General features: G+C 34.5%; 61 protein-coding genes (1 of these 61 running past the window's edge). 38 read left to right on the top strand and 23 right to left on the bottom strand.

Annotated features, from left to right (window positions below; all coding sequences use genetic code 11):
• On the bottom strand, nucleotides 1–746 hold a 746-nt coding region (locus Q0787_RS18115; protein ID WP_298904516.1), incomplete at its 3' end, for a hypothetical protein.
• 232 nt (nucleotides 747–978) lie between these two features.
• Nucleotides 979–2385 carry an MATE family efflux transporter gene (locus Q0787_RS18120; RefSeq protein WP_298904518.1) on the bottom strand — a complete coding sequence of 469 codons (1407 nt, stop codon included), beginning with the start codon at nucleotides 2383–2385 and terminating at the stop codon, nucleotides 979–981.
• Nucleotides 2386–2702: 317 nt separating this feature from the next.
• On the opposite strand from Q0787_RS18120, the gene Q0787_RS18125 reads away from it, so the two are divergent.
• Together Q0787_RS18125 and Q0787_RS18130 are read left to right on the top strand one after the other, a co-directional pair.
• Nucleotides 2703–3374 (top strand): HAD family phosphatase, encoded by a 672-nt coding sequence (locus Q0787_RS18125; protein ID WP_298904522.1) that lies wholly within the window; start codon nucleotides 2703–2705, stop codon nucleotides 3372–3374.
• A 3-nt stretch (nucleotides 3375–3377) separates the two neighbouring features.
• Nucleotides 3378–3665 (top strand): DUF2188 domain-containing protein, encoded by a 288-nt coding sequence (locus Q0787_RS18130; RefSeq protein WP_298904523.1) that lies wholly within the window; start codon nucleotides 3378–3380, stop codon nucleotides 3663–3665.
• Between the two features lie 781 nt (nucleotides 3666–4446).
• On the opposite strand, the gene mscL is transcribed toward Q0787_RS18130, so the two are convergent.
• On the bottom strand, nucleotides 4447–4887 hold the full coding sequence (mscL, locus tag Q0787_RS18135; protein WP_298904524.1) for a large conductance mechanosensitive channel protein MscL: 441 nt from the start codon (nucleotides 4885–4887) through the stop codon (nucleotides 4447–4449).
• 161 nt (nucleotides 4888–5048) lie between these two features.
• Here mscL and Q0787_RS18140 point away from each other — a divergent pair, with 161 nt between their 5' ends.
• On the top strand, nucleotides 5049–6434 hold the full coding sequence (locus Q0787_RS18140) for a hypothetical protein (protein ID WP_298904525.1): 1386 nt from the start codon (nucleotides 5049–5051) through the stop codon (nucleotides 6432–6434).
• Between the two features lie 28 nt (nucleotides 6435–6462).
• Here the strand turns inward: Q0787_RS18140 and ccsA are convergent, their stop codons facing one another.
• On the bottom strand, nucleotides 6463–9732 hold the full coding sequence (gene ccsA / locus Q0787_RS18145) for a cytochrome c biogenesis protein CcsA (protein WP_298904526.1): 3270 nt from the start codon (nucleotides 9730–9732) through the stop codon (nucleotides 6463–6465).
• Between the two features lie 132 nt (nucleotides 9733–9864).
• Nucleotides 9865–10266, bottom strand: a complete 402-nt coding sequence (locus Q0787_RS18150) for a group III truncated hemoglobin (RefSeq protein WP_298904527.1) — start codon at nucleotides 10264–10266, stop codon at nucleotides 9865–9867.
• A 378-nt stretch (nucleotides 10267–10644) separates the two neighbouring features.
• Here Q0787_RS18150 and Q0787_RS18155 point away from each other — a divergent pair, with 378 nt between their 5' ends.
• The 13 genes from Q0787_RS18155 (at nucleotide 10645) to Q0787_RS18215 (ending at nucleotide 19318) form a co-directional block, all read left to right on the top strand.
• Nucleotides 10645–11235, top strand: a complete 591-nt coding sequence (locus tag Q0787_RS18155; RefSeq protein ID WP_298904528.1) for a Crp/Fnr family transcriptional regulator — start codon at nucleotides 10645–10647, stop codon at nucleotides 11233–11235.
• 20 nt (nucleotides 11236–11255) lie between these two features.
• A complete protein-coding gene (locus Q0787_RS18160; protein ID WP_298904529.1) occupies nucleotides 11256–12014 on the top strand; it encodes a Rossmann-like and DUF2520 domain-containing protein in 759 nt (252 codons plus the stop codon).
• Nucleotides 12004–12534 carry an HAD family hydrolase gene (locus Q0787_RS18165; RefSeq protein ID WP_298904530.1) on the top strand — a complete coding sequence of 177 codons (531 nt, stop codon included), beginning with the start codon at nucleotides 12004–12006 and terminating at the stop codon, nucleotides 12532–12534. The genes Q0787_RS18160 and Q0787_RS18165 overlap by 11 nt, the downstream gene beginning before the upstream one ends.
• 44 nt (nucleotides 12535–12578) lie before the next feature.
• The gene (locus Q0787_RS18170; RefSeq protein WP_298904531.1) at nucleotides 12579–13508 is read left to right on the top strand and encodes a geranylgeranylglycerol-phosphate geranylgeranyltransferase; all 930 of its coding nucleotides are present in this window, start codon (nucleotides 12579–12581) and stop codon (nucleotides 13506–13508) included.
• Entirely contained in the window at nucleotides 13501–14088 is a 588-nt protein-coding gene (locus tag Q0787_RS18175; protein ID WP_298904532.1) for a Maf-like protein, read from the top strand. The genes Q0787_RS18170 and Q0787_RS18175 overlap by 8 nt, the downstream gene beginning before the upstream one ends.
• A 34-nt stretch (nucleotides 14089–14122) precedes the next feature.
• Nucleotides 14123–15076, top strand: a complete 954-nt coding sequence (locus Q0787_RS18180) for a septum formation inhibitor Maf (RefSeq protein WP_298904533.1) — start codon at nucleotides 14123–14125, stop codon at nucleotides 15074–15076.
• Nucleotides 15077–15124: 48 nt separating this feature from the next.
• Nucleotides 15125–15658 (top strand): mechanosensitive ion channel domain-containing protein, encoded by a 534-nt coding sequence (locus tag Q0787_RS18185; RefSeq protein WP_298904535.1) that lies wholly within the window; start codon nucleotides 15125–15127, stop codon nucleotides 15656–15658.
• A gap of 21 nt (nucleotides 15659–15679) precedes the next feature.
• Nucleotides 15680–16036, top strand: a complete 357-nt coding sequence (locus tag Q0787_RS18190; RefSeq protein WP_298904537.1) for a VOC family protein — start codon at nucleotides 15680–15682, stop codon at nucleotides 16034–16036.
• Nucleotide 16037: 1 nt separating this feature from the next.
• Nucleotides 16038–16379 carry a n-acetylglutamate synthase gene (locus Q0787_RS18195; protein WP_298904539.1) on the top strand — a complete coding sequence of 114 codons (342 nt, stop codon included), beginning with the start codon at nucleotides 16038–16040 and terminating at the stop codon, nucleotides 16377–16379.
• Between the two features lie 2 nt (nucleotides 16380–16381).
• Nucleotides 16382–17254, top strand: coding sequence for a 2-dehydropantoate 2-reductase N-terminal domain-containing protein (locus tag Q0787_RS18200; RefSeq protein WP_298904542.1), 873 nt, complete (start codon nucleotides 16382–16384; stop codon nucleotides 17252–17254).
• Between the two features lie 104 nt (nucleotides 17255–17358).
• Nucleotides 17359–18024: a DUF4272 domain-containing protein gene (locus tag Q0787_RS18205; RefSeq protein ID WP_298904544.1), complete on the top strand. Its 666-nt coding sequence runs from the start codon at nucleotides 17359–17361 to the stop codon at nucleotides 18022–18024.
• A gap of 20 nt (nucleotides 18025–18044) precedes the next feature.
• On the top strand, nucleotides 18045–18494 hold the full coding sequence (locus Q0787_RS18210; protein ID WP_298904547.1) for an HNH endonuclease: 450 nt from the start codon (nucleotides 18045–18047) through the stop codon (nucleotides 18492–18494).
• A gap of 80 nt (nucleotides 18495–18574) precedes the next feature.
• Entirely contained in the window at nucleotides 18575–19318 is a 744-nt protein-coding gene (locus tag Q0787_RS18215; protein WP_298904550.1) for a L,D-transpeptidase family protein, read from the top strand.
• A gap of 12 nt (nucleotides 19319–19330) precedes the next feature.
• Here the strand turns inward: Q0787_RS18215 and guaB are convergent, their stop codons facing one another.
• From guaB to Q0787_RS18250, 7 genes are all read right to left on the bottom strand, one after another.
• Entirely contained in the window at nucleotides 19331–20803 is a 1473-nt protein-coding gene (guaB, locus tag Q0787_RS18220; RefSeq protein WP_298904553.1) for an IMP dehydrogenase, read from the bottom strand.
• A gap of 325 nt (nucleotides 20804–21128) precedes the next feature.
• Entirely contained in the window at nucleotides 21129–21632 is a 504-nt protein-coding gene (locus Q0787_RS18225) for a ferritin (RefSeq protein WP_298904555.1), read from the bottom strand.
• A 31-nt stretch (nucleotides 21633–21663) separates the two neighbouring features.
• On the bottom strand, nucleotides 21664–22167 hold the full coding sequence (locus Q0787_RS18230; protein ID WP_298904557.1) for a hypothetical protein: 504 nt from the start codon (nucleotides 22165–22167) through the stop codon (nucleotides 21664–21666).
• On the bottom strand, nucleotides 22167–22694 hold the full coding sequence (locus Q0787_RS18235) for an FMN-binding protein (RefSeq protein ID WP_298904559.1): 528 nt from the start codon (nucleotides 22692–22694) through the stop codon (nucleotides 22167–22169). Before Q0787_RS18235 ends, Q0787_RS18230 begins: the two co-directional genes overlap by 1 nt.
• 110 nt (nucleotides 22695–22804) lie before the next feature.
• Nucleotides 22805–23989: a hypothetical protein gene (locus Q0787_RS18240; protein ID WP_298904561.1), complete on the bottom strand. Its 1185-nt coding sequence runs from the start codon at nucleotides 23987–23989 to the stop codon at nucleotides 22805–22807.
• A gap of 105 nt (nucleotides 23990–24094) precedes the next feature.
• On the bottom strand, nucleotides 24095–24451 hold the full coding sequence (locus tag Q0787_RS18245) for a hypothetical protein (RefSeq protein ID WP_298904563.1): 357 nt from the start codon (nucleotides 24449–24451) through the stop codon (nucleotides 24095–24097).
• Nucleotides 24452–24484: 33 nt separating this feature from the next.
• Nucleotides 24485–25375, bottom strand: a complete 891-nt coding sequence (locus Q0787_RS18250; protein ID WP_298904566.1) for a DUF6607 family protein — start codon at nucleotides 25373–25375, stop codon at nucleotides 24485–24487.
• Nucleotides 25376–25479: 104 nt separating this feature from the next.
• Here Q0787_RS18250 and Q0787_RS18255 point away from each other — a divergent pair, with 104 nt between their 5' ends.
• From Q0787_RS18255 to Q0787_RS18265, 3 genes are read left to right on the top strand one after another with little or no spacing between them, the layout of a single operon-like run.
• Nucleotides 25480–27564: a TonB-dependent receptor gene (locus Q0787_RS18255; RefSeq protein ID WP_298904569.1), complete on the top strand. Its 2085-nt coding sequence runs from the start codon at nucleotides 25480–25482 to the stop codon at nucleotides 27562–27564.
• A gap of 48 nt (nucleotides 27565–27612) precedes the next feature.
• Entirely contained in the window at nucleotides 27613–28260 is a 648-nt protein-coding gene (locus Q0787_RS18260; protein WP_298904572.1) for an HmuY family protein, read from the top strand.
• A 2-nt stretch (nucleotides 28261–28262) separates the two neighbouring features.
• Nucleotides 28263–28712 (top strand): DoxX family membrane protein, encoded by a 450-nt coding sequence (locus tag Q0787_RS18265; RefSeq protein ID WP_298904575.1) that lies wholly within the window; start codon nucleotides 28263–28265, stop codon nucleotides 28710–28712.
• A 34-nt stretch (nucleotides 28713–28746) separates the two neighbouring features.
• Here the strand turns inward: Q0787_RS18265 and Q0787_RS18270 are convergent, their stop codons facing one another.
• Together Q0787_RS18270 and Q0787_RS18275 are read right to left on the bottom strand one after the other, a co-directional pair.
• Nucleotides 28747–29610: a hydroxymethylglutaryl-CoA lyase gene (locus Q0787_RS18270; protein ID WP_298904578.1), complete on the bottom strand. Its 864-nt coding sequence runs from the start codon at nucleotides 29608–29610 to the stop codon at nucleotides 28747–28749.
• 38 nt (nucleotides 29611–29648) lie between these two features.
• Nucleotides 29649–30248, bottom strand: coding sequence for a LysE family translocator (locus Q0787_RS18275; RefSeq protein ID WP_298904581.1), 600 nt, complete (start codon nucleotides 30246–30248; stop codon nucleotides 29649–29651).
• Nucleotides 30249–30368: 120 nt separating this feature from the next.
• Between Q0787_RS18275 and Q0787_RS18280 the strand changes: the two genes are divergently transcribed.
• Together Q0787_RS18280 and Q0787_RS18285 are read left to right on the top strand one after the other, a co-directional pair.
• Nucleotides 30369–31313 (top strand): spondin domain-containing protein, encoded by a 945-nt coding sequence (locus tag Q0787_RS18280; protein ID WP_298904584.1) that lies wholly within the window; start codon nucleotides 30369–30371, stop codon nucleotides 31311–31313.
• 86 nt (nucleotides 31314–31399) lie between these two features.
• The gene (locus Q0787_RS18285) at nucleotides 31400–33151 is read left to right on the top strand and encodes a T9SS type A sorting domain-containing protein (RefSeq protein ID WP_298904587.1); all 1752 of its coding nucleotides are present in this window, start codon (nucleotides 31400–31402) and stop codon (nucleotides 33149–33151) included.
• A gap of 38 nt (nucleotides 33152–33189) precedes the next feature.
• Here the strand turns inward: Q0787_RS18285 and Q0787_RS18290 are convergent, their stop codons facing one another.
• On the bottom strand, nucleotides 33190–34227 hold the full coding sequence (locus Q0787_RS18290) for a quinone-dependent dihydroorotate dehydrogenase (RefSeq protein ID WP_298904590.1): 1038 nt from the start codon (nucleotides 34225–34227) through the stop codon (nucleotides 33190–33192).
• Between the two features lie 113 nt (nucleotides 34228–34340).
• Here Q0787_RS18290 and pepT point away from each other — a divergent pair, with 113 nt between their 5' ends.
• The 3 genes from pepT to Q0787_RS18305 are packed head-to-tail and all read left to right on the top strand — an operon-like array spanning nucleotide 34341 to nucleotide 36575.
• On the top strand, nucleotides 34341–35582 hold the full coding sequence (gene pepT, locus Q0787_RS18295) for a peptidase T (protein ID WP_298904593.1): 1242 nt from the start codon (nucleotides 34341–34343) through the stop codon (nucleotides 35580–35582).
• Between the two features lie 19 nt (nucleotides 35583–35601).
• Complete coding sequence (locus Q0787_RS18300; RefSeq protein ID WP_298904596.1) at nucleotides 35602–35970, top strand: hypothetical protein; 369 nt, start codon at nucleotides 35602–35604, stop codon at nucleotides 35968–35970.
• Nucleotides 35971–35975: 5 nt separating this feature from the next.
• The gene (locus Q0787_RS18305) at nucleotides 35976–36575 is read left to right on the top strand and encodes a DUF1801 domain-containing protein (RefSeq protein ID WP_298904599.1); all 600 of its coding nucleotides are present in this window, start codon (nucleotides 35976–35978) and stop codon (nucleotides 36573–36575) included.
• 62 nt (nucleotides 36576–36637) lie between these two features.
• Here Q0787_RS18305 and yajC read toward each other — a convergent pair whose 3' ends face one another.
• The 4 genes from yajC to Q0787_RS18325 all read right to left on the bottom strand — a co-directional run bounded on the left by yajC (nucleotide 36638) and on the right by Q0787_RS18325 (nucleotide 39710).
• Nucleotides 36638–36928: a preprotein translocase subunit YajC gene (gene yajC / locus Q0787_RS18310; RefSeq protein ID WP_298904602.1), complete on the bottom strand. Its 291-nt coding sequence runs from the start codon at nucleotides 36926–36928 to the stop codon at nucleotides 36638–36640.
• Nucleotides 36929–36931: 3 nt separating this feature from the next.
• Entirely contained in the window at nucleotides 36932–37432 is a 501-nt protein-coding gene (locus Q0787_RS18315) for a DUF1573 domain-containing protein (protein WP_298904605.1), read from the bottom strand.
• A gap of 125 nt (nucleotides 37433–37557) precedes the next feature.
• Entirely contained in the window at nucleotides 37558–38469 is a 912-nt protein-coding gene (gene nusB / locus Q0787_RS18320) for a transcription antitermination factor NusB (RefSeq protein ID WP_298904606.1), read from the bottom strand.
• 137 nt (nucleotides 38470–38606) lie between these two features.
• Nucleotides 38607–39710, bottom strand: coding sequence for a Glu/Leu/Phe/Val dehydrogenase (locus Q0787_RS18325; protein WP_298904609.1), 1104 nt, complete (start codon nucleotides 39708–39710; stop codon nucleotides 38607–38609).
• Nucleotides 39711–39841: 131 nt separating this feature from the next.
• Here Q0787_RS18325 and Q0787_RS18330 point away from each other — a divergent pair, with 131 nt between their 5' ends.
• The 3 genes from Q0787_RS18330 to Q0787_RS18340 all read left to right on the top strand — a co-directional run bounded on the left by Q0787_RS18330 (nucleotide 39842) and on the right by Q0787_RS18340 (nucleotide 44658).
• Nucleotides 39842–41596 (top strand): ABC transporter ATP-binding protein, encoded by a 1755-nt coding sequence (locus tag Q0787_RS18330; protein ID WP_298904613.1) that lies wholly within the window; start codon nucleotides 39842–39844, stop codon nucleotides 41594–41596.
• 71 nt (nucleotides 41597–41667) lie between these two features.
• On the top strand, nucleotides 41668–42072 hold the full coding sequence (locus Q0787_RS18335; RefSeq protein WP_298904614.1) for a PUR family DNA/RNA-binding protein: 405 nt from the start codon (nucleotides 41668–41670) through the stop codon (nucleotides 42070–42072).
• An 87-nt stretch (nucleotides 42073–42159) separates the two neighbouring features.
• Nucleotides 42160–44658, top strand: a complete 2499-nt coding sequence (locus Q0787_RS18340; protein ID WP_298904616.1) for a M14 family metallopeptidase — start codon at nucleotides 42160–42162, stop codon at nucleotides 44656–44658.
• Here Q0787_RS18340 and Q0787_RS18345 read toward each other — a convergent pair.
• The 3 genes from Q0787_RS18345 to Q0787_RS18355 all read right to left on the bottom strand — a co-directional run bounded on the left by Q0787_RS18345 (nucleotide 44653) and on the right by Q0787_RS18355 (nucleotide 46931).
• Nucleotides 44653–45609, bottom strand: coding sequence for a 1-acyl-sn-glycerol-3-phosphate acyltransferase (locus tag Q0787_RS18345; protein ID WP_298904617.1), 957 nt, complete (start codon nucleotides 45607–45609; stop codon nucleotides 44653–44655). The genes Q0787_RS18340 and Q0787_RS18345 overlap by 6 nt on opposite strands.
• Nucleotides 45610–45680: 71 nt before the next feature.
• Nucleotides 45681–46592, bottom strand: coding sequence for a bile acid:sodium symporter family protein (locus tag Q0787_RS18350; protein ID WP_298904620.1), 912 nt, complete (start codon nucleotides 46590–46592; stop codon nucleotides 45681–45683).
• A 3-nt stretch (nucleotides 46593–46595) separates the two neighbouring features.
• The gene (locus Q0787_RS18355; protein WP_298904622.1) at nucleotides 46596–46931 is read right to left on the bottom strand and encodes a tRNA-binding protein; all 336 of its coding nucleotides are present in this window, start codon (nucleotides 46929–46931) and stop codon (nucleotides 46596–46598) included.
• Nucleotides 46932–46967: 36 nt separating this feature from the next.
• Between Q0787_RS18355 and Q0787_RS18360 the strand changes: the two genes are divergently transcribed.
• From Q0787_RS18360 to Q0787_RS18370, 3 genes are all read left to right on the top strand, one after another.
• Entirely contained in the window at nucleotides 46968–47522 is a 555-nt protein-coding gene (locus tag Q0787_RS18360; protein ID WP_298904624.1) for a thioredoxin family protein, read from the top strand.
• Between the two features lie 94 nt (nucleotides 47523–47616).
• Nucleotides 47617–50142, top strand: a complete 2526-nt coding sequence (locus Q0787_RS18365; protein ID WP_298904627.1) for a PIG-L family deacetylase — start codon at nucleotides 47617–47619, stop codon at nucleotides 50140–50142.
• A 97-nt stretch (nucleotides 50143–50239) separates the two neighbouring features.
• The gene (locus tag Q0787_RS18370; RefSeq protein ID WP_298904631.1) at nucleotides 50240–52000 is read left to right on the top strand and encodes a sodium:solute symporter; all 1761 of its coding nucleotides are present in this window, start codon (nucleotides 50240–50242) and stop codon (nucleotides 51998–52000) included.
• Between the two features lie 123 nt (nucleotides 52001–52123).
• On the opposite strand, the gene Q0787_RS18375 is transcribed toward Q0787_RS18370, so the two are convergent.
• Complete coding sequence (locus Q0787_RS18375) at nucleotides 52124–52972, bottom strand: DUF2911 domain-containing protein (RefSeq protein WP_298904633.1); 849 nt, start codon at nucleotides 52970–52972, stop codon at nucleotides 52124–52126.
• A gap of 115 nt (nucleotides 52973–53087) precedes the next feature.
• Here Q0787_RS18375 and Q0787_RS18380 point away from each other — a divergent pair, with 115 nt between their 5' ends.
• The 8 genes from Q0787_RS18380 to Q0787_RS18415 all read left to right on the top strand — a co-directional run.
• Entirely contained in the window at nucleotides 53088–53744 is a 657-nt protein-coding gene (locus Q0787_RS18380; protein WP_298904636.1) for an MIP/aquaporin family protein, read from the top strand.
• A gap of 196 nt (nucleotides 53745–53940) precedes the next feature.
• Nucleotides 53941–54165 (top strand): hypothetical protein, encoded by a 225-nt coding sequence (locus tag Q0787_RS18385; RefSeq protein ID WP_298904638.1) that lies wholly within the window; start codon nucleotides 53941–53943, stop codon nucleotides 54163–54165.
• 82 nt (nucleotides 54166–54247) lie between these two features.
• Nucleotides 54248–54709, top strand: coding sequence for a TspO/MBR family protein (locus Q0787_RS18390; protein ID WP_298904640.1), 462 nt, complete (start codon nucleotides 54248–54250; stop codon nucleotides 54707–54709).
• 1 nt (nucleotide 54710) lies between these two features.
• Entirely contained in the window at nucleotides 54711–55178 is a 468-nt protein-coding gene (locus Q0787_RS18395) for an SRPBCC family protein (RefSeq protein WP_298904642.1), read from the top strand.
• Nucleotides 55179–55195: 17 nt separating this feature from the next.
• Complete coding sequence (locus Q0787_RS18400) at nucleotides 55196–56500, top strand: deoxyribodipyrimidine photo-lyase (protein WP_298904645.1); 1305 nt, start codon at nucleotides 55196–55198, stop codon at nucleotides 56498–56500.
• 78 nt (nucleotides 56501–56578) lie between these two features.
• Nucleotides 56579–57274 (top strand): SGNH/GDSL hydrolase family protein, encoded by a 696-nt coding sequence (locus tag Q0787_RS18405; RefSeq protein ID WP_298904648.1) that lies wholly within the window; start codon nucleotides 56579–56581, stop codon nucleotides 57272–57274.
• Entirely contained in the window at nucleotides 57271–57633 is a 363-nt protein-coding gene (locus tag Q0787_RS18410) for a nuclear transport factor 2 family protein (RefSeq protein ID WP_298904651.1), read from the top strand. The genes Q0787_RS18405 and Q0787_RS18410 overlap by 4 nt, the downstream gene beginning before the upstream one ends.
• Before the next feature lie 9 nt (nucleotides 57634–57642).
• Nucleotides 57643–57671, top strand: the start of a protein-coding gene (locus Q0787_RS18415) for a hypothetical protein (protein ID WP_298904654.1). Its footprint extends 367 nt past the window's final position; 29 of the gene's 396 nt are visible here — the first part of the coding sequence; its start codon is at nucleotides 57643–57645; its stop codon lies beyond the right edge, outside the window.

Below are 57671 nucleotides of genomic sequence, written 5' to 3' on the forward strand. Positions count from 1 at the left end.
CCATCATCATAAGTCCACGTCACTATTGTTGTTGTCCCTTCGCCTGAAATTGGAAGTGTTGCATTATGACTTACAGTTACTGTACCTCCACAATTATCTGTAGCTGTTGGTGCTGTTAAACTTGTCACTTCACATTCTGCTGTGATATCTGATAAACTCACTGCATCTGGTGTTGGTGCTGTCGTGTCATCAATACTAAAGGTTGTGCTGTAATTCGCTCCTCCATTGTTTGCATAATGCGTACCACTACCTGATGTATATGTAAAATCGGCATGTGTAAACACTTCAATAACATAAGTTGTATTGACACTTAGGCCTGCTAAAACATTAATATTAGCACCTGTAGTTTGCCACGTTTGATCATTACTTGTTCCTCCGCAATGCAGCGCTGTTAAATCATCACTAGTATAAAATATTTGTGTTGTAGTAAATACAGGTGGCGTTGTACCTTGTTCGTAAATTCTATAGCTTAACCAACCATTAGTAATGTTATCTGTACCACATTTGTAGGTCTTATTTTCTGCACCATTTAGAATCAAAGTGCTACTACAGTCAAAAGTACCTAAAGCACTTGGCGCATTAAAATCTGGATTTGCAGTAGTGGCCTGCAAATCATAAAATACATTTCCAGAATTATCCTTATTTAAAACGAGGTAACTCTCAAAAATTCCAGATTGTGCATTTGAGGCTATATTTCCGAAGGCAAAAAGCGCAATTGCGCTCAATATTAAACGTACTCCTTTCATCGTTAATATCTTTTAATAGGTTAAGCAACACACATAACAGTATTAATCATAAAAGGATTAAACCATCATGAATGTAAATTTGGTTACTAATTTTGGGCTATTAATCAATGGAGGGATAATTAAAATTAAGGATAAGTGCATCATTTGTACTATTTATTCGCCAAAATGCCAAAATTCACTTTTAACGTTGATTTTCAGACATATAATACACAAAACAGCGGTAAAATGCCATTTAGACTTTTTTCAGTTTCCAGCGTCCTTTTTTAAACCAGATAATGGCAATTATGGAGATTAATACTTCGGCCAGAACAATGGCTAAAAAGACACCCATTGGCCCGAAATCGAAAGTCAGTGCCATGAGATAAGCAAAAGGAAGTTGAAACAACCAGAAGCAAATAAAATTAATTGCCGTTGGCGTCAAAGTATCGCCTGCACCATTAAACGAATTAATCACTACCATACCATAAGCATAGAAAATATAACCTGCTGCGATTACTCTTAAACAGAGGCTTCCATTTTCAACAACATTAGGTTCCTGCGTAAACCAAGAAATAATTTCGGGTGCAAAAACCAAATAAGCAATAGAAACGATTCCCATAAAATAAGCGCAGTACTTCCCTGTTTTCCAAACCGATTGCTCTGCACGTTCTGGCTGTCCAGCACCAAGGTTTTGTCCGACCAGTGTGGCAGCAGCGTTGCTCATTCCCCAAGCAGGCATAAACGTAAACATCATCACACGAATGGCAATAGTATATCCAGCAAGTACTTCGCTACCAAATTCGCTCATAATTCGCATTAAAAACACCCACGACGATGTTCCTATAAGAAATTGGCCAATACCACCTAAAGAGACCTTGATAAGATTGAGCATAACCCCGACTCTCAGAACGATATCTTTGAGTCTGACTTTAATTTTACTCCATCCATAAAAGAGCACGAAAAGCTGGAAAATCACTGCTGATCCTCTACCAATAGTGGTTGCAATGGCGGCCCCTTCTACGCCATAAGCAGGAATTGGTCCGAAGCCAAAAATAAACATGGGATCCAATATGATGTTCAGTCCGTTAGATACAATCAAAGTCCACATAGCAATAGACGCATCACCAGCGCCTCTAAATACGGCATTGATTAAAAAGAGTAACATAATCGTCACATTTCCACCTAAAAGCACCTGAGTATAACCGTAACCTTCAGCGATAAGATCGGGTTCGCCTCCCATGAGCGCTAAAATTTCCTTCGGAAATAGGATACCCACTACACTAATAATGGCAGACACCGCGACTCCTAAAATAATCACTTGAACCGCTGCTTGCGACGCACCTTCTTTATCTTTTTCTCCTATACGACGAGCGACAATTGCAGTTGCGGCCATACTGAGACCAATGGCAACGGCATAAACAAGGGTCACTACCGATTCGGTTAGCCCAATTGTAGCGACGGCATTGACACTCACTTTAGAGACATAGAAAATATCGACTACAGCGAAAATGGATTCCATGAGCATTTCAAGAATCATAGGAATAGAAAGCATAAAGACTGCTTTTCGGATGCTTCCAGTAGTGAATTCTTGTTCTTTACCTGAAACGGCTTGTTTGAGGTAACTAAAAAATTGTTTAATTGATATGTTTGATTTTGACATGATTGTTGGTTGTAAAAGTAAATACTACCAAAAGCCTAACAGCTGATGGTTAAAAAAATCACTGATTAAGTGATGTATGGCGAAGTGTGAGCTTAAACAATCATAAGTCAAAGGTGCGGAATTATTTTTAGATTTCAAAATTTGACGTTTTTAGACTATTTCGGATGGGCTTCATTCGTTCATAAAACAGTTTTTTATCAAAAATCACATTTCGTCGAACATAAATGCGGGTCAACCCTTTACTTCTACATTTCTGGTCTGAAAGTATTGATTATCAATATGTATTTATATATATTCGTAATGCTAATTAATTCAACATGTTCAAAGCCGCCTTATTTGATATGGACGGAGTCATTGTCGATTCTGAACCATTACATCATAAAGCCTACTACCAAATGTTTGACGATGTCAACATCCAAGTCTCAGACGAGCTCTACGCCTCATTTACGGGTCAGTCTACCTTAGAGATTTGCAAACAACTCATCGCTCATTTTAAATTACCCTTGGGTCCACAAACCTTAGTAGATATAAAGCGCTATCATTTTAAACAACTGTTTGATACAGATACCTCTTTAAAATTACTAGATGGTGTTTTAGACCTTATCAAGGATTACCACAGTCATGGTATGGCATTGGTGCTCGCTTCATCGGCGTCTATGGTTAATATCAATCGTATTTTTGAACGCTTTGATCTTGATCAATACTTTGTTGCCAAAATTTCGGGTGCTGATCTTAAAAAGTCAAAACCACACCCTGAGATTTTTGAGAAAGCCGCTGAGCTTTCTGGTCATATGTCTAAAGACTGTTTTGTTATAGAAGACTCTACCAACGGTATTGCTGCGGCTAAAGCGGCAGGTATTTATTGTATTGGTTATGATAGTCTCCATAGTGAAGATCAAGATTACACTAAAGCCGATTTGGTGGTGTCTGATTTTGCTGATATCGCTTATGCTCGGTTAAAAATGATTTCTGCCACAACCAATGCTTAACTTATGTCAAAGCAAAACGCTATAGCCAAGGAAATACAGAAACTTATTGAAGCCATCCTTAAAGCCTTAGGCTATGGTAGCTCCAGAAAACGTACATGGCATCAACATGTCGTTCCTTATGAAGATGGTTGGGCTGTGCGTCGAGAAGGCAATAAACGGATCACTTCCAAACACCGAAAACAAAGTACAGCTATTACTAAAGCCAAAGTTTTAGCCAAACGCCATAAGGCCGATGTGATCATTCATCGTGAAAGTGGTGGGATTCGTGAGCGGTTGAGTTATGGGGATTGATGAACTTACTAATCTGAATTCAATAAAGGACATTCTTTTTTCCATTGATGAAAAAAGAAACAAAAAAATCTAGGCTGCATTTTTAGTTCTTGAAAACCTGTCTACAAGGTTTTATCATGCACATGGCAAACGCTTCGCTAGGCCATGCTCCTCTGCCCTAAACCAACCTTGTCTTGGTTTTACTACGAACTAAAACTGAGGCCATTTAAGCAACTGAATAGTAATTCTTTGATAAACAAGGCTTATGTGATTATTCATCGCGAAAGTGGTGGGATTCGTGAGCGGTTGAGTTATGGGGATTGATGAACTTACTAATCTGAATTCAATAAAGGACATTCTTTTTTCCATTGATGAAAAAAGAAACAAAAAAATCTAGCCTCAACTTTAAATCTTACCCAATACCGAATTAAAAGCTAAACAAAAAGAACTCAATTTTGCTACTCGCAAAACCTCAAACAGCTTTTTGCTTTTAACGTTTTCTGCTTCGATTGGGTCCCAAGTTTTAAACTTAGGGCACTTTTTAGATTGTTAGACTTTTAAAACAACCGTTTTCAGAAATAGTGAGCAAATAAATAAGCCAAATTAGATTGCACTAGGAAATCTTTCCTACAGAAATATTGACACTCTATCTATTAATCAAATAAAAGCGAGCGTCACGCAGTGACTTCCTAATAAACGGTTTTGATCTTTTGATTCGTTTATTCTTATGCTCATATTTTATAGAACTCATGATGTGCTTCGCAGTTTGTATCAAGACAAAATGAATGAATAAAAAGAAAAACTACTTCCCCTTCAACAACGCATTTTGCTCCTCCATTAAATCGGTAAGTTTCGACAATAACTCAATATCTTTAGGCGTTGCCACAACCTCATCTTTAGGATCTTGTGCTCTCGTTCTTAATTTATTCATGGCTTTTACTACAAGAAACACGGTTAAACCTACAATAAGAAAATCTAAAGCTGTTTCAAATAAAACGCCATATTCTATAGCAACCTCCTGCGCTGTAACCTCACCTTGCCCATTGGTTATCGCATCTCTTAGAACAAACTTCTGATCCTGAAAATTAAGTCCGTCGGTCATTAACGACAATGGCGGCATAAACACTTTTTTTACAAGTACATCAATCACTTTATTAAATGCGGCTCCTATGATAATACCTATGGCCATATCCATCATATTGCCTTTAACTGCAAACTCTTTAAACTCCTTTAAAATCTTCATCCTTTTGTATTTTTGGTTACTCGATGTCAAAGGTATTTGAATTAGGTATGAGATACAATACCTCAATGTGCTTTGTAAAACAAAAGTGTTAATTCATAGGATACGTTTCCATTTTAAGCTTATAGTTGTATTTTTAAATTACAGTTTCTCAAGATTAGTTAATGGCAACAAAACAACAGTTTTTAAAACGACTCAACCAATTCCTTCTATGGTATGTCATAGGCGTCATTATCTTAATCATTTTTGTAGTGATTGTCATTCTTATCAATGATATTGAACGTGGCAAACAGACCAGCATTTTTTTTCAAATACTAGGACGCTTTTTTAAATTCATACCCACATATTTTGCACTTGTTATTCCTTATCTTTTATTCCTCCTCATACGTTCTATAGTTAGAGATTTTAAAAAAAGTAGGTTCTTAGGGTTATTAAAAGGTGTAGGCTTAAAGATTGTACTTCCTGTTTTAATATTTTGGATGGGAAAGGCAGGCATTGATCACTACCGATTAACAGAAAACTTCGATTATACTTGGGATTACAGCATTGAAAACAAAGATTCTAGTGTTAGAAATTTATATGCTAAAGACAAGAAACAACGCGGATTTCATATTTTCGGAAGTTCAAATGATTCTATTTCGTTTGAAATTTTAAAAACTAACAATGTCGAATGGCTTACCTATGTTCCTTTTATATCTCAGGAACACTACGATAAACCTACATTAAGAAAACGATCTGTGCTTGATGACTCTACGGGAAGGTACCAGCATTGGAAACACAGAAAGGAACGTGCCCAAGCCTACGGATTTAAAATCATGCTTAAACCACATATCTGGCTTCAAAACAGAGAGAATGGTGCTTGGCGCTCAGATATTAATATGGCTACTGAAGACGAATGGGATCAATGGTTTGAAGATTATAGTCAATATATATTGGACTATGCTGTTCTTGCTGAAACTTTAAACATTGAACTATTTTGCATTGGTACCGAATTACACAAAACTGTTTTAGAGCAGCCCGAACGCTGGGAAAGGCTTATTTCTGAAATTAGAAACGTCTACTCTGGAAAGCTAACATATGGTGCCAATTGGAATCAAGAGGTTGATGACATCCCTTTTTGGGATGCGCTAGATTTTATTGGCATTCAGGCGTATTATCCTATTGCAACAAATGAAAACCCTGAATTATTAGAGCTCGAAAACGGCTGGAATCAACATATAGCTTATTTAGAGGAACTTCATAAAAAATATCAGAAGCCTATTCTATTTACCGAATTAGGCTATAAGTCAACCGCAGATGCTGGTATCAAACCTTGGGAATGGAATAACTTAAGCAATTCATTTCATAAAAAGATTTCCAAACGTACACAAGCCTTATGTTACCAGGCATTTTTTAATACAATATGGCAAAAGCCTTGGTTTGAAGGTGCGCATTTATGGGAATGGCAATCATCTAGAAATGATAGTGATGGTAACAATAATGCTTTTGTGGTACAAGGTAAACCAGCACTTAATGTCATTGCCAAAGGGTTTAAAAAAGTAACCGATTAATAAATCGACATTAGACTATACCACGACCTTACTTTCTATAATACTTCGCATATTTAAGATAAGCTAGAAATCCGAGAACTGCTATTATTCCTAAGGCGATAGCAATATATTGGTAGCTCAAAATCTGCTGACCAGACTGATACGAATGTAATCCTGAAAGGTAAAAATTCACACCAAAATAGGTAAATAGAATGCTCGCAAACGCAATGATTGATGCAAAGTTAAATCCGTAACGACCACGAAGCCCAGGAATTAATCGCATATGAATCACGAAGGCATAAACCATAATACTAATGAGTGCCCAAGTTTCTTTAGGATCCCAACCCCAATAACGTCCCCAACTTTCATTAGCCCACATACCACCAAGGAAATTCCCTATAGTAAGCATCACTAAACCAACCGTTAATGCCATTTCGTTAATCACAGTAAGTTCTTTAATATTGAGTAGCATTTTATCCTTGTTTTTGCTTGTTGTAAATGTCATAAGCAATAACACAGTTATTCCTAAAATCATACCTAGAGCGAATGGTCCATAACTCGCTACAATTACAGCAACATGAATCATAAGCCAATAACTATCTAATACAGGTTGTAGGTTGGCAATAGCAGGATCCATCCAGTTCCAATGTGCAACCATTAAAATCATAGAGGTTACAAAAGCTCCTGCAGCAGTAGTTAAATATGAAGTGCTCTTCCCTCCTAGTATTCCTGATATAATTGATAGGATGTTTGAACTTATAGAATTGGAAAGTAATAGTCCAAAAAGCATCGTTGCCCAAGCCACATAAATCATAGATTCATAAGCATCACTCCAAGGTGCATGACCAGAAATGTACCAACGTACAACTAGACCAGCAGTATGCAATAAAAACAGTCCTAAAATCACATATCCCAAAACCTTGACACTTACATCGACAAACTTACTCTTACTACTAAATATCTGCACGATTAACAGGATAAACAACACTGTTCCTGCGTACATATACCAGCTAAAGAGTTTTTTAAAGATATCGTACTTATTATAGAGGATTTCAGTTTTTATCTTATCGTCGCTAAGCATCACTTCGCTACCTAACTTGGCTTGACTACTTTTAAATCCGTTTAATAACTTATTGGCCAATTCATAATTTCCTGTTTCTTTGGCTTTATACAGTTCGCTTAAATAGAAGCCAAAACTACTCTGAATAAACTTTCCGTAGATAGAATCTTTAATTTGAGGTTTATAAGATTCGTTATACTCTACAGGAGAAATCCATGTGTTCTTTTCATCGTTAGGCACAGGGAATATTTTAATAGAACGACCATCCAAAGTATTAAATAACAAACTCATACGATCATAAGCCTCTTTAAATTCCTTCTGAAAACCATTAGGTATTTCGGCAGCATAGGCTTCCTCTAGGTAAGGGCCTAACTTATTACGACCATCATCTGTTAGAAAATCTGTGATAGATACATATTTTTTATCTTTTGAAACACCAATAATTTTTCGAATGGAATCTCCTTTTCGTTTTGGTAAATAAATGATAGGAACGTTATACCAAAATAAAGGGCTCTCCTGCATTGAGAGTAATACCTGATTGGCATCAAATTCTTCGTAATGATCCTGTTTACTTAGCTTACGTAATACTTCTGAAGCAAACGTATTCATTGGCATCATTCGTCCGCTATAATCTTGTATCACCAACTCTCCAAACTGATCGGAATGTGCTTTGGGTGTAATATTAGCACGAATCACAGAGTCGATTGTCGTTTTTGACGGACGCTCGATTTTTACTTTCGGACTGCTCGTATGGTCATGTCCATCGTGCTCAGAATGTTCCTCTTGAGCAAAACCAAATAACCCAAAACATAATAAGAATACAGTGAGTGCTTTTGATTTCTTATCCTTTAGTTTTTTCAGCATCCTTTTCAAATCTGCAAATCGCGTATTACGATCAAATAAAATGGCCATTAAACCTAAGTATAAAAGCATATATCCGAAATAGGTTACCCAAGTTCCCCATTGGTCGTGATTTACAGAAAGTTTAGTTCCCTTTTCGTCAGGATAGAAACTTGCCTGAAAGAAACGATAGCCACTTTCATCTAAAATATTATTCATAAAGATGCGATAATCGTAGGCTTCTTCATTAGGTTTTATAACAGTAACTTCACTCGCAAATGCCGAAAAATTATCTTCTGTACCTGGATAACGTTCAGCAATAAAATCGTTGAGTTTTATACTAAATGGCAATTCTTTAACGATAGAACCATACTTAACTGCAATATCTAAACCACCAACATTAATTTGTTCAAATCGCCCATTAACGTACTGTCCTCCTAAAAGATTAACTGTTTTAGTTTCACCATTAACAGTGACATTAGCTTCAATACCATCTTCCCTACTTCTTAGTAATTGCGATTTTTTAACAACACCAAAAGTTCCTTGCATAACAGGCTTAGGAAATACCATAGCCATGTTGCCAATTTGATATCTAGAGCGCAACGCTAAGGGCTGAATGGAATCTTTAACCAATACTCCAGTGGCCTGTGTTGCCATGGTCATATAATCCCCTTCAAATGGAGATTCTATAAATAACTGACGTTCTTTTGTAGTAATATTTATCGCGCCCTTTTTAGGATTGTTAAGTGTAAAAACTATATTGTGAATAAGGGCTTCTTGTCCATCTTTTATAAAATGACTGTGAGATCCATCATCACCAGCTTCAACCAATTTTAAATAACGATCACCTTTGTCACCAGGAATAATATCGAGTTCGGCGTCCTTTACAAACTTCTTAACTTCTATCGAAACAGGAGTTCCGTTATATTCGGTATTAATTTTAAAATCGTTGTCTAGGCGTTCAGAAAAATCTACACGTTTTTGAACCACGCGACGTTGCTGCTCACCATTAACAACTAAATCGCCATCAATAAAAGCCGTCACATAAATATCTCTAGTGAGATAGGTATTTTGAGTTTCTCCCTCACGAATAGGCATCCAACCCTCAAAACCTATGTAGCGCGTAATTCCGGCACCTATAAGAATAAAAATGAAAGCTAAGTGTAAAATAAGCGTTGCCCATTTTTCTTTTCTGAGCAATCTATATCTGAAGATATTTCCGATGAAATTAATCATAAAAAGGATCATAATGGCTTCAAACCACCAAGCGTTATAGATGTAATGTCTTGTGTAAGGTGTTGGCGAAGTTTCTTGACCAGCGTCCAAAAACGTACCCGTTATCATCGCAATAGCGTAAACAATAAATAAAATACCAGTAAGACGTGTAGAAAAGAGAAAGTTAGCAAGTTTCTTTTGCATAGCAAGAAGGCTTATTTTTTTGTTGTGCAAAGATAACCAATTTAGTTTGTTTAGACTTGGACATTTTACATCAAAATGTGTTAAATAGCATCAACAGCGCATACGGTTCGATTTAATTCTGAAAAACAACCGTTAATTAGCCTGTCTGGCTTCAAAAATTTTAAGGTACATAAAGGTTCCCATCTTACGAGATCTACGTTTAGCATTTTCAGTAACCTCACCGCTAAATAATTCATCTAAAGTTTCATACCAAAGGTTAAGCCATAGCCCAAAATGCAATTCTGTTATGCTATTATCAAACTGTCTATCTACCTTTACATGTGCCTCTAGCGGATTGCCATAGTATTTTTGCTCAAGTTTTCTGGTCATAAACAAACTGGTTTCCCAAAATGTCGTTAAACGTTGTAAATGTGCATCCCAGTCTTTAATGGTCTCATTAAAAAAAGGGCCTAAAATATCATGAGCTCTTACTTTGGCGTAGAAGTTACTTACCAGTAAAAAGATATCGTCTCTATGTTGAATATCATGTTTCATTATAATCAAAGATACTATTTATCACAAAGGATATGTGGCAATTAATAAAATGTTAGTGACTAAGCTAATAATAAGCAAATTGAACACCCATTGTTTCTTTAATTGTGCCATGATAGAGGCATTATAAAACATACATACAATAGTACATAGGGTTACCCTAATGAACGAACTTGTGCTATAAGGCAATTCTGTTAAATAAAAAATAGAGATAGAGCCCAAACAACTCTGCAAAATGATGCTCAGTGGTACATATAGGATGAAGTGCTTTTTAAAATCTGCCAACCATTTATTATAAAGTGTCATAATTAAGTGCTTAAAATTTCTGACACAAAATTGTTACAATTATCTTTGTTCTTTTATGATTCAAATCATAAGCCTATGATTCCTATAGAACTGTTAGAAACTTATAATGCCAAACTCAGGACATACGATAAAAACACTACTGTTTTTGAAGAATTAGACACGCCCCGATTTTATTATCAGATTGCATCAGGCAGTGTTAAAATGATTAATATTTCCGAAGATGGAAAAGAATTCGCTCAAGGTATTTTCTATGATGGTAATGCTTTTGGAGAACCGCCATTATTTGGAGATTCTAAATATCCAGCCACAGCGCTTTGCGTTCAGGATTCTAGTATTTACATTTTGCCAAAATCGGTTTTTTTCGATTTGCTTCTAGCACATCCTGATCTTCATTTGAAGTTTACAAAATTATTAAGCAAACGCATGATTTACAAAGCTAAAATCATGAAAGAGGTTTCTATTCATCCACCAGAACATCGTATAATGACACTACTCCAGCATTTAAAAAATAACTTTGGAACAGCAACCGATGAATATGAAGTCGCTTTAACGAGACAAGAGATTTCTAACCTCACTGGATTGCGCGTTGAAACGGTAATTAGATCTATAAAAAATTTAGAAAAAAACAACAAATTAAGTATTAGAGATCGAAAAGTATATCTCTAAATAATCCTTATTTTAGCAACATGATTTCAGTAGTGATTTTAGGAGCCGGTAATGTTGCTCATCATTTATATAAAGCATTTTCTTCTTCGGAAAAAGTAACTATTAAACAATGGTATAATAGAAGTCTCTCGACTATCGAGTCGTTTAAAAATGAAGTTGATATCACAGATGACATTAACAATCTTGTGCAAGCCGATATCTATCTCATTGCAGTAAGCGATGACGCTATAGGAGAACTTTCTAGTCAACTGCCATTTGAAAATCGCTTTGTAGTTCATACCTCGGGAAGCGTAAGTGCTTATGATCTTGACAAAAAAAATAGACGCGGCGTATTTTATCCGTTACAAACCTTTTCTAAGTCGGCAACAGTAGATTTTTCTCAAGTTCCAATTTGCTTAGAAACCTTAATGAGAAAAGACTATTCCCAGTTAAAAGAGGTAGCCACAGCAATAAGCTCGATAACAAAACGTGTAAATAGTGACCAACGTGCTGCATTACATTTAGCAGCTGTTTTTGTAAATAATTTCACCAATCAATTGTATCGTGTAGCTCATGAAATCACCGAATCTCAAGGTGCAGAATTTGATTTACTTAAACCACTAATTCTAGAAACAGCAAACAAAGTACAAGAACACTCACCTTACAAGGCGCAAACTGGTCCTGCAAAACGAAACGATAAAAAAACGATCAAACGTCATTTAAAGTTACTTGATAACGATCACCATAAAGAACTATACAAGTTATTAACCTCATCAATAAAAAACACACATGGACGATAAAAGCTATAAAGAGTACCTAGAACATATTAGTACCTTCATTTTTGATGTTGATGGTGTTCTTACGGACGGAACAGTAACCGTTATGACCAATGGAGATATGCTACGACGTATGAACATTAAAGATGGTTATGCCCTCAAAACTGCTAAAGATGCTGGTTTTAATATTTGCATTATATCTGGAGGCAGCAATTTAGGTGTTCAGAAACGTCTGGAAGGTTTAGGAATTACAGACATTTATTTAGGTGCACATCAAAAGGTAAACCAATTTAATGAATACTTGTCTCATAACAATATCAATGCTAAAAATGTGTTGTATATGGGAGATGATATTCCTGATATTCCAGTTATGAAATTAGTTGGTCTTCCTTGTTGCCCTCAAGATGCGGCAATCGAGGTAAAAGCAACGAGTAAATACATTTCGCATAAAGATGGTGGAAAAGGAGCTGTACGTGATATCATTGAACAAATTATGAAAGTTCAAGGAAAATGGGATGGAAATTTCGACGCAAAATACGATTAATAACACGGCAACATAAGCTCAACTAACTATAACTATACTCTGAAATGCAACCCTTTTTTAATCTCATTCGTTGGAAAAACTTGGTCATGATTATCATCGCGCAAGTTTTAATTAAATACGCCTTTTTTGAGCACTTTCAGACCTTCACAACCTTAAGTAACTTAGGGTTTATCTTTTTAGTATTGGCTACAGTGTGTCTTGCTGCAGCCGGAAATATTATCAACGACATTTACGATGTAGAAACCGACACCATTAATAAGCCTGACCGCGTTTTAATTGGAAAACAGATCTCAGAAAAAGCAGCATATAATCTGTTTTTTGCTTTTAATATTATTGGAATAATCCTCGGGTTTTGCTTGTCTTATATGATAGGAAAAAGTTCATATTTTACTATTTTTGTTTTCATCTCCATTTCGCTTTATATCTATGCCTCATACTTAAAAGGCACTGTTCTTTTTGGTAATATTCTTATTTCTCTTTTAGTTGCCATGAGCTTACTTATTGTGGCGATATTTGATTTGTTACCAGTTATGATTACAGAGAATAGAGCCTTTCAACTTGTCTTTTTTGATAAAATTTTTGACTATGCCATATTCGCATTTTTGATTAATTTAGTTAGAGAGGTGATCAAAGACATTCAAGATGTAGATGGTGACTATAAAGCAGGAATGCATACACTGCCAATTGTATTAGGTCGAGAACGTGCTACTAAAATTGCCTTTGCCCTTAGTATGATTCCTATTGGAGCAGTCATTTATTTTATGGCAACTTATTTGTATCAAGATGTATTGGCTATTAGCTATTTTTTACTCTGTATTATAGCTCCATTAATTTATGCCACAATTAAAATCTTTGGAGCCGAACATATGAAGGACTACAAGCACATAAGTTCTATTTACAAACTCATTATGTTCTTAGGTATCTTATCTTTGTTACTCTATCCTTTCATATTTAAACTAAGTACAAATGTTTAACACCAAACTAAATAACTTTAATATCATCTTGGCTTCAGGATCTCCTAGACGTCAACAATTTTTTAAAGATTTAGGGTTAACATTTGAGATTAGACTAAAACCTGTTAAAGAGGAATATCCAAATAGGTTACATCATTTTGAGATTAGCGATTATTTAGCTCAATTGAAATCTTTACCTTTTAAAGACGAATTAACCGATAACGATATTCTTATCACTAGTGATACCATTGTTTGGCATGATAACAAAGCACTAGGTAAACCAACAGATTACGATGATGCGTTTAACATGTTGTCGTCTATGAGTGGTAAAACGCACGAAGTGATTACCTCCGTTTGTTTTACAAGAAAGATGTCGCAAAAAACCGTGAATGCCATTACTCAGGTCACATTCAAAACACTAAGTGAAACAGAAATCAACTACTATATAGATACCTGCAAACCATTTGATAAAGCTGGAGCCTATGGTATTCAAGAATGGATTGGTCAAATTGCAATTACCAATATTAATGGCTCTTATACCAATGTTGTAGGCTTACCTACACACCTCGTTTATAAAACGTTAAACAGTATGGTTTTATAAAATTTCGGTTGTAATTTTATATAAAATTAGAGCCATGATTAAGATATCCAATTTCAAACGTCTCACAATAGTATCTGTTTTTTTCTTCGGACTATTACTGTCTTGCAATGAATCTCAAACAGATAAAGACCAAGTTTTGCATGCCAATACAGATATAGCATTAAAAGAAAATAAGGTTTTAAAACCATCTTTTAAGCAATCTGAAGATTTTAAAAACTACTGGTATTCTGGAACTGCCGAAATTACATCATATCAACTGGAGCAAGCGCGTTATGGAGAGCTTCGTGATGGTCATGCTGTTTTAGTATTTGTAACCGAAGATTTTCTTCCAGAAAAACAAGTTAAGGCAGATAACTACAATAAAGCAAACACGTCCATTTTAAAACTAAATGCTACCAAAACATTCAATACTGGAGTCTACCCCTATTCTATTATGCAATCAACGTTCTATCCTGTTAGTAATACTGAGCATGCGATAAAATTAAGTTGTTCGGTTCAAGAATGGTGTGGTCATGTGTACTCTCAATTGAACAATAGAGATCAGTTTGAAATTACCTCTCACAGTTATTTTGAACGTGAGGCCGATCAGGATTTAAAGTTGGATAAAGCTATTCTTGAAAATGAACTATGGCCCCAACTTAGGCTCGATCCAAAAAGTTTACCTGTAGGTGATTTGGAAATTATTCCTTCGTTAGAATATGTGCGATTAAAACATATTGAACTTAAAGCGTATCCTGCAAACGCACAACTTGAAAACGGTGTATATACTATTACATATCCAGATTTAAATAGACAAATTGCCATTCATTTTAATGCTCAATTTCCTTTTGATATTTCTGGTTGGGAAGAAACTTATAAAGATGGTTATGGCATTAACGCTAAAACCTTAACCACCAAGGCAACGAAGCTCAAAACGATCAAATCGCCTTACTGGAGTAAAAATTCAAATGATGATGAAGTTCTTAGAAAAGAACTTGGTTTAGAATAGTAATTACCATTTTAACTATTATATCTTTGTATTGGTAAAACAAGAATTATGTCAGAGTTTTTTTCTACCTACCATACTCAAATCATAAACTCCACTATTGTATTTGGAGTGTTCTTTGTTATTCAATTAATCGCAAGGCTTATCGTTAGGATTATTGGAAATTCTAAAAAAATTCATGTTGGACGTGCCAAAATAGTAGGACGCTATGTTACCATTACATTTTTATTTTTAGCAGCTTTGATAGAGGCCTTTATTTTAGGTGTTAGCACTAGTGATTTAGCCTTAGTTTTTTCTTCTGTATTTGCTGTAATAGGAATTGCCCTATTCGCCATTTGGTCTATCTTAAGTAATGTAACATCAGGAATAATAATGTTCTTCTCATTTCCGTATAAAATTGGAGATAAGATTAAAATACATGACAAAGATTATGAAATTGAAGCCGTTATCGAAGATATTCGTTCTTTTCAAATTCATTTAAGAAAAGATAATGGTAACCTCGTCACTTACCCTAATAATTTACTTTTACAAAAAGCCATTACTTTAGTTCAGAAGGATGCTTTTGAAACTATAGAAGACAGTTGAAATAATTTTATATTAAAATCGATGCAGCCACAAAACAACCACATTAACTATATCGAATTCAAAGCCAATGATTTAGAACTAGTAAAGGCGTTTTATATTAATACGTTTGGTTGGCAATTTACAGATTATGGTCCTGGCTATACTGCATTTTCAGATAGCGGACTTGAAGGTGGTTTTGAAAAAACAGATGACAACATCACAAATGGAGTCTTAGTGGTTCTATACCATAATAATCTAGAAGCTATACAAACTAAAGTTGAAGCGTTTGGCGGACGTATTTCTAAGGAGATTTTCTCGTTTCCTGGCGGACGCCGATTTCAGTTTATCGATCCCTCAGGAAATGAGCTAGCGGTCTGGTGTGAAACTCATCCTGAATGATATGGCAACTATTGATTTCAACAATAAGACATTTTCATTAATAGATAATTCGGAAAACGGTAAAGTTAATGCTGATACTATTTTTGAATATAAACAACAAGGGCATGTTGTTACTGCCGATTATTATGGAGGCACTGTGACCTATGGAAAAATAATAGCCATACTTAAAGATGATATTCTTGATATGCGTTACCAGTGCATCACAAGTGATAATCAATTAAAAACAGGTAAGGCTATTGCTACTATTTCCACTTTGGAGAATGGTAAAATAAAACTCGCCCTCAATTGGGAATGGTTAGACGACAGTAATGCCAAAGGAACTTCTGTGTATTTAGAACATTAAAAATGAAGGCTCAAGCTCAAATAGGTGTTTTAGGTATTGGAGCTATTGGAACTGTAATTGCATATCATTTACAGCGTAATAACTCAAATGTATTGTCCTATTTCAGTAGGACCAAAAAATCAAACTTACAATTAGTTTCTGAAGGCCAAAGCATTCAACTTCCTATAGCGGTAAAAACAAGCATAACCTACCCTATTGCTTTAGATTGGTTAGTTATATGCCTTAAAGAACATCAATTTAAGAATGCAACACCTTGGTTTTCTAAACTCATAGATAAGCAAACGCAAATTGTCGTCATTAGAAACGGACTTCAACTGAAGAAGCCCCTTTTAGAGTTTGCAGAAGACCATCGCATTTTAGAATGCCTCATTGATTGTCCTACGCAATGCAATGACAACGGGTTTTACCAGTGTTATGACACACCAAAACTTAGTGTAGCAAAAAGTGAATTGGCAACTCGTTTTACTTCCTTATTGTCTCACACAAACATTGTGATTAATCAAGTGGCTGATTTTAAAACCGAAAGTTGGAAAAAACTATGCGAAAGTGCTACACTTGGCGCCATATTATGTTTGCATGATGATACGTGCAAAATTTTTAAAAATCAGGACATTGTAGCACACTATAAAGCGCTTCTAACCGAAAGCATTGGGGTTGCAAGAGCAGACGGAGCTCTTATAGAACCAGGTTTTACTGATAAAATGTTAGACAAGTTATTGAACTATCCAGAAACTAAAGGGAGCTCTATGCTTTTTGATATGCGCCAAGGAAAACCTTTAGAACTAGGTGCAAAAAATAAGGTTATCTCTAAACTTGGAAAACAATACCAACTGCATACACCTCTTAATGATTTCATAATTAAGCGACTTGACTAAATTTATCACAGTTATAGGCTTTTAAGCACTAGCCATTTTAATTTTGATTGTAACAATAATTTTGTTGATATTGTATGCTCATTTAATACTAGTAACACCATAGAATGTTTGGATTATTTAAAAAGAACAAGCCCAATCGGAAAGAAAGAACAGAACAGTTTCTAAAAAAGAAAGGCATAAAAATAAATTACAATCTGCCGCATATTGAATCTGATGAAGACACTACAATAAAAACACCTAGAGAAATTGCCCAGAGGGTTACAGTTTTAGCAATCACTAATTTTGTAGCATTTAATGGAATGTCTGGAGATCAAGCCATAGATTATCTCAAAAAATATAATTTATGGGACTACGTCACTCCAGATGAAGTTGATTTTTTGAATGATCCTACCGACGAGAAAAAAAACAGTGAATCTTGGAAATGTGAATGTATTTGGGTGTTGTTATGGTCCTTAAATATTATAGAAGATCTCGAATTTCCAAAGGACATGTGCGACCTAAACCAAATTCCGTTAGAAAAATATCCCGTTCAATCTGGTATTGACCCGAACACATTTATTAATGCGACTAAAACGTCGCGATCTAAAACCGAAATCTTAGATGCTAATGATCTGTATTATCGATTAGATTGGACATGTACTGATGCCAGAATAAATGGTTATGTCATAAAAAACATGCATCCTGGTGTGGTGTATGAAAGGCATTATGCCTTAAATTGGCTTATTAATTATATGAATCAAGATTGGGATGATATCTCTTGTGATACCTAAAAACTAAATACTATTTATAGATGAAAATTATTGCTTACATTTTCGGAGCATTGCTCTTAATGATTATCATTAGAAGATTTTCTAAAAAGGGAACCTCTGAAACCACAGAAGAACGACCTGAAAGAAAAACGATAGCGTCCAATCCAAATATTGAAGACGACATACGCAAGGAGTTGGCACACGAAGACAAAAAAAAGATTATGCTTTGTGAGGTTAAGACCTATATGACAGGACACCAAGGAGCCGATAATCAAAATGCTTTTAAAGCAGCTGGAATAGAAGACGAACAATTAATTAAAACCATTTTAGAAGATTATACTTGGCACTATTTAGATGACATTGATGAGAACTTACAATGTACTATGCAACTTGTACTCACTGAAGTTTTAGAACAAACGAAACCATTTACAGACAGTAGAGCTATTTATGAAGAAATTATGGGACTAACCTATAAAGGTTTTGATTTATAAACATTTAAACTGGTTCAATACCAAATTGTTACAATAAAACACTTTATCATAAGTTATAGTTAAGACTTAACTAACCACTAATGATAAAAAAAGGCATTGCATTACTATTTGTTTTAACGTTATTATCGTTTATCACTAAACTGAATTTTAAAGAAGCACAATTAAAATATCCCAGAGTCAAAAAAGCATATTCCGACCGATTCAAATGTGTAGACCAATTACTCAAGACATCCGACATAAAAACTCTAGACGTCTATTTGAGAGCTTTCAAACTTGAAGAGCAATTAGAGGTTTGGGGAAAAAACAAGAACGATTCAACTTATAAATTAATTACATCATATCCGTTTTGCTTTAGTTCAGGAAACTTAGGTCCTAAAAGAAGACGAGGCGATTATCAGATTCCAGAAGGTTTTTATCAAATAGACCGGTTTAATCCAGAAAGTAAGTTCCATTTATCATTAGGAATAAACTACCCCAACCAATCAGACAAAATAAAATCCAAACACAGTAATTTAGGAGGAGATATTTTCATTCATGGTTCTTGTTACTCTATTGGATGTATTCCTATTACGGATGATTGGATTGAAGAATTATATATTTTTGCCGTAGAAGCTATAAACAATGGACAATTGGCAATTCCTGTTCATATTTTCCCATCACATCTCGATACTGAGACCTATGAAAACATCATCAAAGATTCCACCTTCACCATCAACAATTCAAAATTTTGGAAGAATCTAAAAGAAGGATATGACTATTTCGAAGCACATCAAAAACTTCCAAGAATTGATATTTCCGAAGAAGGGAATTATATTTTCAACTAATCAAAAAAGATATTATCTAGAATAATTTGGAGCTTCTTTGGTAATGGTTACATCATGAGGATGACTCTCATTAATACCAGATGATGTGATTTTCACGAAGCGTCCTGTATCCTTTAAAGTCTCAATGTCTTTGGCTCCACAATAGCCCATTCCAGCTCTTAATCCACCAACAAATTGGTGAATACTTTCAAATAATTCGCCTTTATATGGAACACGACCTACAATACCTTCAGGGACTAATTTTTTGATATCATCTTCAACATCCTGAAAATAACGATCCTTACTTCCTTGTTTCATCGCTTCTACAGATCCCATTCCGCGATACGACTTAAATTTACGACCTTCATATATAATCGTTTCTCCAGGGCTTTCTTTTGTTCCTGCCAATAATGACCCAAGCATAACACTATCTGCTCCAGCTGCAATAGCTTTTGGAATATCTCCTGTATAGCGAATACCTCCATCTGCAATCACCGGAACACCAGAGCCTTTAATCGCTGCTGCCACTTCTAGCACTGCCGAAAATTGTGGGAATCCAACACCTGCAACGACTCTAGTTGTACAAATAGATCCAGGACCAATTCCAACTTTTACCGCATCTGCTCCAGCTTCAACTAAATATTTAGCTGCTTCTCCTGTTGCAATATTTCCAACGATAACTTCGAGATTTGGGAATTTTTCTTTGATCGACTTCAACACCATAACTACGCCTTTTGTATGTCCGTGAGCAGTATCTATAATCACAGCGTCCACTCCTGCTTTAACTAAGGCTGAAGCCCTTTCTACAGCATCACCTGTAACCCCAATTGCTGCAGCTACACGCAATCTTCCGTAAGTATCTTTATTAGCTATTGGTTTTTGAGTGACTTTGGTAATATCTCTAAACGTAATAAGTCCAACTAATTTATAGTCATCATCTACGATTAATAATTTTTCAATTTTATTCTTTTGAAGAATCTCTTCAGCATCCTTCAAAGATGTCCCAACAGCAGAAGTTACTAAGTTTTCACTCGTCATTACCTCAACAATTGGTCTTTCGTTAGCATGCTCAAAACGTAAATCACGATTGGTAACAATTCCTTTTAATGTGCCACTATCATCTACAATAGGAATACCTCCAATTTTGTGCTCGGCCATACTCTGTTTTGCATCTATAACTTTGGCCGTTAATGGTAAGGTTACTGGATCGATAATCATACCGCTTTCGGCACGTTTTACGCGACGTACCTTTTTGGCTTGTTGCTCAATGGTCATGTTTTTATGAAGTACACCAATACCGCCTTCTTGCGCCATAGCAATAGCCATTTTACTTTCGGTAACCGTATCCATAGCAGCAGAAACCACAGGGATATTAATTGTAATGTTACGCGTGAATTTGGTTTGAATATTTACTTCTCTAGGTAAAACCTCTGAAAATGCTGGAACTAATAGTACGTCGTCATAAGTAAGACCTTCTCCAACAATTTTATTTTCGTGTGCTGTCATGATGCAATTACAGTTATAATTGCATGCAAATATACAACTTAAATAGAGAATTATATTAAGACTTTATTAAATCTTAATGAAAAGTACTTCAATTATATTCTAGGGCAACGTCTGCAGTTTGTTTTGCCCTTTTTCTTATACTTTTTACAGCATTTTGATTTCTTATTAACCTCACAATACATGATACATGAAGTGATAATAATAGGAGAACTATCTATAGTTAATTCGTCTTGCATTATTTTAATTTATTCTAAATAAATACAAAATTACAAAAAAAAGACGCCTAAAAAGGCATCTCATTTCATTAAGTTATTAACAGATAGTGCTATTCATTTTCTTGAGCAGCAGCGATGGCATTTATATCTCGATCAAACAGATAATGGCCAGATTTATCATTACCAATAATATTAAGTTTATCGAGCAAAGTTCTTGCCATAGCCTCCTCTTCAAGCTGTTCAGTAACATACCATTGCATAAAATTATGAACGTTATAATCTTTATGCTGTAGACATTCGTAAATAACGTGATTGATTTGCTCGGTTACAAACATTTCACTCTTTAAAAATTGCTCGAAAAGTTCGTTGAGTCCATCATAAGATGCTTTAGGAACATCCAGTGCCGGAATAATGACATTGCCACTTCTTTCATTGACAAATTTCACAAGTTTGGTCATGTGTACGCGTTCTTCTTCAGATTGACTGTAAAAGAAATCTGCTACACCATTATAACCTTTAGCATCTGCCCAAGATGCCATTGCTAAATATTGCATTGAAGCCTGCGCTTCGTATTTAATTTGATTGTTTAATAAGTTTTCTATCGTCGTATTCATTTTGAAAGCTATTTTTTACGAAGATAACTATTTAAGTTTGAAGTACGGACTTAGATCTGGCCAACTGATAAAGAATAATTAATACTGAAACGCTAAATGTTAATGTCATGAGGGTTCCAGAAATCATAACAATATATTTCATCCATATAATGTCTTTCCATAAAAAATAAAGACCTCCAAATGTTAGCACGACAGAAATAAAAGGTTCCACAATTAAGAACATTTTTAATCGTTTTGACAATTTTGCAGTACTCAAAATGAGACCAAGTAAAAAGAAAATAATGGACATTGATAAAATATGGCCATGTACAAGTGTTAGCATTTGCTGTTCATTCTTTTTGAACTTCATCACAGTGGCATCATCATCATCTTCATTACCCAAATACTGTTCTTCAATACCATTGGGATTTGCAGACGATGTTTCTCCAACAAACAACAATCCTGTATAGAAACCAATACTTAATACCACAACAAACGCAGTAATAAGTAATTTAATTTCTTTTGGAAAAGTTGCAAGTATTCCGTTGAGTTGCATTAAAGAATATTTTTAGATTGAAGAATATGTAATGAGCGTAACAAATCGTTAATTGCAGATGTCATTGATCGAACAGAAATAGTGGCTCCAGAAATGGCTACAATATCTTGTTCATATTTTAATTCGTCTTTTGGCGTTTTACCAACAAATTGTCTTAGCCAACGTTTACTTCCAATCTCTCCGCCATATTCTTCTCTATAGATAAGAACTTTAGCTTTTTTTACTGTTAAATCAGGATCTAATAAAATAAGATAATCAAATTGAGCCGTTTTACTTGGCGCTTTTGCTACATAAGCATAGCCTACTATTTTAGCGTCTGATGTAATTGTAAAAAAATTGTCGTCTTCAAATTTCGACGGCAATTCTTTTGCAACCGCTTCATCAATTTGAAATGGTGTAAACTCAAACGTCTCAACATCATAGGTTGACTTTATTTGTTTAAACACCTTTTTTTGAATTTTTTCAGATAATCCAAAAGACAAAAAAAGTGTTGCACATAGCACTATAAAAACCTGTCTCAATTTCATTCTACAAAAGTATTAATTATATATTCTATTTAAGCAACTAAAATGCCAAATAGCTAATGCGAAAAAAGTTTTCGGCATTAGCTATTAGACACTCAAATATTATGTTCTATTTAGAACCATACTCCAATTCCGAAGTTAAGTCTGTTATCAACATCACTATTATCTAAAGCGTTACTTCTAAATTGGTAATCTCCTTTTAATACGACTCCTGGTGCAATATGATAGCTTAAACCAGTTGTTATATCTGTTCTATTGTAAGCATCATTTCTTACCAAATCACCATCTGTATCAGCATGCGTATCATAGTTTTCATAACGAGCAAAAGCAAATAAACGCTGTGCCTTTGTTAAAGGCAATAAGTTATAGGCTACTTCTGCATAATATCCCATCAAAGCACTTCCTAAATCTTTATTTGTTAAGTTGTTATAATCTTCAGTATCACTTAAAGACGCGTAGATAAATTGTCCTCTTGCCGCAAATCTCTTAAACGCATAACGTGCATCAAAACCAACCATGCTTATTCCGATGTTGGTTCCGTCAATATCCTCTATGTCATCTTCAGCTTGTGTTTTCCCAAAGTATCCAGATAAACCAAGACGTAAACCAGGTAAACCATAGTATTCAATTTTAGTAGATAATGTTGGACTATCTACTGTAGATTTGATTGCTTTTTGACGACCTCCACGTAAACCATTACTTCCTTTTAAGAAGCCTGTTACTTCCCCATCACTATTAACTGTAGATTTAAATCCATTAAAAATATATGCCTGATAAGTTAAAGATTGCTCTGGTAAACGTCCAGTAACACCAACACCAATCTCTCTCCATGTTGTTGGAACAATAGCATTGTCTACAGCAGGGCGTTCAACACCGTTATATGTTGTAGGTTCATGATATTCATTAACAATTCCCATTGGTACTAGCATTAAACCTCCTCGTAAACTAACATTATCACCAACAGCATAATTTACAAAGGCCTGCTCTATAAAAACTTCTTCAACATGCTCAAATTCTACTTCTGTAACAAACTGTGTTTTATCGTTAAATCTATATCCAAATAATAATACAAGGCGTTGTACATCTAATTCTCCATTATCGCCTTCTGGTTGATTGTATGTTATTTCACCATAGGCCCCCACAGTAACGGCTTTTCCGTAGTTACCAGATAAAATACGTTGTGCCGCATTTAATTGTTGTTGAGGGTTAAAAGTAATACTATCTTGCGACGTAGGTGTCACCTGAGCTATTGCAGTTGCACTGATTAAAATTGCAAAAAGGGTAAATAGTTTATTCATTTGTTTTTATTTAGACTTGATATAAATAGTTATTGATTTCTGGATGCAAAAATAGAACAGATTTTTACTTACACAAAGTTTATTTAGATTAAATTTAAATAAATTTTATTTTGATAAAATTTCATTTAAAATATTGTCAAAATCTAAATGAAAAAGTGTTCCTTTTAACAAATCGTGAATCCCTCTCAACTCTGTTTTATTTATTGCGAAACTCACTTCGGGACACGGTGTTTGCAGAACAATTGGCCTACATAAGCCATTAGCCTCGCAACCAGAGTATTGCGAAAATTCTTTAAACGCACTATTAATACAATGCGAAAAAGAAATGAGTTCTTCATACCTAAAGTATAAGCCCGTATTTCTAAAAACGAGTTGAATTTTATTAACATCCTTGGCAGCACATCGCTTCCATTGAAAGGCAATTCCGAAATTGTTATAATAAATAGTATTTATATCTTCCATTGGTTATATGATATACTGTTTAAAGCCTGTTGGCTAGTTCAAAAATTTATTAAGGATTGTTCTAATCTCGTCATTGGTGGCATCGTTATCTAAAGCAAATAAATATTGATATAATCGTTTATCATCAACTTTATTTTTTAGTTCAACTTTGCTGTTTTCAGCAAAAACTTTATTCCACTCTTGTCTCACTTTCTTCCAAAGCGCTGTATTTTCTTTCCACCAATCTCTGGCTATTTTACATTCATCGTCTGCTACTTTTTTATAGATATTATAACCTTTCTCTTGTACTAATAGTTCATCCTCTTTTCCTATTTCTCGAATAACCTTATCGTTATCTTGTTCATGCAACCAGCCATAATTTGTAAGCTGTACATTATTCCCTCTAACCATGATATTATAATCATCTCGTTTTGAATATTCGCGTCTTGGAAGCGGAGCATCTATTTTATTTTCCCAGTAATGTTTTCCATCTGCATGAATCCAAGTCGCGGAGCCAGAGTATCGAGGGCTATCATCTACTTGATACACCTTTTGTGTCCATTGTCCCTTAACTTGATCCTTAGAAAGATCTGTCATACTCCAGGTATTTTTAGATTCATAGTTGAAAACTCTTTTATTCTCGAACTCCCAATCTTGGCGCCAATGTTTAACGACCATTGTATCATTAACAATGAGTAAATGCTGAATGCTAACTTTGTCATTTTTATCTTCTACTAACTCCGCCCATTCTAAGGCAGAAGCCCTATAATCATAAGCCTTTTCATAGGCTATATCTGGAGAAAATGTCTCGGCGTACTTAAATTTTATTTCATAACAGCCGCACATTTCTTTAATGGCTTGCTTGTCTTTCTTCTTCTTGCTTTGAGCATTTGCTTGTAACGAAAATGCAATACTTAATAGTGTAAAAATGGCTAATTGTTTCATTTTTAAAGTGTTTGTTTTTGTGATTAAAAAAAAATTGAAATATTCTTATTCTTATTTAGATTGAATTAAAATAACTTATATATTTGCGGCAAATTTAATTAAGAATGATTCTAAATAAAAAATATTTCAGCATTTATTTTTCACTTTTTTTTATAACTCAAATGTTTTCTCAGGAAACAAAAGACACATCACAAGATTCACTGAAAGTAGAAACATTAAATGAAGTCTTCATTTCTGCTACTAGAACTCTTAGGCAATTATCATCACTCCCTCTACCCGCTCAAATTGTGAGCAAAAAGGACATAGAGCGATCTAATTCTATACGTTTAAATGACATTTTAAATGAGCAAACAGGTCTAATAACTGTTCCCGATTTTGGAGGTGGTGAAGGCATACAGTTACAAGGTTTAGACGCGCAATACACTTTAATACTAATAGATGGTGTCCCACTAATTGGTCGATCTGCAGGAACCTTAGATTTAAGCAGGATCTCAGTTGGTAACATCAAACAAATTGAGATCGTAAAAGGGGCATCATCTAGTTTGTATGGCAACGAAGCACTTGGAGGTGTCATCAATATCATTACCGAAAAGCCACGTACTGGTTTTAATGGTTCTATAAATAACCGTTTCGGTAGCTTCAATACAAACGACTTAAGTACGTCTATAAATTATAAAAAGAACAAACTCGGTATTTCAGCTTTCATCAATAGATACAGCAGTGGTGGTTATGATCTCATTGAAAATGATAATCTCAATACTGTCGATCCTTTTCATAACTATACATTCAATACGAAATTTACTTATGACTTTTCTGACGCAATTAACATGTTCGTTTCTGGCAGGTATTACACCCAAAATCAAGATGTTATTGCAACAGAAACTTTGAGAGGAAAAAGTACTATTAAAGAATGGAATACGCATCTTCAGTTAAATCAAACTTACAGTGAAAAATGGAACGGCTACTTGGAGTTCTATGCATCTCGTTATAAAGCCAATGAATATCTCAATGAAAATGATGGCTCTAGATTTAGCAATAGTTTCTTCAATCAATTAATGCTTAGACCTGAATATAGAATAGCATACAATATAAATGAAAATAATGGCTTTATTGCAGGTATAGGCATAACACATGAAAGCTTAAACCGTACTGATTTTACAGAAGCACCTATTTTTAATTCTCCTTATGCTTATCTTCAGTATGATACCAACTTAACAAAACAATTAAACCTTCTTCTTGGCGCTCGATTTGACAATCACAACAAGTACAAATCACAATTTAGTCCGAAAGGAGCAATAAGGTATGTGTTTAACGAGAAACTTGCCTTTAAAGGTTCTATTGGGTATGGTTTTAAAGCACCCGATTTTAGGCAATTATATTTTGACTTTACCAATGCCACAGTAGGATATACCGTACTTGGTTATAATGCTGTTCCAGCTGCCATAACTGCATTAGAAGCTCAAGGCCAAATTGCGAATATCATTGTTCCTATTTCCGAATTTAATAATCAAATCAACCCAGAAAATTCCACGTCTATAAATATTGGAGTGGACTATAAAATTTCGGCCTCAATTACAAGCAATATAAATATGTTTAGGAATAACATTGATAACTTAATAGACACACGAATTATTGCTAATAAAACTAACGGTCAAAATGTCTTTAGCTATTATAATATTAACGAGGTTTACACCCAGGGACTAGAGTTTAACACACATTGGAAACCTAGTAATTTACTAAAAGTATCGGCAGGTTACCAATTGCTTTACGCTAAAGATATTGAAGCTGAAAAGGCCTTTAAAAATGGCGAGGTATTCGCTAGAGATTCACCCACTTCCCCAGCCTTTCAATTAAACAAAAGTGACTATTTCGGTTTATATAATCGCTCTAGGCATATGGCTAATATCAAGCTATTTTATACCATTCCGAAATGGAATTTAGAATCTAATATCAGAACAACTTACAGAAGTAAGTATGGTTTGTTTGATACTAATGGAAATGGGTATTTAGACGATTACGACGACTTTGTCTCTGGGTATACCATTGTAGACCTAGCCTTTAACAAGACGTTCTATAAAAACTATAAACTAGGTCTTGGCATAGACAATCTACTAAACTTCACAGACACTCAAAACATCAGCAATATTGCTGGTCGAATTATATACGGAAAACTTAATATTCAATTTTAATACATAAACAACATGAAAACCATGAACTATTCAAACCAAAACCACCAAATGAACATCATTACTATGAAAAACACATCTATTAGATTTTTAATCTTACTTGCCTTATGTATAGGCATGTCATCATGCAACAGCGATGACGAAAACGGAATGCCTCTATTAGAAATAGAAGCTCAAACAATCACTAATTTACATGCGCCTCAATCTGGTGGACAAGGACAACCTATAACTGGAGAATTTACCAAATTTGATTTCTCAACAGGGCAAACAACAAATAGTAATACAAATTGGGATATAGCATTTAGAGGAACTACAATCATTGTAAATGGAGGTTCATCTTTAGGTACAACTGATGAGCCAACCAGAACAGGTAATGCCGCAGCCTATATTGTAGATGGGACTTTCCCTTCTATCACTGAAGTAGACACGAACTTGTTCATTCAAGATTCTGAATCTGGTTACGCTATAGCTACAGGTAGCGAAAATGGTTGGTATTTTTATAATCCTCAAGCATTTTTAATTACACCAATTGCTGGAAAAATATTAGTCTTTAGAACGCGAGATGGAAAATATGCCAAAGTAGAAATATTAAGCTATTACAAAGATGCTCCCGCTAATCCAAATGCAATGACTGATGAAGGTAGATATTTTACGTTTAACTATGTATATCAACCAAATCTAAATACAACAACGTTCTAATTATGGCCAAATCAATTCGTATTTTATATATCATCTTACGTTTAGTTTTAGGTGGTTTTATGATCTATGGTGGTTTTAAAAAATTTGAAACCCCCAATCCACAACCTGTTGAAGTTGTTCAAAAAGCCCAAAAGTTTACAGTAGCAGAGCATCATAGTACATTACAAAAAGTACTTTATATAAATGGAGCCAAGCAAACCGGTTATTTTTGGCAAGTATTAGGTATATGCGAACTTCTCTTCGGATTCTTATTAATTGCGCAAGGAACTGGTTTTATAGGCGCTTTATTTTTATTACCAATTACATTACATATTTTCTTATTTCATCTGTTTTTAGAGTCAGATGACATTGGAGAGTTGTTACAAACAGGGTTTTTATTTTTAACAAACGTTGTTTTGGTACTCAAAGAAAAAGATAAATGGAAACATTTACTTTGGATAAAGCCCTTATAATTTAAGCCCTTGCATAACTGCGAGGGTTTATTTTTTAATGATAAGCCGTAAAAATTTTCGTCGCTTCGTTATAAGCACTTTCAAAACTCATTGCATTTAAGTCATTGTTCTTTTTTGAAGTAAAATAAGACAATACTTTTTCGGTTGGCATATTACCTGTAAGCTCATCTTTTGCCATAGGACAACCTCCAAAGCCTTGAATAGCGCCATCAAATCGTCTACATCCTGCTTTGTAAGCCGCATCAACCTTTTCAAACCAGGTCGTTGGTGTTGTATGTAAATGTGCTCCAAACTCAATGTCTGGATATTTCGGAATTAAATTTGAAAACAGATAGTCAATACTTTCTGGATTAGAACTACCAATTGTATCACTAAGTGACAAAATCTTAACACCCATATTACTTAAACGCTCAGTCCATTCTCCTACGATATCAACATTCCATGGGTCACCATAAGGATTACCAAATCCCATAGAAATATAAACAACAACTTCTTTATTGTGAGCATTCGCCAAATCTAAAATTTCTGAAAGTGTCACCACAGATTGCGCAATTGTTTTATGTGTATTACGCATTTGAAAGTTTTCTGATATTGAAAACGGATAACCCAAATAATCAATTTCTGAATGTTTACATGCGTCATTTGCTCCTCTAGTATTTGCAATAATGGCGAGCAGTTTACTCTTGGTTTGGCTTAAGTCTAATTGTGACAAAACTTCTGCCGTATCAACCATTTGAGGAATGGCCTTAGGTGAAACAAAACTTCCAAAATCGATTGTGTCAAAACCTACACGTAAAAGAGATTGAATGTATTGTATTTTCTTTTCCGTTGGAATAAAATCCTTAATACCCTGCATGGCATCACGAGGGCATTCAATTATTTTTACTGCTTTGTTCATTTAGCCCAAAGATACTAATTAAGATGGTTTTGAACTTGTTATTTTTCCGAAGTAAAAATGATGATAGCAATACCAACAAACACAACAATTTGCAACCATTTAAGATAGAAGCCAACCCGTTGATGCTTTTTGATATATTCTGAAATTGAACCTGCCAAAAGCGCTATTCCAGAAAAAATTATTGCAGAAACAAACATAAAAAGTAAACCCAAAACGTAAAATTGTACTACTGCACTCATCGTTTCACTAAATAAAAATCCAGGAAAGAAGGCCAAAAAGAAAATAGATACCTTAGGATTGAGTACATTCATTATGAACCCTTGCTTAAATAACTGCGTCATACTTTTCTTCGGAATATTATCGGAGCTCAAACTCAGTTCATCGCTAGACATAAATACCTTATAGGCTAAGTAGATTAAATAGAGAGCTCCTAATAATTTGATTATGAAAAACAAATAATCGTTTTCTTTGATAATTGCCGACACTCCAAAAGCCACCAAAGTTGTATGTACCAAGCATCCTGAGATTAATCCAGCAACCGTTGCCAATCCATATTTTTTGCCATTTACGATACTTTGCATGAGTACATAAATATTATCTGGTCCAGGTGATATTGCCAGCGCAGAAGTGGCTAACATAAATGATATAAGAAGGTCGTAGTTCAGCTTAAGAAAATTTTTATAAAAATAATTAAAATTTAGTGTAAGTAATGGGCATATATTTCCGACTTAACGATATAAATAAAAAACTACATCACTATGAAAAAAATTACTTTAGCTTTAAAATCTTTATGCACACTATCTTTATTGCTCGTCACTTCGGCTGTTTTTGCACAGTCAACAGCGAGCTATAATATTACGTTTAGCAGTAATTGGGCAACTGAAACCGCAGATCCTGTTAAAGGGAATAGTACAACAGCCATTCCAGGAAATGCGCACTGGTCTAATTTAGTTGGCGCAACTCACAACAGCAACTATACTATGGTTGAAATGGGAACTCTAGCTTCTGTTGGTATTAAAAATGTTGCCGAATTTGGGGCTAATACCGCTTTAATGACAGAAGTTAATAATGAACCAAATGCAAATCAATGGCTACAACAAGGATTTTCTCCTTTTGCTGCTATAAGTTCTGCTACATTAAGCAACGTTGTTGTAAGTTCAGATTATCCACTTTTGAGTTTAGTATCTATGATTGCTCCAAGCCCAGATTGGATGATTGCTATAAATAGCATCAATCTTAGAGATGGCAATACTTGGAGAAACGAAATCATTTTGGATTTATTCCCATATGATGCTGGTACTGATAGTGGAGCTACCTATACAGCTGGTGACCAACCAACAACACCAAGTTTTGTACCTGTATCTTCATTAATAAATGTGAGCCCGTTTAATGATAAACCTATCGGAACGATGACGATCACTTTAAATCAGGTTCTAAGTGTTGATGAGGCAGATATCAATCAAGTGGTTTTATTTCCTAATCCGTCTAGTGATGGTATCTTTAATATCAACACAAAACGTAGCAATGCCTTGAAAGAAGCTACCGTCTATGATATATTAGGTAAGAGCGTATCTCACATAGAAAATAAAAATTCTGACGATCAGGTTCGTATGGATCTAAGTGAATTAAACAATGGAATTTATTTGGTACGATTGGTTCTTGAAGATGGTTCAGAATCTACAAAGAAAGTAGTGATCAACTAAAAGACAAACTGCATTTCATCGGTTAATTTTGGTGTTTTGTCGATTTTTTGATATGTTTACCGCATATTTAACCTACTAATTTTGTTATGAAAAAGGGAGTCCCAATTAAAAAGTCACTTTTACTTTTAACTTTGTTCTGTTGTATTTTTAACGCAATGGCGCAACACGATGAACAATGTGGAACGGTATTTACCGCAGAATCAGAATCTTATTTTAAAAAGCTATTACCAGAAGTAAGACAGTACGAAGCTGAATATTTCCAAAAAGTAGCTCAAGGGCGTTCGTCCACAGCTATAAGTTCTGTGCCAATCAAAGCACATATTATTAGAAATACCGATGGTACTGGCGGACTTACAGCAGCTCAGTTAAATGCTGCAATAGCCAACATGAATGCGTTTTACGCCAATGCCTTATTAGAATTCTTTTTATGTGATGGTATTAACTATATAGACGATTCGAATTATTTCGACTACGAAACAAATCAGGAAGCCGCACTTACAGGTGCAAATAATGTTAGCAATGTTATTAATATTTATTTTGCTAATACCGTTGTAAGCAGTCAATCTGGAGGAGGGTTATGTGGTTATGCCTATTTCCCTGGTGGTCCAGAGACGATTTTAATGAATAACAATTGTGCCACTAATGGTAGTACTTTACCTCATGAAATGGGTCATTTCTTTGCCTTATCTCATACACATGGACCAACGAATGGTGCACAAACTACAGAACTCGTAGATGGTTCGAATTGCGATACCGATGGCGACTTTATTTGTGATACACCAGCAGATCCTCAATTGGGTTATGGAAACGTCACCTCTTCATGTAACTATGTTGGAGGTGCAACAGATGCCAATGGAGATTCTTTTGTTCCTGCCCCAAGAAACATAATGTCTTACTCTCGTAAAGAGTGTCGTGACGAGTTCTCTCCGCAGCAATATGCTCGTATATATGGAATTTATCAAGCCTCGCGAGCGGCTATGGCTTGTCCTAGTTTTAATGTTGATATTGCCTCAACCTTTACAAGAGATTGTAGCAGTACTTTAGATGTAGATTTTACAGACAATAGTATTGGTGCAACCTCATGGGAATGGGATGTTGATGGTGATGACATCGTAGATTATACAACTCAAAATCCATCACACATGTATACTAATGCTGGCGCATATGATGTAACACTTACAATTTCAAATGGATCAAGTTCTTTAACAAAAGTCTATCAAGAATATATAGAAGTTGGAGGCGAAGACATATCTACTACAGAAATCGTCTTAACGCTAGTTACAGATGATTGGCCAGCCGAAACTTCATGGAATTTAAAAGATAGTAACGGAATCGCGTTATACTCCAGTCCAACATATACTGAAGGCATAGATGATTTCCAAACATTCACTGAAAACTTCGTTGTGGCCACAAATGAATGTTATACATTTGAAATCATTGATAGTTATGGCGATGGTATTTGTTGTGCCTCTGGTGCAGGATCATATACATTAACAACTTTAGAAGGTAGTACAATTATTACTGGAGGAGCTTATGGCTCTGGTGAACTTACCTATATGGCAAACAATGCTTTAAGTGTAGATGATTACTTTGATAACAACAAAGTGTCGGTGTATCCAAATCCTACAACTAATGTCTTAAATATAGAATTAGCAAACACTAATAATTTACCCGATGCTTACACAATTTACAATGTGTTAGGGCAAGTAGTGACCACTAAAGCAATTGCTCAAATGGATGATTTGAGTATCCCGACTGAACGTTTTAGTGAAGGTGTATATTACTTAAAAGTAACTAAAGGCACAAGTTCTAATACGATTCCTTTTATTAAAAACTAAGGGATAACTCAACTATAAAAAAAGCGAATTGATTGGTTTCAATTCGCTTTTTTTATGAGTGCTTTATTAATCTTCTTTATCAACCTAGGGCCTTCGTATATAAAGCCTGTATAGATTTGTACCAAATCTGCTCCTGCCTCAATCTTATCGAGTGCATCTTGTGCAGAATGAATACCTCCTACTCCAATTATAGGAAATGCTTTTTGGCTTTTTTCAGATAAATACTTTATAACTTGCGTAGATTTTGCTTTAATAGGTTGCCCGCTTAATCCTCCGTTTCCAATTTCAGTAAGTCGTTCATTAGACGCTTTTAAACCCGATCTGTCTATAGACGTATTGCTCGTAATAACCCCATCTAATTTGGTTTCATTTACAAGTGCTATGATTTCGTCTAGTTGATTATTATTTAAGTCTGGAGCAATTTTTAGTAAGATGGGTTTTTGTTTGTCAAATTTGACATTTGCTTTTTGCACTTCGGAAATAAGTTCTAGTAAGTAATCCTTGTCATTTAATTTGGCATGACTTCCAACATTTGGACAACTTACATTAAGAACAAAATAATCTACATAAGGATGTAACCCATTAAAACACTCTAAGTAATCCTCTGTATAATCTTCAGGTTTTGTATTTGTGTTTTTGCCAATATTTCCACCAATAATGAGCTTACCTTTATTCTTCTTTAATTGAGAGACAGCGGCCTCTAATCCTTCATTGTTAAAGCCCATTCTATTGATGATCCCTTGATCACCCTTTAACCGAAAGAGTCGTTTTTTAGGGTTGCCTACTTGACCTTTAGGCGTTACTGTTCCTATTTCAATAAAACCAAAACCAAAATTGGCGAGCTCGTTGTACAACACGGCATTTTTATCAAATCCGGCAGCAAGTCCTACAGGGTTTTTAAATTTCAAGCCAAATAATTCGCGCTCCAAACGTTTATCACTAACGACATACAAACTTCTAAAAATCGACGTCATGCCAGGGATTTTGGAAAAATTTCGAATTAATGAAAAGGTAAAATGGTGTACTTTTTCTGGATCAAAAGAAAATAATAGTGGTCTTAGCAAAAGCTTATACATAGGAAATCTTTTCTGGTGCAAAAATACTACAGATTTTGAATATAATCGCTAACTTTCGCTTGATTAATTATGCATCAGTATTTTAATCAACATTTAAACTTATTTTAAACTATATGATTACCAAAGAAGATATTACGAAACGTTTTATTAGTTACGTTACTGTAGATACCGAATCTGATCCAAAAAGTGACACCACACCAAGTACTGCCAAACAATGGGATTTAGCTAATGCATTGGTTAAAGAACTCATTTCTATAGGAATGACAGATGTGAGTATAGACGACAATGCTTATATTATGGCAACTTTGCCAAGTAACGTTGAACACGAAGTACCAACCATAGGTTTTATTTCTCATTTTGATACATCTCCAGATTTTACTGGTGCCAATGTTAAACCAAGAGTTATAGAAAACTATGATGGCAAAGATATTCTCCTTAATGAAGAAGCTAATATTGTACTCTCTCCAAGTTATTTTGAAGATTTATTACTCTATGTTGGTCAGACTTTAATTGTGACTGATGGTACAACACTTTTAGGCGCTGATGATAAAGCTGGAATTACAGAAATTGTCTCGGCAATGGAATATTTAATTCAACATCCAGAAATTAAACATGGTGACATAAAGGTTGGGTTTACGCCAGACGAGGAAATAGGTCGTGGGGCTCATAAATTTGATGTTGAAAAGTTTGGGGCAGATTGGGCTTATACGATGGATGGTAGTGAAATTGGAGAATTGGAATATGAAAACTTCAATGCTGCTGGAGCAAAAGTAACTGTTAAAGGTAAAATTGTACATCCTGGATACGCCAAAGGAAAAATGGTAAATTCTATGTATATAGCTACAGAATTTATTAACGCTCTGCCAAGAATGGAAACACCAGAACACACGGAAGGTTATCAAGGTTTTTTCCATTTATATAGTATTGAAGGTAAGGTTGAAGAAACCGTTTTACAGTACATTATTAGAGACCATGACAAAGCGCATTTTGAAGCAAGAAAAGAAGTTATGGAAAAACTAACTTACGATATTAACACGCAATACGAGCGTGAGGTTGTTACTATAGATATTAAAGATCAATACTTTAATATGAAAGAAAAGGTAGAACCAGTAATGCATATTGTTGATATTGCTGAAGAAGCTATGAAACAACTACATATTGAACCATTAATTAAACCCATTAGAGGCGGAACAGATGGTTCTCAATTGAGTTATATGGGATTACCTTGCCCTAATATTTTTGCAGGCGGTCATAATTTCCATGGGCGTTATGAATACGTTCCAGTAGAAAGTATGATTAAGGCAACCGAAGTCATATGCAAAATTGCAGAGTTAACTGCCGAAAAGGCGAGATAAATAATAATTTTATTTTGGTATGAATTCGGAACAATTAGTAAACATCTGGTTTGAAAAATGGAATTCTGGTGATTTTATGAACCTACCAATTACAGATAGTTTTGAGCATACTAGCCCTTTTGGAATAGTAAAAGGGAAAAAGGCATATATTGATTTAATAAAGGAAAAGGAAAAGGAAAATGAAACTAAATTCTTGGGGTATTCTTTTGAATTGCAAGACACTTTATATAAATTAGAAAGTGCCTGCGTACATTATACGGCAAGACAAGGACCTGATTTTTGTTTGGACGTTAGCGAATGGTATTATTTTAAGAATAACCTTATAGATAAGGTCATTGCCTACTATCATATTGGAGACATTCGAGAAGAAAGATTATATAAAAGCTAAGCACTATGAAAAAAATTCATTCGGTAGAAGAGTATATAGAAGAGAATCCGCACTTTGCAGAAGAACTTACGATACTTCGTAACATCATTAATGATACAGAGCTTGAAGAAACGGTTAAATGGAGCATGCCCACTTATTGTCTTAGTGGAAAAAACGTTTTGGGTATTGGTGCCTTTAAAAATCATTTCTGCTTATGGTTTCACCAAGGGGTCTTTTTAAAAGACGAGCATAACCTCCTTATCAATGCTCAAGAGAATAAAACCAAAGCGTTGCGACAAATGCGATTTGATTCTAAAGCAGACATTAATAAAGCTGCCGTTTTAAACTATGTAAAAGAGTCTATTGAAAACCAACGTTTAGGAAAAGAAATAAAGCCAGTACGCAAAGCTAAAGACGTGATTATTCCTACGGAATTAGAGGTGGCATTTAAAGGAAATTCTCAATTGGACTCCAGTTTTAAAACCTTAACGCCAGGAAAACAGCGAGAATATTGCGAATACATAGCCGAAGCTAAAAGAGAGGCGACTAAACAATCGCGATTAGAAAAAATAACACCAATGATTATTCAAGGTGTTGGGCTCAATGACAAGTATAAAAACTGCTAAGAATAAATAAAAAAACTCCGAAAGTAACTTTCGGAGTTTTTTTATTGTTGTAATAGTATATTCTATTTTGTGGTTGCTGGAGCGTTTAGTTTTCTACTAATTTCCATTGAAATTGCAGAACGTTCAAACTTAATTTTACCAGCCAATGTTTCGATAACACAGCTATTGTCCTTATCGTTAAGGTCAACTACTTTACCATGCATACCGCTTTTTGTTACAACCTTATCACCTCTTTTTAATCCTGCAGCAAACGCTTTTTCTTGTTTTGCTCGTTTCATTTGCGGTGCAATCATAAAAAAGTACACCACAGCAAACATTAAAATAAAAGGTAAAAAATCTCCAATTGATCCCATAAATTATTTCCCTACAGGTTTAATTGATGCAGAACCAGCTTTTTTAGATGCTGCGTTTGGATCTGGTTGAACAAAAGCCTTAATCTTAACTATTTCAGAACCCTTTTCAGTGTTTGTAGTTAATGTAATTGATTTTTGCACTTGGTTTGTTCCTTTTCCGTTAAACTTAACAGTAAATTCAGCAGATTCACCTGGTGCTAAAGGATCTCTGTTCCAATCTGATGGTACAGTACATCCACAAGTACTTTTGATATTACTTACAACTAAAGGTGTTTTACCTGTGTTAGTGTATTTAAATTTCGTTTCAACTGCAGTACCATTAACTATTGTACCAAAGTCATGTTCAGTTTCATCAAAAGAAATTACTGGATAATCTTGAGAGCTTGCATCTCTTTCGGCAGCAGCAGCTACATTATCAGAATTAATCTTTGCTGTTGCATCTTCTTTACAAGATGTGAACGCTACTAAACATAATGCGCTTAACGCTAAAATTGTTTTTTTCATTGCTATGATTTTTAAATTATTGTTGATTCGAGAAGCCAAATGTACTAATTATTTCATCTAATTAAAATTTTTAGTGCATTTTCAAACAAAACATTAACAGTCTATTGCCTATAAAACCTAGAAAGTTAGAGTAGACCTCGCCCAACTTTGTTAAGTTTTCCTTCTAATGTATACTCTTTAATAATTTTATCTAAAATTCCATTAATAAAGTTACTACTCTTTGGTGTTGAATATTCTTTAGCTATTTCCAAATACTCATTAATAGTTACTTTTACAGGTATAGACGGGAACTTTTGAAATTCACAAATGGCCATTTGCATTAATACTGTATCTATTTGAGTGATACGCTCAGCATCCCAATTCTTCGTTTTTGTAGCGATTTCATCATTAAAACCAGACTGGTTTAAAGTCGTTTTCTTTAACAATTCTAGTCCAAAATCGCGATCTTCTAAATCCTTGAATAATTTAGGGGAAAAGAATTTTCCTTCTGAAGACCTCTTTACTTTCTTAAGTAACTTTAAAATCGCTGTGTTGACCACAGGGAGATCATCGAGCCAAGTAATACGTTTATCTTCAAAATAGTCATATAACTTGTCGTTTGGAGCAACTATTTCTGTAAACATGTCTATAATGAAATTCTTGTCCTCATTAAATGTAGACGTTTTGGTAGACATATAATCTTTATATAAATCACTATCTAAAATAGTTTTAAAGATGACATCTATATATTCAAAATCTAAATACCATGGATTTTCCTTTTGATTTTCAATACGTTCATTTAAGATCTCATTGGCTCCTAAAATAGCCAACACTTCATTGTTAACAAATTTGGCATTAGGATTTTTCTCTTCGTGAGTAGCGAGTAACTTTTGTTGTGTTTTCTCTAATCGATCTTTCGATTTTTTATGAACTTCAATAAGTAATGATAGCTGAGCTAAAAACAGATCATACATGCTATCTAGACTTTTCAGAAGAAATTTTTCATTGGATTTGATGTTATCACTTTCGCTACCTTTTGAAGCGTAAAGTGTTTGCATAACTTTAATACGAATGTGTCGTCTATTTAACATGGTTCCAAAGAGCTAAAAATTAACAAAGCGAAAGAAATATATCTTTCGCTTTGCAAAAATACTATTATTTTAAATTTAGAGAAATATTTAAACAGGGATTTAAACTATTTTCTTTGTTCTTTTTTTCTTGTAGCTATACGTTCTTTCGCTATAGTTAATGCTGATACATTTGTTGTCACATTATTTTGTCTAGCACCTTCAAAAATTTCTAAAGTCGTATTATAGATATTTTCAGTTTTACGTATAATTTCTTGTTTTCCGTAGTTTTCTAACTCGGCATAAACATTAATGATTCCTCCTGCATTAATCAAAAAGTCTGGTGCATATAAAATTCCTCTTTCTTGGAGTAATATTCCATGTTTTGACTCATCTGCTAATTGATTATTGGCTGCTCCAGCGATAATATCGGCTTGTAATTTATTAATAGTACTATCATTAATTGTTGCTCCCAATGCACAAGGTGCATAAATATCCATAGCTTCACTATAAATATCATCTCCTCTGTAAATGGTAACATCATATTTTGAACGTACTTCTTCTAAACGTTCTTCATTAATATCTGCTATTGTTACTTTAGCGCCTTCATTTGTTAAATGTTCTACCAGAGACTCTCCTACGTGTCCTATACCTTGAACAAATACAGACTTATCTTCTAGAATTTCACTTCCATATTTAAATTTGGCCGCAGCTTTCATTCCCATAAAAACTCCATAGGCTGTAATTGGAGACGGGTTTCCTGCTCCTCCTTTACTTTCTGAAATCCCAGTAACATAAGGCGTTACTTCTCTTACTGTATCCATATCGGCTGTAGTCATCCCTACATCCTCTGCTGTGATATATCGGCCACTTAATGAATGTACAAACTCACCAAATTTCTTCATTAATTCTGGTGTTTTTTGGGTCTTGGCATCACCAATAATAACCGCTTTTCCTCCACCTAGATTGAGTCCGGTTATTGCCGATTTAAATGTCATCCCTCTAGACAATCGCAATACATCATTTAGGGCCTCCCACTCGTTATTATAAGCCCACATTCTTGTTCCTCCAAGTGCAGGTCCCAAAACTGTATTATGTATACCAATTATTGCTTTTAATCCAGTATCTTTGTCGTTGCAAAAAACAATTTGCTCGTGATTATCGAAAGATAATTGTCCAAAAACTGGATCTATTTTAGAAAGTTCCTTTGAACTTATAACGTCTGATGTCATTTGAATTGTAGATTAAATCTATTTTAAATTATACGTAAAATAGCGTGCAAAAATAACTCAATATTGGAGTATTAGCAAAAATTAAGACGTTAAAATGTCAAATTCCTAAAAATCAAGGGTCAAAATAAGAGATGAAAGAACTCAAACATATTAATAAGTACTTCTATAAGTATCGTAGTAGACTCCTATTAGGTATATTAATTACTATTGGTGCAAAAATATTTGCGCTCTTTATCCCTCAACTTTTGGGTAAAGCCATTACTATTATTTCCAAAACTTCAAAAGGAGAAATTAGCCAAGAGGCTTTCAAAGCAGAATTAACCCCTATTATTTTATATATCATTGGTGCAGCTGTTATAACTGGTTTGTTTACGTTTTTAATGCGCCAAACAATTATTAATGTCTCGAGATATATTGAATACGATTTAAAAAACGAAGTATATCAACAGTATCAAAACTTGTCATTAAATTTTTATAAAGCCAACAGAACTGGAGATTTAATGAATAGAATTAGTGAAGATGTTGGTAAGGTACGTATGTATTGTGGACCAGCGATTATGTATACTATAAATACAGTTACATTGTTTATAGTTGCCCTTATTTATATGCTTAGTGTAGCTCCAAAACTCACGCTATATACCGTTTTACCATTACCAATTTTGTCGTTTATTATATATAAACTCAGTAAAGTTATCAATAAGCGCAGTCGTATTGTTCAAGAATATTTATCACATTTATCTACATATACACAAGAATCATTTAGTGGTATTTCTGTAATTAAGTCTTACGGTCTCGAAAAAAGTAATTACGACGAATTTAATACACTTTCCGAAGAGAGTAAACGAAAGCAAATTGATTTAACTAAAGTTCAAGCTTTATTCTTTCCATCTATGATTTTACTTATTGGTGTGAGTAACATTTTGGTGGCTTATGTTGGTGGTATGCAATATATAAATGGAGAAATTAAAGACATAGGTACTATAGCAGAATTTCTTATCTATGTAAATATGCTTACCTGGCCTGTGGCAACTGTTGGTTGGGTAACCAATTTGGTGCAACAAGCAGAAGCCTCTCAAAAGCGTATTAATGAATTTTTAAAGCAAGAGCCTGAAATAAAAAATAAAAACACAATGGCCTCTCATATTAAAGGAGATATTGTATTTAATAATGTGACGTATACATTTCCAGACACAAATATTAGGGCACTCGATAAGGTGAGTTTTACAATCAAAAAAGGTGAAACCCTCGCCATATTAGGAAAAACCGGTTCGGGAAAATCAACTATTCTTGATTTGATTGGAAGGTTATATGATGTCCAAGAAGGATCAATCTCTATTGACGGTATAACCATAGATCAAATACACCTAAATAGTTTAAGAGATCATATAGGATACGTCCCTCAGGATGCTTTTTTATTTTCAGACACCATTGAAAACAACATCAAATTTGGAAAAGAAAACGCTAGCAAAGAAGAAATGATTGCTGCGGCCAAACATGCTGATGTTCATAAAAATATTTTAAATTTCACCGAAGGCTATCAAACCAAGCTAGGTGAGCGTGGTATTACATTATCTGGTGGGCAAAAACAGCGTATCTCAATTGCAAGAGCAATTATTAAGGCTCCTGAAATTATGTTATTTGATGATTGTTTGTCGGCGGTTGATACAGAAACTGAAGAAAAAATTCTTAATAGTCTTCGTAAAATATCTGAAGGTAAAACAACCATAATTGTGAGTCATCGCGTGTCTTCTGCTAAAGATGCAGATAAGATTATCGTTCTTGAAGATGGTAAAATTATTCAAAACGGAACTCATGAATCGTTAGTAAACACAGATGGTTACTACAAAGAGCTCTACTTAAAACAACTCAGCACAAAAGAATTATAATTTTTGTTGTTTACTAATCTTTTTTTTTAGATTTTTGATGCACAATCAAACAAAAAAATAAAAAATTAGCTATGAGTGATCACGGAATGATGGAAAAAGAGGAAATTTTTTCAAAAGTATTACGAGCAGGAAGAAGAACCTACTTTTTTGATGTTAGAGCAACTAAAGCTGGAGATTATTACCTTACCATCACAGAAAGTAAAAAATTTACTAACGATGACGGGTCGTTTCACTACAAAAAACACAAAATCTATCTGTACAAAGAAGACTTTTCTGAGTTTAATGAGATTTTGAGAGAAATGACCGATTACATAATCGCTGAGAAGGGAGACGAAGTGATTAGTGAACGCCATCAAAAAGATTTTAAAAAAGAAGACTATTCGTCATCTAACAATGATGCAATAGAAAGTAATGAGTCTTCAACAGATTCGGATTCTGCCGAAAAGTTTACAGACATCAATTTTGAGGACATATAAGAGCCTCTTTTGTTAAATTATACTAAACCACTACTTTATCAGTAGTGGTTTTTTTATTTTTATGGTCTATCTAATCAACACCTAAATATGAGACTAACTATTCTGCTAATTGTATTAAGCTGTTTTCAACTTAATGCACAATCGAAACCCGATTTATCATATTACCTTCCACAAAACACAAGCTATAACCAAGCGATTCCAACTCCAGAATCTGTGATTGGTCATCAGGTTGGAGAATGGCATATTACTCATGACAAGTTAGTTCAGTATATGCAAAAGTTAGCAGCAGCCTCAGATAGAGTTAGTATTGAAAATCGAGGCACTACTTTTGAAGGACGACCTCTGCTCCTTCTCACGATTACATCGCCATCAAATCAAAATAATTTAGACGTCATAAGACGCGAGCATATAACTGCTACCGAAAGTAATTCTGTAGACACAAGTAACATGCCTATTGTTGTGTATCAAGGTTTTTCAATTCATGGTAATGAAGCTAGTGGTTCAAATGCCTCTATGCTGGTTGCTTATTATTTGGCGGCAGCCGAAAGCAAAGATGTGAAAGACTTACTAGACAATACTGTTATTTTATTTGATCCATCATTGAACCCAGACGGCTTACAGCGTTTCGCCTATTGGGCAAACACTAATAAAAGTAAAAATCTGAATCCAGATCCTAACGACAGAGAATATAGAGAAGTTTGGCCAGGTGGAAGAACAAATCATTATTGGTTTGATATGAACCGAGATTGGCTTCCTGTTCAACTGCCAGAATCTCAAGCACGTATTGCAAGCTTCCATAAATGGTTACCAAATATATTGACTGATCATCATGAGATGGGTACAAATGCTAGTTTCTTTTTTCAGCCGGGAATACCATCTCGAACGCACCCTTTAACTCCAAAATTAAACCAAGAATTAACGAAAAGTATTGGTAATTTTCATGCAAAGGCTTTTGATAAGATAGGGTCTCTGTATTATACAGAAGAAAGTTTTGATGATTTTTACTACGGAAAAGGATCAACATTTCCTGATATTAACGGAAGTATCGGAATTTTATTCGAACAAGCCAGCTCTCGTGGTCATATTCAGGAAAGTGACAATGGAATTTTAACCTTCCCATTTACCATTAAAAATCAATTCACTGCAGCTTTATCAACACTCGAAGCTGGAAAGAATATGAGACGTAAAATCCTTCAATATCAGCACGATTTCTACAAAAATGCCAGAAATGAAGCATCTAAGGAGAATGGTAAAGGCATTGTATTTGGTGATGAGAAAGATGGGGCTAAAACCTATCATTTAGCTGAAATATTGAAGAGACACCACATCGAGTTTCATGACCTCAAAGCAGACTTTGACAGTAACGGAAAACACTTTAAGAAGGGATACGCCTATATAGTTCCTAAAAATCAAAAAAACACGCGTTTAATTAATGCCATGTTTGAAACGCGCACTAAATTTCAGGATAGTTTATTTTATGATGTCTCTGCATGGACATTTCCTCTGGCTTTTGGATTAGATTATTCTGAAGATATTTCTACCTCAAACGCAGGTGCAAGAATTGACATTCTTAACCGAAATGAAGGCTCTGTATCTGGGAAAAGTAATTATGCATATCTCATGGAATGGCATGAATATTATGCGCCTAAAGCTCTCAACAAAATTTTGGAAAGTGGACTACGTGCTAAAGTAGGCATGAAACAATTTTCAATGAATGGAAAAACATATGACTATGGAACAATTTTAATTCCTGTTCAAAACCAAAATAAATCTATAGATGATCTCTACGCTTTTTTACAGCGTGTTGCTAAAGACAGCCACATCCATATAGATGCAGTGAGTACAGGACTAACTGAAGGCATCGATTTAGGAAGCAATCAATTTAGAGCATTAACTCAGCCCAAAGTTGCGATTATAGTTGGTGATGGTATTAGAAGCTATGATGCTGGTGAAATATGGCATTTATTCGATCAACGTTATGACATGCGACTAACTAAACTAGATACGAGATCATTAAATCGTGTAAACTTAAGTAGGTACAATACCATCATTTTACCTAGCGGTTCTATTGATGCTACAAAAAAACTTAAAGAATGGGTTCAAAACGGTGGAACACTAATTGGCTATAGAAGTGCCCTAAATTGGCTCAAGAGAAACGAATTTATCAAACTGGATTTTAAAAAGATGGAACGACAAGCCACAGATATTTCTTTTGAACAACGTGGAAACTATAATGGCGCTCAAGTTGTTGGTGGAGCAATTTTTGAAGCTGAACAAGACCGCTCTCACCCTATAAATTTTGGTTATAAAAATGATAAAATTGCTTTATTTAGAAACAATACCATGTTTATGAAAGCTGATAAGCAAAGCTATAATAATCCAATACGATATACTAAAAACCCGTTGCTAGGTGGTTATATATCAAAACCGAATTTAGATAGTCTATCACTAACTGTGCCTTTTAAAGTAAAACGATTAGGTAACGGAAACGTTGTGGTATTTACGGATAACACCAACTTTAGAGCGTTTTGGTATGGTACTAACAAACTTTTGATGAATGCCATATTCTTCAGAGAAGAACTATAGTTTGATCGAAATTAGCGCTAAGGCAAGGACAATTATTAAATAGAGTAATGCAATTTGAAACTGCATTAACAATGTGAGTATTAGCATTATGACTATTATAAAAATAGGCACTAATGTTATAGCTATGGCAAATCTAAACGTTGCTGTAAATTCTATTTCTTTAATTTTTGGTTGCGCCACTTTTTTCCATATAAAATAAGGTAGAAACAAACATAGTATTAGCAAAAACTTGGACAGCACTTTTAACGGGCTGTCCTTTTTTAATTGTCCTTTCTCACAAGAGCTAAAATTATTAGCAATACAAGAATTTACGCGTTCTGGTTTCAAAAAATCAACATTCATAGCCTCTAGTGCTTCTAAAGTTTGTTCATAGTTTTCGGTTTCAATATGTGTTGTTAATTTACATAGTTGATCGAATACTTTCGATTTAAGCTCTAAAACGCGCGCGCTTTTATCTTCAATAGAACACGTATCTATAGACATCACATTTCCGAAGTTAATTAAAGTAGAATCTCCAAATTTGGTAGCGTTTTTAAAGTTCAATCCAACAGGAACTAAATGAATTATTGTATCAGGATACGCTTCTAATGTTTCAAAAATAATTCTGGTAAACCCTTTACTCAATGGACGTACTGTTCTACGTAGATTATGACTACCTTCTGGAAAAATGGTAATCGCATGCCCTTCACTAAGCAGTTTTGAACTCTTCGAAAAGACCCTATTATTCTTGGTTAAATTTGACCAACCATCTCTAATGCGGTATACGGGAAGCATTAATAAACTTTTAAGAACCTTACTTATTAACGGTTTACTAAAAACACTCGCTCTTGTTAAAAAATAGGAAAACCTACCATTTTTTGTTGCAATTAATAACGCATCAAGTAAGGCGTTTTGGTGGTTTCCAAGAAATAAAACAGCTCCACTTTTCGGAATTCGATTGGCATGTTTCACCTCTATCTTTTTAAAATAAAAAAACAGACCTAGGCGTAAATAAGCCCTCATGCTATGTAACCATATTTGTCTCAAACGTCTACAACTTTAGGCGATTTACAACTCCATAAAACCGAAATCATCAAGCCTGAAATGATATGCCAAATGCCCCAAAATGCCGCCATAATTGCCATGCCTCCTAACCCACTAAAAAATGTAAAAATAAGAAGTAAGCCTAATCCAGAATTTTGAATACCGGTTTCAATAGCCAGAGTTTTTTGATTCTTAAAAGACAACCTAAAGGTCTTAGCCACAGAGAAACCTAATAATATGGCCAGAAAATTATGACCTATTCCAATAAGCAGAACATAATGAATATAGTTATTAAACACATCCATATTTTTAGAGAACGCAATAATTACGATCGCCACAAATACCACAATAGATAAGGGTTTTAAAACCTTTGAAATCTTGCTTGCAATACGTTCATTTTTATACCTCACATACATACCTATTAATAGAGGAACGCCTAAAATAAGTAATACCAGTTTTACAAGTTCAAAGGGTTGCAGTTCTACACTTTTTAAAAGATGTCTAGTTGGCTCATATAAATTCCCATATAGTTGAAAGTTTAAGGGCGTTACTAAAATTGCCAATAAGGTTCCAAAAGCTGTTAAACTTACCGACAAAGCTGTATTTCCATTGGCCAAATGTGTCATGAAATTAGATATATTCCCGCCTGGACAAGCCGCCACCATCATCATGCCTAATGCAATGCTTGGTTGTGGCTTAAGGACGACTATAATCAAGAACGTAAGTAATGGCAAAAGCACAAATTGTGATAGTACTCCAACCAATACGGGCTTGGGCTGCCTTAGCAATGATTTAAAGTCGTTTATAGAAATCCCTAACGCAACACCAAACATTACAACAGCCAAAGCGATATTTAATACCCAAAGGCCATTACTATCAAAGTTAATTTTTACATGGTCTAACTGCTCCATCTATTATGCTACTGTTGAGCCATTTTTAACGCGTTGTTGCGGATTTAAAAGTATCACGTCTTTACCATCAACTGCACCAAGAATTAGGCATTCACTCATAAACTTTGCTATTTGCTTTTTTGGAAAATTGACAACAGCAACTACTTGACGTTGCATCAAATCGTCTTTTTTGTAAAGTGTCGTAATTTGAGCAGAAGATTTCTTAATTCCCAGATCACCAAAATCAATGGTAAGCTGGTATGCTGGGTTTCTAGCTTCAGGAAAATCATGCACCTCAATAATAGTTCCAACGCGCAAATCAACCTTTGTAAAGTCTTCGAAAGTTATTATATTATCCATTCCTTAAACATACAAATTAATCTTAACATTTACATTATGGCTTTGACTCCTTCAAACATGTTGCCTCTTGGAACGAAAGCTCCAAATTTTGAATTAATAAACACGGTAGATAATAGTTTAGTATCACTAGAAAATGCACGAGGAGTAGAAGGTACCATTATCATGTTTATTTGTAACCATTGTCCGTTTGTAAAACATGTAAATGATGAACTATCAAAATTAGCTAAAGATTATAGTTCTAAAGGAATCAATACTATTGCTATTTCTAGTAATGATGTTGTCAATTATCCTGACGACGCTCCGCATCTCATGAAAGAAAACGCCATAACAAACGATTTCATATTCCCGTATTTATATGATGAAACACAAGAGGTTGCAAGAGCTTATGATGCCGCTTGCACTCCTGATTTCTATGTATTTGACAAACACCTTAACCTTGTGTATCGAGGACAACTTGATGATTCGAGACCTGGAAACGGGAAACCTGTTACCGGAAAAAACATAAGAGAAACACTCGATAATCTTCTTAAAAACAATCCCATTTCTGAAGTACAAAAACCAAGCATTGGTTGTAATATTAAATGGAAATAGATAAGGTTTTCCTAATGTTACGTTAAAGAAAAACTAAAAACAACTCTTGCGCTAGTAGACTTCATTATATTTGGTTTTAGCTAACTATTTTATAATGAAAACAAGACTACGTTTACTCTTTTTACTGCTCTTTTCTACATCGCTAATTATAGCGCAACAACCTAAAAAACCAACAGCTTCAGATATTCATGAATCTATAAAAAAGTTAAACTTTTTAGGGTCGGTTCTCTATGTTGCTGCACATCCTGATGATGAAAATACACGCCTCATTTCTTATATGTCTAATGAAGTTAAAGCTAGAACTGCTTACCTATCATTAACACGTGGAGATGGTGGGCAAAACCTAATTGGTCCAGAAATTAGAGAACTTTTAGGTGTCATTAGAACACAAGAATTATTGGCAGCAAGACGTACAGATGGAGGAGAACAGCGATTCACTAGAGCTAACGATTTTGGCTACTCAAAACATCCTGATGAAACTTTAGCCATTTGGAATAAAGAACAGGTGTTAAGTGATGTGGTTTTAGCTATCAGACAATTCAAACCAGATGTAATTATCAATCGTTTTAATCACAGAAATCCAGGAACAACACATGGTCATCATACCAGTTCTGCAATGTTGAGTATTGAAGCCTTTGATTTGGTTGGAAATAAAAATGCTTATCCTAATCAATTATCGATGGTTGATGTATGGCAACCTAAGCGTCTATTTTTTAATACAGGATGGTGGTTCTATGGAAGTCGTGAAAACTTTGAAAAAGCAGACAAAAGTGATTTATTACAAATAGACACAGGCGTTTACTTTCCTAGTAACGGATTAAGTAATCCTGAAATTGCCGCGCTAAGTAGAAGTCAACACAAATCACAAGGTTTTGGAAGTACAGGAAGACGTGGCTCTCAAATAGAATATATAGAATTAATTAAGGGAGATTTACCTTCTGATAAAACTAATGTTTTTGAAGGCATAGACACCTCATGGAATAGAATTGAAGGCGGAAATGCGATTGGAGATATCCTTTATGCTGTGCAAAACAATTTTGATTTTAAAAACCCTTCGGCTTCGATTCCCGAACTTGTAAGAGGATATAATGCCATTCAAAACTTAAAGGATTCTCATTGGAAAACGCTTAAAACCAAAGAAATAAAAGACATTATAGCCGCTTGCGCTGGACTATACCTTGAGGCTACAGCAAACACAAATCATGCTACTGCTGGCTCTGCAGTAAATCTTAATTTAGAGGTTATTAATAGAAGTGATGCCAATATTACACTATTGAACATCATTAACCCAAACGGACTCTCCATTGAGAAGAATTTAGCCTTAGAGAATAATGCCCGCTTTAATTTCAGAGAGACTTTAGAGATCAATAAAAATGAAAAAGTATCAACACCGTATTGGCTAACAAAAAAAGGTAGTCTTGGTATGTATAGTGTAGATGATAAAAACCTTATTGGAGAACCCGAAACGCCAAGGGCATTAAACATCAAATTCAATTTGAGTATTGCCAATATTCCTATTTCATTTACAAAACCCATTGTTTATAAAACCAATGACCCTGTAAAAGGAGAAGTCTATAAGCCTTTCGAAATTATCCCTGAAGCATCAGCAAAAATATCAGAAAAAGTGATTATCCTAGACTCAGACACACAACGTGATATTGAAGTTATTGTTAAGGCTGGACGTGATAGCTTAGAAGGTTATGTACAGTTAGCGCATCCAAACAACTGGAGCGTGTATCCAGATAAACAAAAAATAAACATAAGCGATAAAGGTCAAGAACAACGTCTCATATTTACCGTAATTCCACCAAAAGAGCAAAGTGAAGGTTTATTTACACCAATGGTTCATGTGGGAAGTAATATATACACTAAAGAACTCATTGAAATCGATTATGATCATATCCCACTTCAAACAGTGCTGTTGCCTAGCGAAAGTAAGATTGTGAGATTAGATATTAAAAAACGTGGCGAAAGCATAGGTTATATTGAAGGTGCAGGAGATGTAGTACCAGAAAGTCTAAGACAAATTGGTTATAACGTTGCTGTATTAAAACCAGAAGATATTACATCAGAAAACTTAAAGCGTTTTGATGCTATTGTTGTTGGCATTAGAGCGTATAATACTGTTGAGGATTTAAAATTCAAACAGCAGTTATTATTCGATTATGTCGCTCAAGGCGGAAATATGATTGTTCAATACAATACGAGTCATCGTGTTAAAGTAGATCAAATTGCTCCTTATGATCTAAAATTATCAAGAGATAGAGTAACAGACGAGAACGCCGATGTTAGATTGCTAGCAACAAACCATGAAGTATTAAACTTTCCGAATAAAATTACAAAGAATGACTTTGAAGGCTGGACGCAGGAACGTGGCTTATACTTTCCAAACGAATGGGCTCCAGAGTTTACGTCTATCCTATCTATGAATGACAATGGCGAAAGTCCAAAAACTGGAAGTTTATTAGTAGCTAATCATGGTAAAGGACATTACATATATACAGGACTTAGCTTTTTTAGAGAATTTCCGGCAGGAGTTTCAGGAGCATACCGACTATTTGCAAATATGTTGTCTTTAGGTAAAAATGATATCAATCAAACTAATCAAATTAAAAACTAATGGAAAAATACAAATGGAATAAGATGTACACGCTTGTACTCTGTGCCAATATTATCTACATCATCGCATTTTACTTCATCACTAAAGCCTTTTAAAAATGCAAACATTAGATTGGATCGTACTCATTAGTACATTGCTGCTCATCGTTGCTTACGGAACCTATCAATCACGTGGGAGTAAAAATGTTCAGGACTATTTAAAAGGTGGTAATACATCAAAGTGGTGGACTATAGGATTATCGGTAATGGCAACACAGGCCAGTGCTATTACATTCTTGTCAACACCAGGACAAGCCTTTAATGATGGCATGGGATTCGTACAGTTTTATTTCGGGTTGCCTATTGCTATGGTTGTGATTTGCATGGTATTTATCCCGCTTTATCATCGACTTAAAGTCTATACAGCCTATGAGTTTCTTGAAAGTAGATTTGACTTAAAAACAAGAACACTTACAGCAATACTATTCTTAATACAACGTGGTTTGGCTGCAGGTATTACCATTTTTGCACCTGCTATTATCTTATCGGCAGTACTAGGATGGAACCTACTCCTACTTAATGTTATTATTGGAGTGTTAGTTATTATTTATACTGTTTCTGGTGGAACCAAAGCCGTAAATGTGACGCAAAAGCATCAAATGATTGTGATTTTTACAGGAATGATCATTGCTTTTGTTTTAATCATTAGCCAGCTACCAGAAAACATTACTTTCTCGAAAGCGCTAGATATTGCTGGCGCCAGCGGTAAAATGGAAGTTTTAGATTTTTCTTTTAATCTAAATAATCGTTATACCGTTTGGAGTGGGCTCATTGGTGGTACATTTTTAATGTTATCCTATTTCGGTACAGATCAAAGTCAGGTACAACGTTACCTCTCAGGAAAGTCTCTTAAAGAGATGCAAATTGGAATGATGTTTAATGGCTTGTTAAAAGTGCCAATGCAGTTCTTTATCCTATTAGTAGGTGTAATGGTATTTGTGTTTTACCAATTTAATAAGGCTCCTGTAAATTTCAATCCAGCCGCAACCGAAGTGGTTTTAAACTCAGAATTTGCAGAAGAATATAAGTCTATTCAAAAGCAACAGCAAGAGGTTTTTGATATGAAGAAATATGCTATTGAAGAGTTTTCAAGTTCTGATGGCAAAGTTGATCCAGATGTCATAGCAAACTACAACGCCCAAAGTGATACGTTAAGAGCTCATGCCAGAACTTTAATCGTTAAAGCTGGCGAATCTCAAAATGTAAAAGTAGAGAGTAACGATAAAGATTATGTATTCATTCACTTTATATTAAACAACCTTCCTCGCGGACTCATAGGCTTGTTACTGGCGGTAATTTTGAGTGCAGCCATGTCGAGTACTTCAAGTGAATTAAATGCACTGGCTAGTACAACTACTATGGATTTGTACAAACGAAATACTGGAGAAAAATCTGAGACCGAAATGGTGCAAGCATCAAGATGGTTTACTTTAGGATGGGGAATTTTAGCAATAGGAGTGGCTTGTGTTGCCAATCTTGCCGAGAATTTAATTCAACTCGTTAATATTATTGGTTCTATTTTCTACGGAAATGTGCTAGGAATATTCCTTTTAGCCTTCTTTTTCAAGTTTGTAAAAGCCAATGCTGTTTTTACAGCTGCTCTTATTACACAGGTCTTAGTTATTGGTTTGTTTTTATTAGACGAATATGGTCAAATAAATCTGCCATTCCTTTGGCTTAATTTTGTTGGTTGCTTCTTAGTTATTATCATCGCCATGATAATTGATTTTAATAAAATTTCGAAAAACAATAAAATGATACTTACGGGATTGATGTCTATATTGATGTACTTTGGATATATCATTGTAAACAATTCCTAAAGCATGATAAGGTTGTACTAAATAACTTGACAAATTTTAGTTCAAATTACCCTCATTTAAATGCATAAAAAAAGACCTTTTGACATGTTCAAAAGGTCTTTTTTTTATTGTAAATATGTTAAATTACATAGCTCCCCATTCTTTTAGAGATTCCATATTTTGCTTAACATAGTTTTGGTTACCAGCTTCTTTAGCAGCAGCCATAGACTCTTTAGCCAATTTAATAGCGCCGTTTTTATCACCAGCAGCAGCATAAATTAAAGATTGCTGTCTTACTTGCCAGAACCCTGGCTTTTCAATCATAGACATCGCTTTATCTATCCATTTTTTAGCCTTATTAGCATCTTTCCCTGCATTTAAATAGTATACTGCAGATGCATAGTAATCATTAGCACTTGGTCCAGCCATTACTTTATCTATTGCAGCAGAAACTGTTTTATCTGTTGGTACAGTAAAAGGAATACCTACATAAGACTTCTCCCAGATAATATCAATAGTTCCACCTGTAGCCGAAATATTATTAATATCCATAGTCATTGTTTCTACGTTAAAAGGAACAGCATGAACATCTACTTTTGCAGTGGCTACAACTTTACTATCATCCCAATTTCTAGGTGTTCCCCAATTATTGGTATCGTTATAAAATATAACATCCCATTGCTTTGCAGAATTAAGTTTTGTGAAAATTGCATAAGAACCAGCTTTTACCTCTTGACCAGCAATAGTAACATCATCACTAAATGTGATTACTGTATTCTTATTAGCTCCAGTTCTCCACATACCTCCATAAGGCTCCAAATCACCAAATATTGTTCTTCCTTTCACACTAGGACGAGAATATTCGATAGTAATATCGGTTAATCCAACCTTTTGTTCCAGCTTAGAAGATGGACTTGGCTGTGGTGTTTCAATTTGTGCATAAGTAGCGAAAGACATAGCAAACACTGCAAACACTAGTAATAATTTTTTCATTTGTATTAGTATTTATGATTAGTTTTAAAATTCACGTAAATTTACAAACAAGCTAAGCCTTTGTTTGTTAAGAAAACCTTAAATTAAACAGGCTTGTACCTAGCAAACCTTTAGAATGAAAAAATATTACGCAGAAATTATAGGAACATTCGCCATGATATTTTGTGGATGTGGTGCCATGACTATTAATGAAATCACCAACGGTAGTATCTCTCATGTTGGTGTAGCCATAACTTGGGGCCTCATAGTAATGAGTATGATTTATGCTTTCGGAGAAATATCTGGAGCGCATTTTAATCCGGCTGTGACTTTCGGCTTCGCCTATGCAAAAAAATTTCCATGGAACGAGGTTCCAAAATATATTTTAGCTCAAGCAATAGGCGCTTTTTTGGCTTGCTTTGTGCTTTGGTTTTTATTTCCAGAAAGTAATACTCTAGGCAGCACAATTCCCGCAGAAAACTTTGAACCTTACAAGGCTTTTGTTCTAGAACTGCTGCTCACATTCTTTTTAATGGTTGTTATTATTAATGTGTCTACAGGTAGTAAAGAAATTGGTACAATGGCAGCTATAGCCGTTGGTGGTGTCATTTTGTTAGAAGCCATGTTTGCAGGTCCAATGACTAAAGCCTCAATGAACCCAATTAGGTCTTTAGCTCCTGCCCTAGTTTCTGGAAACCTTCAGCATTTATGGCTATACCTCACTGCACCTTTTGTGGGAGCTTTTCTTGCGGTTGCCAGCTGTTCTCTCGTTAAAGATGATAATTGTTGTTAGCTCAAAAATAACACTTTTCCGTCTTAAATTTTGACTAGATTAACACTTCCATAGTTAAAATCTATAGTGGTATGTTAATTTTTTGTTTAAACATATTAAATAAAAATTAAACGTTTTGTATATTTACTTATAATAATCATGAAAGTTTTTGCAAATAAAAGCGACTAGTTTATTACTAATTTAAACGATAAACACTATGGATATAATAAATAAAGCTTTAGAGTTTGAACAAAGAAAGATGCGTTCGTTATCAACGAGTGATCGTGTAAAAATTTCCCGAGAGGCTAAAGCGTTAATTTTAGATTTAAATCAAATTTACAAGCAGAAAAAAGACCAAAATATCATGGAAATCATGAAACGTCTTACTGTGATAAAAAGGAAAGTTGAAAAGCGTCTTAAAGGTGCACCATTAACTGCCTAATTCAAAGTAAATAGTATGGAGCGTATTAGATATCGTATATAACGTTAATCTATTACGCTCATTTTTTTAAAATCAACCAGAAGTGAAGTTTCTCAAGTACCTTATTATATTCGCAATTATTAATTTCTCTGCCCTTGGTATTGGCTCATGGCTTATGAATGGTGGAGCTCAAGGAGCTTGGTATCTTCAACTTGAAAAAGCACCTTGGACACCCGATGGCTGGGTATTTGGAGCCGCTTGGACCACTATTATGGTCTGTTTTTCATGCTATATGGCCTTTCTTTATTCAAAAAGACCGACCAGAAAAGTTCTAATATTATTTATCATACAGTTTGTACTCAATGTAAGCTGGAATTACATCTTCTTTGATCAAAAATTCATAACAGCTTCGTTAATAAGTATTGCATTGCTAACTATGATAGTTTTGGCGTTTTTAATAACGTATATAAAGGATCTAAAAATTAAGTCACTTCTTATATTACCTTATTTAATTTGGTTATGCATAGCCACATCCCTTAACTTATATATCGTTTTATACAACTAATTTGAAAATTTACACACTACATAAAAAACAAAATTTGCCAATCTCAATTAAGATGGCTTGGGAGTTTTTATCTAACCCTAACAACCTAAAAACAATAACACCAGACTATATGGGTTTTAAAATTATTTCTGGAGCCGATCGTCCAATGTATGAAGGGCAGATAATTCAATATTTAGTAACTCCTGTTTTGGGTATTAAAACCAAATGGGTAACCGAGATTACTCATATTGTAGATCAAAAGTATTTTGTTGATGAACAGCGTTTTGGACCTTATGCTTTATGGCATCACAAACACTTTATCAAAGCTATTGATGGTGGTGTGGAAATGGAAGACATCATTGATTACAAATTACCATTTGGAGTTTTAGGTGAGCTAGTTCACCCCATAGTTGTAAAACCAAAACTAGAAGAAATTTTTAGCTATCGTGCGAAAAAACTAGAAGAACTATTCGGAATTTACAACACGTAAAAATCATCAATTTGCCTATGAAACAACCGCTAAGTATTTTTTGGTTTAGACGTGATTTACGACTAGATGATAACGTTGGTTTTTACGAGGCTCTAAAGGGCAAATATCCTGTTTTACCTGTATTTATTTTCGATTCTGAAATACTAAGAAATCTTCCCGAAAATGACGCTAGAGTGACCTTTATATTTAATACGTTGCAAGATATGCATCGTACACTTGGTAAGGAACATGGAAGTGGCATTGCTCTATTTTATGGTGAACCCGTAAACATTTATAAGCAGTTAATTCAAAACTATAACATCCAAGAAGTGTACTCCAATCATGATTATGAACCATATGCTAGGCAACGTGATGATGACGTCAAGACAATATTATCGCATAGTAACATAAAGTTCAAAACATTCAAGGATCAAGTTATTTTCGAAAAAAGCGAGGTGGTAAAAAAAGATAGAAATCCATACGTTGTTTATACACCCTATATGAGGACTTGGAAAGCACAATATAAATCTCTCAAACTTGACGCTTTTAACACTAATGTCTACCTCAACAACCTCATTAAAAGTTCTAATTTTCCTAGCCTTACATTATTAGACATAGGGTTCACTAAGTCAAATCAAGACATTACGCATTATATTGTAAATCCAAACATAATTCAAAACTATGAGGCCACAAGAAATTTCCCTTCCAAAGATGCAACATCTCATTTAGGCCCTTACCTGCGCTTTGGTACTGTTAGTATTCGTCACATCGTAAAGAAAGCGATTCTTGAAAACCATGAAATCTTCTGGCAACAGTTAATTTGGAGAGAGTTTTTTATGCAAATCTTATGGCATTTTCCCCACACTGTTAATCATTCCTTTAAACCAAAATATGATAGAATAGAATGGCGTAATAATGAGGATGAATTCAAATTATGGTGTGAGGGCAAAACAGGTTATCCACTTGTTGATGCTGGTATGAGGCAACTTAATAAAACAGGTTTTATGCATAACCGAGTGCGTATGCTAGTTGGTAGTTTTTTATGTAAACACTTATTAATAGATTGGAGATGGGGAGAGGCTTATTTTGCCGAAAAATTACATGACTACGAGATGGCAAGTAATGTTGGAAATTGGCAATGGGTCGCAGGTTCAGGCGTTGATGCTGCTCCATATTTTAGAATTTTCAATCCTACTTCACAAATTCAGAAATTCGATAAAGATCATGAGTATATAAAAAAGTGGGTTCCAGAATATCAAGAATTAACTTATCCAAGTCCCATTGTAAATCACAAGGAAGCCAGAGAACGCTGTCTAAAAACTTATAAGCTAGCGTTGCAATAAATGATAACATATTTTTAAGAATCTGATAATTTCTTTTTATTAAATTTAAGTTCTTAACTTTTATAAAGTCTTATGCTTTTGCGTTTTATTTGGATTCTTTTCTTGTCGTTATCAATTTATTCTCAAGATAAATCCAAGCAAGTCTTGTTTGTTGGAAATAGTTTAACCTACACCAATGACTTACCTAAAATTGTAGAGCAAATTGCTTCAAATTTTAATGAAACGATTACAACCACTTCATTATGTTATCCAAATTATGCCTTAATAGATCATTGGAACGATGGTAAATTACAGAAGTATATTAAAACTGGGAAATTTGACTATGTCATTATTCAACAAGGACCTTCCTCACAAAATGATGGTAGGCAGATGCTCTTGAGTGATGGCGCAAAAATTAAAGCACTTTGCGAAGAACATGGAAGCCAATTGGTCTATTTCATGGTATGGCCATCCAAAAACTATTATTACACCTTTGATGGTGTTATCGCTAACCACAAATTCGCTGCTAAACAAAACAAAGCACTACTTTGCCCTGTGGGTGTTATATGGAAGACATATGACGCAAATAAAGCATTAGAGAACCTATATAGTGTAGATGGCTTCCACCCATCAAAAGCAGGAAGTTTTTTGGCTGCATTAACTATATTCAACACCATTTATCCTAATAAAAATATAAGCGATCTTTCATTTAAATCATCAAAAACTTGGATGACTAATAAAAAATCGTTTGATACCATAATCGAATTAATCAATAATCAAAATCAAAAAAAATGAACACAAAAGACGTTGCACAAAAATGGACACAAATGTGTAGAGAAGGTCAAAACCTTGACTGTATTAATGAACTTTATGCTGAAAATGTAGTGAGCAAAGAAATGCCTGGAATGCCAGATGAAATCGTTTCAGGAAAACAAAATGTTTGGAACAAAAACAAAGCATGGTTAGACAATGTTGCAGAATGGCATGGTGGAGAAATTAGTGAGCCAACAGTTGTAGATAATCATTTCACAACAAAAATGACGTTTGACGTTACTTTTAAAGATCGTGGGAGACAACAAATGCAGGAAGTTGCTGTTTTTGAGGTGAAAGACGGAAAGATTTCCAACGAACAATTTTTCTATTCAATGGGATAATACTTAGCTATGAAATATTATATTTTAATTGTCTTATT

It is taken from the genome of uncultured Psychroserpens sp., assembly GCF_947492715.1.
Lineage (GTDB): Bacteria > Bacteroidota > Bacteroidia > Flavobacteriales > Flavobacteriaceae > Psychroserpens.

Coding starts and splice junctions, on each gene's coding strand:
- Q0787_RS18120 (WP_298904518.1), bottom strand. CDS start 2,385: ATGTCAAAATCAAACATATCAATTAAACAATTTTTTAGTTACCTCAAA.
- Q0787_RS18125 (WP_298904522.1), top strand. CDS start 2,703: ATGTTCAAAGCCGCCTTATTTGATATGGACGGAGTCATTGTCGATTCT.
- Q0787_RS18130 (WP_298904523.1), top strand. CDS start 3,378: ATGTCAAAGCAAAACGCTATAGCCAAGGAAATACAGAAACTTATTGAA.
- mscL (WP_298904524.1), bottom strand. CDS start 4,887: ATGAAGATTTTAAAGGAGTTTAAAGAGTTTGCAGTTAAAGGCAATATG.
- Q0787_RS18140 (WP_298904525.1), top strand. CDS start 5,049: ATGGCAACAAAACAACAGTTTTTAAAACGACTCAACCAATTCCTTCTA.
- ccsA (WP_298904526.1), bottom strand. CDS start 9,732: ATGCAAAAGAAACTTGCTAACTTTCTCTTTTCTACACGTCTTACTGGT.
- Q0787_RS18150 (WP_298904527.1), bottom strand. CDS start 10,266: ATGAAACATGATATTCAACATAGAGACGATATCTTTTTACTGGTAAGT.
- Q0787_RS18155 (WP_298904528.1), top strand. CDS start 10,645: ATGATTCCTATAGAACTGTTAGAAACTTATAATGCCAAACTCAGGACA.
- Q0787_RS18160 (WP_298904529.1), top strand. CDS start 11,256: ATGATTTCAGTAGTGATTTTAGGAGCCGGTAATGTTGCTCATCATTTA.
- Q0787_RS18165 (WP_298904530.1), top strand. CDS start 12,004: ATGGACGATAAAAGCTATAAAGAGTACCTAGAACATATTAGTACCTTC.
- Q0787_RS18170 (WP_298904531.1), top strand. CDS start 12,579: ATGCAACCCTTTTTTAATCTCATTCGTTGGAAAAACTTGGTCATGATT.
- Q0787_RS18175 (WP_298904532.1), top strand. CDS start 13,501: ATGTTTAACACCAAACTAAATAACTTTAATATCATCTTGGCTTCAGGA.
- Q0787_RS18180 (WP_298904533.1), top strand. CDS start 14,123: ATGATTAAGATATCCAATTTCAAACGTCTCACAATAGTATCTGTTTTT.
- Q0787_RS18185 (WP_298904535.1), top strand. CDS start 15,125: ATGTCAGAGTTTTTTTCTACCTACCATACTCAAATCATAAACTCCACT.
- Q0787_RS18190 (WP_298904537.1), top strand. CDS start 15,680: ATGCAGCCACAAAACAACCACATTAACTATATCGAATTCAAAGCCAAT.
- Q0787_RS18195 (WP_298904539.1), top strand. CDS start 16,038: ATGGCAACTATTGATTTCAACAATAAGACATTTTCATTAATAGATAAT.
- Q0787_RS18200 (WP_298904542.1), top strand. CDS start 16,382: ATGAAGGCTCAAGCTCAAATAGGTGTTTTAGGTATTGGAGCTATTGGA.
- Q0787_RS18205 (WP_298904544.1), top strand. CDS start 17,359: ATGTTTGGATTATTTAAAAAGAACAAGCCCAATCGGAAAGAAAGAACA.
- Q0787_RS18210 (WP_298904547.1), top strand. CDS start 18,045: ATGAAAATTATTGCTTACATTTTCGGAGCATTGCTCTTAATGATTATC.
- Q0787_RS18215 (WP_298904550.1), top strand. CDS start 18,575: ATGATAAAAAAAGGCATTGCATTACTATTTGTTTTAACGTTATTATCG.
- guaB (WP_298904553.1), bottom strand. CDS start 20,803: ATGACAGCACACGAAAATAAAATTGTTGGAGAAGGTCTTACTTATGAC.
- Q0787_RS18225 (WP_298904555.1), bottom strand. CDS start 21,632: ATGAATACGACGATAGAAAACTTATTAAACAATCAAATTAAATACGAA.
- Q0787_RS18230 (WP_298904557.1), bottom strand. CDS start 22,167: ATGCAACTCAACGGAATACTTGCAACTTTTCCAAAAGAAATTAAATTA.
- Q0787_RS18235 (WP_298904559.1), bottom strand. CDS start 22,694: ATGAAATTGAGACAGGTTTTTATAGTGCTATGTGCAACACTTTTTTTG.
- Q0787_RS18240 (WP_298904561.1), bottom strand. CDS start 23,989: ATGAATAAACTATTTACCCTTTTTGCAATTTTAATCAGTGCAACTGCA.
- Q0787_RS18245 (WP_298904563.1), bottom strand. CDS start 24,451: ATGGAAGATATAAATACTATTTATTATAACAATTTCGGAATTGCCTTT.
- Q0787_RS18250 (WP_298904566.1), bottom strand. CDS start 25,375: ATGAAACAATTAGCCATTTTTACACTATTAAGTATTGCATTTTCGTTA.
- Q0787_RS18255 (WP_298904569.1), top strand. CDS start 25,480: ATGATTCTAAATAAAAAATATTTCAGCATTTATTTTTCACTTTTTTTT.
- Q0787_RS18260 (WP_298904572.1), top strand. CDS start 27,613: ATGAACATCATTACTATGAAAAACACATCTATTAGATTTTTAATCTTA.
- Q0787_RS18265 (WP_298904575.1), top strand. CDS start 28,263: ATGGCCAAATCAATTCGTATTTTATATATCATCTTACGTTTAGTTTTA.
- Q0787_RS18270 (WP_298904578.1), bottom strand. CDS start 29,610: ATGAACAAAGCAGTAAAAATAATTGAATGCCCTCGTGATGCCATGCAG.
- Q0787_RS18275 (WP_298904581.1), bottom strand. CDS start 30,248: ATGTTAGCCACTTCTGCGCTGGCAATATCACCTGGACCAGATAATATT.
- Q0787_RS18280 (WP_298904584.1), top strand. CDS start 30,369: ATGAAAAAAATTACTTTAGCTTTAAAATCTTTATGCACACTATCTTTA.
- Q0787_RS18285 (WP_298904587.1), top strand. CDS start 31,400: ATGAAAAAGGGAGTCCCAATTAAAAAGTCACTTTTACTTTTAACTTTG.
- Q0787_RS18290 (WP_298904590.1), bottom strand. CDS start 34,227: ATGTATAAGCTTTTGCTAAGACCACTATTATTTTCTTTTGATCCAGAA.
- pepT (WP_298904593.1), top strand. CDS start 34,341: ATGATTACCAAAGAAGATATTACGAAACGTTTTATTAGTTACGTTACT.
- Q0787_RS18300 (WP_298904596.1), top strand. CDS start 35,602: ATGAATTCGGAACAATTAGTAAACATCTGGTTTGAAAAATGGAATTCT.
- Q0787_RS18305 (WP_298904599.1), top strand. CDS start 35,976: ATGAAAAAAATTCATTCGGTAGAAGAGTATATAGAAGAGAATCCGCAC.
- yajC (WP_298904602.1), bottom strand. CDS start 36,928: ATGGGATCAATTGGAGATTTTTTACCTTTTATTTTAATGTTTGCTGTG.
- Q0787_RS18315 (WP_298904605.1), bottom strand. CDS start 37,432: ATGAAAAAAACAATTTTAGCGTTAAGCGCATTATGTTTAGTAGCGTTC.
- nusB (WP_298904606.1), bottom strand. CDS start 38,469: ATGCAAACACTTTACGCTTCAAAAGGTAGCGAAAGTGATAACATCAAA.
- Q0787_RS18325 (WP_298904609.1), bottom strand. CDS start 39,710: ATGACATCAGACGTTATAAGTTCAAAGGAACTTTCTAAAATAGATCCA.
- Q0787_RS18330 (WP_298904613.1), top strand. CDS start 39,842: ATGAAAGAACTCAAACATATTAATAAGTACTTCTATAAGTATCGTAGT.
- Q0787_RS18335 (WP_298904614.1), top strand. CDS start 41,668: ATGAGTGATCACGGAATGATGGAAAAAGAGGAAATTTTTTCAAAAGTA.
- Q0787_RS18340 (WP_298904616.1), top strand. CDS start 42,160: ATGAGACTAACTATTCTGCTAATTGTATTAAGCTGTTTTCAACTTAAT.
- Q0787_RS18350 (WP_298904620.1), bottom strand. CDS start 46,592: ATGGAGCAGTTAGACCATGTAAAAATTAACTTTGATAGTAATGGCCTT.
- Q0787_RS18355 (WP_298904622.1), bottom strand. CDS start 46,931: ATGGATAATATAATAACTTTCGAAGACTTTACAAAGGTTGATTTGCGC.
- Q0787_RS18360 (WP_298904624.1), top strand. CDS start 46,968: ATGGCTTTGACTCCTTCAAACATGTTGCCTCTTGGAACGAAAGCTCCA.
- Q0787_RS18365 (WP_298904627.1), top strand. CDS start 47,617: ATGAAAACAAGACTACGTTTACTCTTTTTACTGCTCTTTTCTACATCG.
- Q0787_RS18370 (WP_298904631.1), top strand. CDS start 50,240: ATGCAAACATTAGATTGGATCGTACTCATTAGTACATTGCTGCTCATC.
- Q0787_RS18375 (WP_298904633.1), bottom strand. CDS start 52,972: ATGAAAAAATTATTACTAGTGTTTGCAGTGTTTGCTATGTCTTTCGCT.
- Q0787_RS18380 (WP_298904636.1), top strand. CDS start 53,088: ATGAAAAAATATTACGCAGAAATTATAGGAACATTCGCCATGATATTT.
- Q0787_RS18385 (WP_298904638.1), top strand. CDS start 53,941: ATGGATATAATAAATAAAGCTTTAGAGTTTGAACAAAGAAAGATGCGT.
- Q0787_RS18400 (WP_298904645.1), top strand. CDS start 55,196: ATGAAACAACCGCTAAGTATTTTTTGGTTTAGACGTGATTTACGACTA.
- Q0787_RS18410 (WP_298904651.1), top strand. CDS start 57,271: ATGAACACAAAAGACGTTGCACAAAAATGGACACAAATGTGTAGAGAA.